The sequence below is a fragment of the Campylobacter sp. CFSAN093233 genome, from assembly GCF_011068165.1.
In the GTDB taxonomy this organism is placed as follows: domain Bacteria; phylum Campylobacterota; class Campylobacteria; order Campylobacterales; family Campylobacteraceae; genus Campylobacter_D; species Campylobacter_D jejuni.
The window spans coordinates 1-57,671 of sequence record NZ_JAAMWY010000004.1 but is presented as its reverse complement, the minus strand read 5'-3'; the positions used below and the strand labels follow the sequence as shown (position 1 = coordinate 57,671).

The following is a 57,671-nucleotide window of genomic DNA, read 5'->3' as shown; positions in this document are numbered from 1 at the left end:
TTTCTTTAAACAAATTCAAGTATAATTTTAAGCTTTATTAAAATAAGGAGTTATTACAAAGATGGAAAAAACTTTATCTATAATTAAACCTGATGCTGTTAAAAAAGGTGTTATAGGAAAAATTTTAGATCGTTTTGAAAGCAATGGATTAAGAATCGCTGCAATGAAAAAAGTTCAACTTAGTAAAGAACAAGCTGAAAATTTTTATGCTGTTCATAAAGAAAGACCTTTTTTTAAAGACTTGGTTGAATTTATGATTAGCGGTCCTGTTGTTGTTTCTGTACTAGAAGGAGAAGGTGCTGTATTAAAAAATAGAGATTTAATGGGAGCGACAAATCCTAAAGAAGCTAAAGCAGGAACAATTAGAGCCGATTTTGCTGAGAGTATTGATGCTAATGCTGTTCATGGAAGTGACAGCTTGGAAAATGCAAAAATAGAAATTGATTTTTTCTTTAAACCAAATGAAATTTGCTAAATGAAAATCCCTTTTTCTAAGATTAATACAAAGGAATATCCTTTTAAACTTAATCTTGAAAATATGATTTTTGAGGGAAATCTAGTAAAAATAAATCCTAAGCTTGTTAAAATAAATGCTATTATGCAAGGTTTTATCTATAGACCTTGTGATAGTTGTGGAACTGAGTTAGAACTTGAAATTAAAGAAAATTTAGAACTTTTTGCAAGTGATGGTATTTTTAAAGATGAAGCAAACGAATTGAGCAATACTATAGAATTTTTCGATGGACATATTGATTTAATAGAAGTTGCTATTAGTGAGCTTGAAGCTTATTTGAGTGATTATTTTTATTGCATAAATTGCAATAATTAATTAAATTTTATAAAGGAGAAAAAATGGCAGTACCAAAGAGAAGAGTGAGCAAAACTCGTGCAGCTAAACGCAGAACTCACTATAAAGTTAGTCTTCCTATGCCTATAAAAGACAAAGATGGAAGCTACAAAATGCCTCACCGTGCGAATCCAACAACTAAGGAATATTAAAATCAATGATTAACATTGCCATTGATGCAATGGGTGGTGATTTTGGAGAAAAACCCATTATAGAAGGCGTTTTAAAGGCACTAGAAGCAAAACCTTTTAACGCTATCTTAGTGGGAAATTCTAAAATTCTAAAACCTTTAATACCAAAAAAATTAGAACAATATATACAATACGAAGAAGCTAGTGAAATTTTTTCGATGAATGGAAATGCCACAGATGCTTTAAAAAATAAAGAAACAACCATATACAAAGCTATTAATTTATTAAAAGAAAAAAAAGTAGATGCTGTAGTTTCAGCGGGTCATAGTGGAGCAAGTATGTCTTTGGCTACCTTAAGGCTTGGAAGACTTAAAGGTATTTCAAGACCTGCTATTGCCACTTTAATGCCAAATATCGTTAACAGAACTTTACTTTTGGATGTTGGAGCTAATACAGATTGTAAAGCTGAAAATTTATTTCAATTTGCCATAATGGGTGAAGTTTATGCTAGAGAAATTATGCAAATTCAAAAACCACGCCTTGCTTTACTTTCTAATGGTGAAGAAGAATGCAAAGGCAATGAACTTACCAAAGAAAGTCATCAGCTTATGAAAAAAATTCCAAATTTTATAGGTAATGCTGAAGGTAGAGATATTTTCAATGGTGAAATAGATGTTTTAGTCTGCGATGGTTTTGATGGAAACGTTATCTTAAAGGCTTGTGAAGGTGTAGCAACAGCTATTTTTCAGCTTCTAAAAAACGAAGTAAAGCAATCTTTTATTTCTAAAATAGGTGCTTTACTTATGAAGTCATCTTTTAAAAAATTAAAAAAACACACAGATTGGCAAGAATATGGCGGAGCACCCCTTCTTGGAGTTAATGGCTGCGTGATCATAAGTCATGGAAAAAGTGATTCTAGAGCTATTAAAAATGCAATTTTTCAAGCTATAAATTTTAGCCAATCTCATATCAATGAACTTATAGAAAATGAACTTGGGAAATACAATGCTTAAAGCCGGTCTTAAAAGTATAGCTTCTTATATTCCAGAAAAAATTTTAAGCAATGCTGATCTTGAAAAAATAGTAGATACCACCGATGAATGGATCACTAGACGCACAGGTATTAAAGAAAGACGCATTGCTAGTGAAAATGAAAATTCTAGCGATTTGGGCACAAAAGCTGCATTAAAAGCCATAGAAAGAGCAAATTTAAAACCTGAAGATATTGATGCGATTCTTGTAGCCACTTTAAGTCCTGATTATTTTACTATGCCTTCAACGGCTTGTAAAATTGCTTCAAATTTAGGACTTGTAAATATTAGTGCTTTTGATATTTCAGCAGCTTGTTCTGGTTTTATCTATTTGCTTGAACAAGCTAAAGCCTTAGTAGAAAGTGGTTTGAAAAAAAATGTTTTAATCGTAGGAGCTGAAAAAACAAGTTCAATTATGGATTACAATGACAGAAGCATTTGCATACTCTTTGGAGACGGTGCGGGTGCTGGAGTTGTAAGTTTGGACAATGAAAATCATATCCTTGATGTACATACTGCAAGCAATGGTAATTATGGAGATCTTTTAATGACTCAAAGATCGCAAAAATCAAGTCTATGTCAAACACTTTCTATGCAAATGAAAGGCAATGAAGTTTTTAAAATAGCAGTAAACACGCTTAGCAATGATGTTGTAGAAATTTTAGCTAAAAATAACATTTTAGCACAAGAAATTGATCTTTTTATTCCTCATCAAGCTAATCTACGCATCATTAAAGCCGTCCAAGAAAAACTCAATCTAAGCGATGAAAAATGTGTGATTACCGTACAAAAATATGGCAATACTTCAGCTGCTTCTATACCTATGGCAATGAATGATGCCTATGAAGAAGGACGACTTAAAAAAGGAAATCTGATCTTACTAGATGCTTTTGGCGGTGGTTTTACTTGGGGATCTGCGCTTTTAAAATTTGGAGGAGAGAATTTTTAATTCTCTCTTAGCTTTCCAAAAGCTTGAATTTCTACCAAATAACCCTCTGCTAAAGCACTTCCTACACAAGCTCTAACAGGTTTAGGATAATTTTTAATCCAAGCATCATAAATTTCATTCATTGCATCAAAATCTTGCATATTAGCTAACAAGATTTGAATTTGAATCAAATCTCCTTTGCTTGCGCCTATTTTTTCAAACAAAGCATCAAGTTCTGCAAGTGCTTCTTTGGTTTGTTTTTTAATATCTCCGCTAGGTTCAAAAGCCACTTGTCCTGCAGTCTTAAAATATTTATCAAAAACAATAATTTGCGACATTCTATCGCACTCATCAAAACGCTTTATCATGCATATTTTCCTTGAAATTCTTTCATAAATTCACACAAGGTTTTTACCTGATCCAAATTAAGCGCATTATAAATACTTGCACGAATTCCTCCTAAAATTCTATGTCCTTTAAGTCCTATCATTCCAGCTTCTTCGGCTTCCTTTACAAAAAGAGGCTCTAAATCTTTATTTTTAGCAATATTAAAACTCACATTCATTAAAGATCTGTCCTTTTTATCTGCATGTCCTTTATAAAATCCATTACTTAAATCAATACACTCATAAAGCATAGCAGCTTTTTGAGAATTTTTCTCATGTACTTTATCAAGTCCGCCTTGATTTAAAAGCCAATCCATTTCAAGATTAAACATATAAATGGCAAAGGTTGGAGGCGTATTAAACAAGGACTGATTCTCAGCATGAGTCAAATAATTTAACATACTAGGAATTTGTTTATTTTTAGATCTTTCTAACATATCTTTACGGATAAAAATACAACTTAAACCCGAAATTCCAGCATTTTTTTGCACTCCGCCATAAAAAAGAGCAATATTTGAAAAATCTACTTTTCTAGAAAAAAAATCACTCGATGCATCCACAATCAAAGGAGTTTTAGTTTTAGGATAATTTTGATATTGAGTGCCGTAAATAGTATTGTTAGAACAAATATAAGCATAATCAGCATTATCTCTAAATTCCACTCTAGGAATATGATTAAAATTACTTTCCTCGCTACTTGCTACGGTTTTAACATTGACACCTAAAATTTGTGCTTCTTTAATTGCTTTTTTTGTCCAAACTCCTGTATTTGCATATTCACAAATCCCATTTAAAGCCAAATTCATAGGAATCATAGCAAATTGTAAACTTGCTCCACCTTGTAAAAATAATACTTCATAATCATCATTTAACCCGTAAAGTTTTTTAGCTTTCTCTTGTGCTCCAAAATGCACTTCTTCAAATACTTTTGTGCGGTGAGAAATTTCCATTATAGAATAACCCCTACCCTGATAATCACAGAGTTCTTTTTGAGCTTGCTCTAAAATTTCTAAAGGTAAAGTCGATGGCCCTGCACTGAAATTGATTTTTCTCATAATCTATCCTTATAAAATTTTTGCTTCTTTTTGAGAAGTTTGAGAACTTAAAATAACGATATCATCACTCTTAAGATCTTCTAAATTTGCTATTTTACCATTTTTTCTGATACAAATAAACTTTTTGCTTTTATTAAAAAAATTCTCATGTTGCAAATAAGCATTTTGCAATTTATCTAATTTTAATTCATTATAACGCATTTGATTTGCCAATAGATGATTTAATTGCTTTTCTATATTATGGCTTTGTTTTATTTTTTCATCTATTATTTTTGGCAAAGAATTAAATTTGAAAAATTTGCTTAAATTTAAAAGCAAATTTTCATAATTTTGTATTTTATAATTCCAAAGTTGCATTAATTTTTCTTCCATTAAATCCAAACTTTGCTCTATATCCAACTTAGAATAAAACAAAGTATCTATAGCAGCTGAAGGCGTTGGAGCTCTAAAATCTGCAACAAAATCACTAATAACATAATCAATCTCATGTCCTATGGCTGAAATAATAGGAGTTTTTGCTTTAAAAATCTCTCTTGCTAAATTTTCATCATTAAAACAAAAAAGATCTTCTCTGCTTCCTCCACCACGTGCTATAATAAGAACATCTAAATCCATATCATCGGCTTTTTTTAAAGCTTGTATAAGAGAAAAAGGAGCATTATTTCCTTGAGTTAAAGCATCAAAAATATAAATTTTTGCCAAAAAATATTCTTTTTGGTGAATAAGTTTTAACATATCTTGCAAAGCAGCAGAAGTTTTTGAAGTGATAATGCCTACTTTTTTAGGAAATTTTGGCAAAGATTTTTTAAAGCGTGGATCAAAAAGTCCTTCTTTTTGCAAACGCTCTTTTAAAGCCAAAAACTGTGCTTCCAAATCCCCAAAACCTGCTTTTTTCATACTAGTAGCGATAAATTGATAACGACCACTTTCAGGATATAAACTTACACTTCCACAAAGCTCTAAAAAATTCCCCACAGCTGGTTTAAATCCGACTTTTAAATTAGCTCCTTTAAACATAGCACAAGCAATGCTTGATCTTTCATCTTTTAAATCAAAATACCAATGTCCTGAACCATGCAAAGTAATTTTTGAAATTTCTCCACTTAAAACTATATCATCAAAATGTGTTTCTAATAAAGCCTTTGCTTTAAGATTTAATTCTGTTGGTGTCATAGTTTTTTTGCTATAAACATTGAACTCACGCCAAAGCTAAAACTTTTATAATCAAGTATTTCAAAACCAGCATTTTTAAGTTCTAAGATGAACTCTTCCTTACTTAAAAATCCTTCAATAGAGTTTGGCAAATACTCATAAGCACTTTTATTTTTACTGATTATCCCACCTATACTTGGTAAAATATTTTTAAGATAAAAATCTCTACAAGCTGCTATAAATCCACCCTTTTCTCTTTTTGTAAATTCCAAAACTACCAAAATACCATCTTTTTGAAGTACTCTAGCAAATTCACTTAAGGCTTTTTGTCTTTCTACAACATTGCGAATGCCATAACTAATGCTTAAAATATCTAAACTTTGACTTTCTAAAGGTAAATTTTGCGCCCCTGCTTCTATAAATTCGACATTTGGAAATTTTTCTTTTGCAACATTTAGCATGCCACTACTTGGATCAATACCTTTAATATTTAGAATATTTTTTTCCATTTTTAAAGCACTCTCTTGCCAAATCTCTATCATATCCCCTGTGCCACAGGCAATATCAGCGATTTTTAAATCTTTTTTTAAATACAAACTCATCACTCTTTGACAAGCTTTTTTACGCCACGCTACATCAGCTCCAAAGCTTAAAATTCTATTCGCCTTATCATAAGTAGGTGCAATTTGATTAAACATTTCTATAATTTTTTCTTGTTTTTGCATTTTTATCCTTTGTAAATTTTCAAATTTTTACTTGATTTTTTAAGCAATTTGCAAAATTTATTTTTATTATTGATTATTTTCGAAAAAATATTTTTATCCCTATCTTTGCAATATTTTTCATAAAGTTTGTTTAAATTTTTTATCTCTAAAAAACGATAAAAATATTCTAAAAATATTGCCAATTCAAAAAAACTATTTTCAAAAAGCTCTAAATCAAAATTTTTTAGTATATTTTTTCTAAATAAAATAATTTTTTTTCTAAGTTCTAACGCAACAAGTTGTTTAAAAAACCTATCTTTGCAATCGCCTTCATAAAAAGAATTTTCCTTTATGAAAAAATCAAAATCATTAAACAAATCTTGGATTTTTTCATCGCTTAAAAATAGCAATAAATCTTGATTTGAATTTTCACTTGCTAAAATATCTTGAGTTTTTTTCGTTATATCTTTAAACTTTAAAGCCAAAATATTACTCAAATTTTTATCTAAAATAGTATTCATACTTGATAAAACTATATACAAGCTTCTTGAATAAAATAAAAATTCGCATAAACTTTGCTTATCTTTTCTCTCTAAAGATAAAGTCCAATAAAATTTTAATTTTTTAAATAAATAAAATAAAAAAATTCTAAATCCATCATAAGCATTAATATAATTTGGAAAATCCAAGCTAAAATTCTGATTTTTTTCTATAATTTTAAAATATTTCTCTATATCAAAATTTTGATATTCAAAACCATATAAAACGATATGTTTAGAATTTAAATCATGATGTAATTCTTTTTGAATTTTAAAATCTTTAGGAATTTTAAATTCATTGGAACTATCCAAAGTTGGAAAAAATATTTTTAAAATACAAATTTTAGGCTCTTCATAAATATCAATATAACTTTTTAAAGAGCAAAATTTAAATTCGAAGCGTTCTTTTTTAATACTCTTTCCTATAATCTTTTTTCGAGCTTTTTCAAATTTTTTTTTAGAAATTTTCTCTTCTTGATTCTGTTCTAAAATTGAATTATTAAATTTTGTAATTTTATAAAATTCATTGCAAAAACTTTGAAATTTAACACTATGATTTGAAGTTATTTGAGTATAAAAAGTTTCAAATTTAGAATTTCGAAAAGGTATATTATCTTTTTTTAAATTCTCTAAAAGAGTGCAATCAGATAGTAAAAAGTTTTTTTGAATTTCATAAACCATTAAAATAACCCTTAAAATATATGGGTTATTTTAACCTTATTTTGCTTAATGACACTTTTTGCAACTATCAACATAAGCACAAACAGACAGATGATTGACGAGATTGCCTATCTTTTTTTCTAAATGCTCTTGATATTCATAAAGCTTAGCATCTTTAAAACTTAAATCCTCTATACCACCACATTTGGCGCAAACAACATGAATATGTTCTTCTTCATAGATATCGTAACAAGTTTTTTGATTTAAAACATTGATTTCAACAACTAAACCTTGTTCTTGTAAAGTATTAAGATTTTTATAAACCGTCGCTAAAGAGATTGAAGGGTATTCTTTTTTAATTTCTGTATATAATTCATCAATATTAGGATGCTCATGTCTTTTTAAAATTTTTAAAACACATAGTCTTTGCGGAGTAGCTTTTAACTCATGTTTTTTAAGCATTTGTAGTAATTCCATTTTATTTATTCCTTACTTTTTTAAGTAAAAATAATAATAAAATTTTTATTAAAAGAAGTTTATATTAAATAATATTTTTTATTATTTAATGATAAAATTTTAAAACTTTCGTCAACAAACTATTGACATCTTTTTCTAGATTTTTTTCCACCTCACTTGTTTTTCCATGTTCAATAAATTTGTCTTCATATTCAAAGCTAACAACTTTTACATGCAAATCATATTTTTGTAAAAAATTATTAATTAAACTTTCTATACCGCCAATTTTAACATTTTCACTAAAAATAAACCAAATTTTACTTTTTTTAGCAAGCTCACACAAAAGCTCTTCATCTAAAGGTTTAGCAAAAATTAAATCAATCAAATTAGCATTATTATTCATTTCTTGCAAGGCTCTTAAAACTTGCCACGCTTTTGCCACACCTTGTCCATAACCTAAAAAAGCAATTTCACTACTATTTTTTACAAGCCATTGCGCCTTACCAAGTTTTATCTCACAAGAATTAAATTCTTTATCCAAAATAAAACTCCCTCTAGGATAACGAAAAGCAATAGGTCCTTGATGTAAATAAGCATACTCCATTATATTTTGCATCATTTGTTCATCTCTTGGGGCTAAAAGAGTGAAATTTGGCAAAGGAGCTAAAAAACTAAGATCAAAAACACCTTGATGCGTCTCCCCATCTTCGCCTACTATCCCTGCCCTATCCATAGCAAAAACCACATTTAAATTCATAATCGCACAATCATGGATCACTTGATCATAAGCACGCTGCAAAAAAGTGCTATATATTGCAATAAAAGGTTTAAATCCTTCTTTTGCCATAGCGGCCATAGAAGTTACTGCATGCTGTTCTGCAATAGCCACATCCCAAAAACGATTTGGATATTTTTCTATAAGCTTATCAAGACCTGTTCCACTTGGCATAGCTGCCGTAACCCCAACAATATTTTCATATTTTGAGGCTAAATCAAGCAAATTCTTAGAAAAAATTTCAGTAGCAGATTTTTTAGTATCACTTTTTTTAACACTCTCTCCACTATCTATATCAAAAGCTCCCACCCCGTGCCATTTAGCATGTTTTCCTTCGGCTAAAGCATAGCCTTTACCCTTTATGGTTTGAGCATGTATCACACAAGGCTTTTGCATAGCTTTTGCTTGTTTTAATGCAGAAATAATTTCACCTAAATTATGTCCATCAATAGGCCCTATATATTCAAGCCCTAATTCTTCAAACAAAAGCCCAGGAGTAATAAGTTTAAAACTCTCTTCAAAACGCTTAGCCATATAAGTAGCACTATCAGGTAATATATCCAACATTTTAGCAATACGCTTTTTAAAACTTTGATAAAACTGCGTTGCCATAGCCTGAGAAAGATACTTTGAAATTGCTCCAATTGGTTTTGAAATACTCATTTCATTATCATTTAAAAGTATTACGCAAGGAAATTTAGAATCACCCAATTCATTTAAAGCCTCATAGGCCATACCCGCACTTAAAGCACCATCTCCAATCAAAGCAACAGGAATACGCTTTTCACCCTTTAAAGCAATAGCCTTACAAGCACCTACTGCCAAAGAAATAGAGGTGCTAGAATGCCCTGCTACAAAATAATCTCCCTCGCTAGGTTTTGTATAACCACTTAAACCATTGATTTGTCTTAAAGTATCAAATATTTCTTCTTTTCCGCTTAAAAGCTTGTGTGTATAAGACTGATGCGACACATCAAAAATAAAAGGATCTTTTTTTGCATCAAAAACCAAATGCATTGCTATACTAAGTTCTACAGCACCCAAATTTGAACTTAAATGCCCACCATTTTTACTCACAACTTGTATGATTTTTTCACGCATAGATGCTGCTAAATTTTCTAATTCTTTTAAACTTAGCTTTTCTAACTCTTCTTGAGTATGGGCAAATTTTTTACTCATTATTCACCATTTTTTTAATTTTAGTTAGACGAGAGTTAAGATTGGATTCTATATTGCCTGCGTCACTTATAATAACAACACTTCCTTTGCTAATTGCATCATCAAGACTTATTTTAATGTGAGCATTCTGATCAAATTGCTCTTTTAAATACTCATAATCCTCTGCATTAACCTTAAGCTCAATTGCACTAGCACCCTTAAGCTCGCCGATTAAATCTTTAGCCAAAGCATAAGCTATCTTACTTGAATTTAGTTCAAGTTCTTTTAAGATTACTTCTTTAGCGATATCTATAGCAGTATCTGCTAATTCTTTCTCATTTTTTTCTATGAAATTTTCAAGATTTTCGCAAGCATTATCGAGTTTGGCTATACTTTTTAAATACTTATCTTTAAAATCACTCAATTCTTTTTGAAATTCTTCTTTTGCTTTCTCATAACCTTCTTTGGCAAATTTTTCTTTAGCATTTTCAAGTTCTGAATTTAAGCGGTTATTAAATTCATTCTCTTGGCTTTCTATTTGCATTTGAAGTTTAATAATATTGCTTGACATTTCATCTGTTTTTTTAAGCAAATCTTCAACAAAGCTTGGTTGAAATGTTGGAATTTGAGTTTCCATAACAGCTTGCGTAGAGGCAATGACTTGATTTTCTTCGACTGGTTTTTCGTCATTTAAAGATATATTAGCATTTTCTTCATCTGGAGTTTGAGTATGTTTTTTTTCACCTGTATGATTATCAAATTCTGAAATAACTTTAAAACGATATCCTTCAACAACATGCTGATCAGAAGCCCCACCAGAAATTACATTGCTACGATTAACCATCTCTCACCTACTCTATCATTTCATCCGCATCGCCTGTTTGAACAAGACCTTGTTCTGCAAGTTTTTGCACCACTTCAACAACCTTTCTTTGTGCATCTTCAACATCTTTAACACGCACAGCACCCAAAAAACCCATTTCTTCAAGAAAAGCTTCGCTTGCACGCGTAGACATATTGGCTAAGAATTTTTGCTTTAACTCTTCACTTGCACCTTTTAAACCTATCATTAAATCACGCTTATCGGCTACTTTTAAAATTTCTCTTATAGCCTGAGTGCTAAGTTTTTGTATATCATCGAAAGTAAACATAAGCTCTTTAATAGTCTCTGCTAAGCGTTCATCACTTTGTTCAATATAAGTAATGGTTGATTTGCTTGCTTTTTGACCCAAACGATTAAGCACTTCTGCTACTGCTCTTGGGCCGCCCACTTCAACCTTATAAGAGGTAAGACTTTCAAGCTTGCTTTCTAGCACTGCAGAAACTCTTTTAATAATACTTGGAGAAATATCGCCAAGATTTGCCATTCTTATAACCACCTCAGCCCTTAATTCATCGCTAAAATACTCTAAAGTTTCTGCCGCATGAATAGAATCCATGTGTGCCAAAATAAGAGCGATGGTTTGTGGGTGCTCTTTGGTAATAAAGTCTGCAAGTTGCTGTGGTTTAATTTGCGCCAAATAAGCAAAATTTTGATTATTCTCCATACTTTTAGTGAGTTTTTCAAGAATTTTATTTGCAATCTCTGGTCCAAAAGTACGAAAAAGTATTTCTTTAGCATATTCCAAACCACCACTTTTAATATATTGATTTGATTGAAGCAGAGTGTAAAATTCTTCTAAAACTGCAGTAGCTACAGATCTATCAACATTTTTAGCCATAGCAATATAACGTGAAATTTCTGTGATTACATCAATTTCCATATGTGAAAACACAGAAGTTGTTGCATCTTCGCCAAGTTGTATAAGAAATATTGCTACCTTCTCAGGCATCGATAAATCATCATAGACCATTTTTTGTTCTTCACTTAGCTTTATCATCACATATCCTTTTCGCCAAATTCGCTATCATTTTGAATTAAGTTTTGCAAAAGTGCTGCAATTTCCTCACCTTTATCACTTACCAAACCACGCAATTTTTCAAGCAAAACCTCATACTGGATAGAATCTTCATTGAAGTTATCCCCAAAACCAAGTTGTTCTTCAACTTTTTTCCTTGCTGCATTAAATTTCTCTAAAGCATCTTCAGCATCATCTAAAACAGCATTTGGACCTTGCTGCATTTCCTCTTGTGCTGCGACATCTTCAAGCATTTTTTGAGTAAATGGAGCAATAACTTTTTTGTAAAAAATAAAAAGTAAAATCGCTGCAATAAAGTATTTAACCGGCGGAATAAATGGCTCAACAAAACGATTGTAAAAAGTTTTAACTTTACTCTCAACTCTAATCGACTCACGATGAAATGGTAAATTTTGCACCACAACACTATCACCTCTAGTAGCGCTAAAATTAATAGTATTTTTAACTATACTCTCAACACTTGCAAGCTCTTCTTTAGTCAATGGGACATATTCGCTTTTCACATCCCCATTTTCATCAACCACATCTTGATATTTTCCATCTATAGTAACAGCTGCTGAAGTGCGTAAAACTGTTGCAAATTGTTTTTTGGTATTTGTGATAGTTTTAGAAAGTTCATTATTTGTAGTAACTTGATTTTTTTTATAAGTGTCAATTTGACCCTTATTGTCAAGTCCTTCAACAGGACCTATATTAGAAACAGCACCTGGAACACCCTGAATTTCTGGATCTTTTCTACCTGTTCTTTCCTCGTTTAAAGTTTGCTCACTACGCACTATAGGATTTGGATCATAAATTTCACTTTGAGATTCTTGCTTGGAAAAATCAAAATCTATATTTACACTCACTTTTACTTTATCCATGCCACCTGCAAAAGGAGCTAAATTTTCTATAATCTTATCTTCTAAAGCTTTTTCTTGATCACTTTTAAATTTAATTTGCGCACGAACCAAGTCATCTTCATATGCTTCTTGCTCATCTAAAGGCACACCACTTTGATCACTAATCTTAACATTTTCTTTAGTAAGTTTTGGAACTGCCGCTGAAACAATATTTTTTATACCATCAATTTGTTTTCTAGTAAGCTTTAAGCCTTCGCGAACATTAACAACAACTGAAGCTGTAGGCGGAATTTGCCTTTCGGTAAAAACACTATCTTTAGGAAATGCTATGTGTACAACAGCGCTACGAATAGGTTCTAAAGTCTCAATAGTTCTTGCAAGTTCGCCTTCTATGGCTCTTTGGTATTTTACCTTTTGCTCTTCATTTGTAGCTCCAAAAGCTTGAGTATCAAAAGCTTCAAAACCCACGCGACTATCTTTTATAAGACCTTCGCTTGCAATAAACATTCTTTGACGATAAACCTGATCTTGTGGAACTAAAATTTTATTTTCACTTTCTAATTTATAGGGAATATTATTTTGTTCAAGTGTAGCTACAATTGCAGCAGAAGAACTTGGGCTTACATTTTCAACTAAAACTGCATATCCATTATTTGCATTACTACCACTTCCACGAAATAAAGCTAAAAAAACCAAAAACCCAACCACTACTACAATAGATGCAGCAATCACTATACGCTGCTTGCGAGTTAAATTTTGATAAAGTTGCCCAATTTGATGAAGCATATTTTTAAAATCCATTAATTCTCATCCCTTAGTTTAGCGAATTTTACATATTTTTATTTGATTTATCTATCTTAAAATCTTATCAAATTCTGTAAAAAATTTTTCATTTTCATAAGATGTTCCTATAGTAATGCGTATAGCATTTAAACCATAGCTTTTTAAATTTCTTATTATTATACCCTTTTTAAGCAATTTTTCAGACAAATCTGTACTATTTTTTTTATCAAAAAAATAAGTGATGAAATTTGTATAACTATCAATGATTTTGATATTATGTTTTTTAGCAAATTCTTTATAAAGTTCCATTTGAGAAAAATTATTCTCTAAAGTTTTTTTAGCAAATTCATCATCATTTATTGCTGCAACTGCTGCTTTTAAAGCAAGATTACTCACATTAAAAGGCGCACGAAGCTTGTAAAATGCACTAATAATATTAGCATTAGCTATACCATAACCAATGCGTAAACCTCCTAATCCATAAAGCTTAGAAAAAGTCCCTAAATAAAGTACATTGTCAAATTCTTTAATCAATTCGCAAGGTTTTAAATGTTTTTTGCTATCTTTAAAACTTGCAAATTCATTATAAGCTGCATCAATCACAACTAAACAATCCTCATTTACACCTTTAATAAACTCGGTCGCCTCACTTGCATCCAAACACTCGCCTAAAGGATTGTTTGGTAAGCATAAAAAAATAAGTTTAATTTCATCTTTGTGCGTTTCATAAAGTTTTTTAAACTCATCTAAATTATGAGTAATACTTTGAGTTTTATAACACTTTGCACCACATTGTTTGGCATAAATTTCATACATAGCAAAGGTAACTCCAGCTTGCAAAAAAGCATTTTTAGAATTTAACTTAGCATGTATAGCAAATTCAATCACTTGATCACTACCTGCACCGATAATGATATTTTCATTTTGAACTTTGTATTTTTGAGCCAATGTGCTTTTAAGTTCTATCATACTATCATCAGGGTAAAGATGGGCTTTATTTGCATTTTGTCTTAAACATTCTATAGCTTTTGGTGGCGTGCCAAAAGGATTTTCATTGCTTGCTAATTTTATCACTTTTTTAACGCCATATTCTTTAGCAATAACTTCTATATCTTTTCCAGGTTCATAATTGCTTAAATGATTTAAAAATTCATTAAATTTCATCTTTTTCTCCTGATAAATAAGATCCAAGCCAAACAATCTCTTGTATATCTTTTAAGGCTTTTTTTACATTTTCATCATCAATATGCCCTTCAAAATCTATATAAAAACTGTGTAAAAATTCTTTTGATTTTACAGGGCGAGATTCAAGCTTAGTAAGATTGATATTTTCTTTTTTAAACTGCTCTAATAAAAAGCTAAGCCCCCCAGGTTTATGTGCTGTGTGTGCTAAAATAGAAGTTTTACAATTTGGCATTTTAGGATTTTTAATATCGCTTAAAATTAAAAATCTTGTTTTATTGGCTGCATTATCTTCTATTTTATCAAAAAGTACAGGCACATTATAAAGCTTAGCCGCTATTCTAGAACAAATTGCTGCCGCATATTTATCTTGCGAAGCTAGGTAAGCTGCATTAGCTGTAGATTTTGAAGGAACAAATTCTATAGCACTAAGTTCATGACTTTCTAAAAATTTACGACATTGATTATAACCTTGCGGATGCGAATAAATGCGTTTGATTTCTTTTAAATTTTCATTAATTCCTACAAAAGAATGATGAATATCCATATAAATTTCGCCAAAAATTTTAAGCTCATTATACTTACCTAGACAATCTAAAGTAATGCCCACTGCACCTTCGGTATTATTTTCTATAGGTACAACACCGTATTTTGCTTCTTTGTTGCTTAACTCTTTAAAAACATCTTCGATATTGGCCAAGGCTATATAACGACTCATCGCACCAAAACGACTTCTTGCTGCTTGATGTGTATAAGTTCCTTCAGGCCCTAAATAAGCTATAGTTTGAGGCATTTCTAAATTTCTTGAAACTGCAAAAATTTCTTGATAAATTGCCTCTATGGCATTTTGATCTAAAAGTCCTAAATTTGCATTTTTTAAACGATTGATAATGGCTCTTTCACGCTCAGGACGATAAATACTTCCCCCACTACTTTGCTTAAGCTCACCTATACTTTTAACATAAGTCATTCTTTCATTTAAAAGATCTAAAATTTTATCATCAACCGCATCGATTTTATTTCTAAATTCTTCTAAATTTGGCATTTTAGATCCTTTAAAAACTCAAAAACACTAGGATAAACTCCATCAAGCAAATCCGTATCAAGCCCTTTTGTGTCGCTTATCTTGCCGCTTAAAACTAGCAAGGTTTTCATGCCAAGTTCTTTTGCCTTAAGCAAGTCACCCCTAAAATCATCACTAATGATTTTAATATCTTCAAAATCGATTTTTGAATTTTGTCTTCTTATTAAATTTAAAGCTTCTTTATAAAAAGCAATGCTAGGCTTACCCACAACCTCGTATTCAAAATCAATAGCATTTTTAAGCATAGCCATAATGCTACCTACACCAGGATAAGGCCTACCATCTTTTTTATAAATACTAGTTTCGTGCATAGCTATAAATCTAACTTCTCTTCTAGCCAATTCTATCATAGTGGCAAAATCTTTAAATTTAAAATCATCATAACTAGCCACAAGCACAGCACTAGGATTTACAAAATCGAGCTCAAAACCAAGATTTTCAAGACTTTTTACAAACTCATCTGCACCAAAAGCCGCAACTTTACAAGGTCTTAAAAGGTGTTTTAAAACGCTGAAAGGATCAATATAAGCATTTTCTTTTATAGCCAATCCTTTTTGCTGTAATTTTTCTAAAAAATCAAGTTTTTTTGTATTGTTAGTGATGATAAGATAAGGAAGATTTTTTGCATTTAAAAAATCGATCAGTTCTTTAGCACCATGGATTAAAGATTTATCATGATCAGAAATTAAAGTCCCTTGAACATCTAAAAAAAACATTTTAAGCCTTTAAAAATTTCTCTTCTAAAGCGATTTGATCTTCAAAATTTTCTCTTTGACGGATCAATCTTACCTGTCCTTCTTCAAGGGCTAATTCGCAAACTTTATTACGAGTATTGTAATTACTGCTCATGCTAAAACCATAAGCTCCAGTATTTTTAATAACCATTATATCACCACTTTGAGTGCTAGGCAAAGACCTTGCTTTAGCAAAAAAGTCTCCACTCTCACAAATTCCACCTACAACATCACATAAACTCTCTTGGGCTTGATTATAAGGTAAGATTATTTCATGATAAGCCTCGTATAAACTTGGGCGTATAAGATCATTCATCGCTCCATCTACTACAACAAAACGCTTGGTTTTATTTTGTTTTTCATAAAGCACTGAACAAACAAATTCTCCACTTTTAGCAACTAGATACCTTCCAGGCTCCATTCCTATAGTTAAATCAAGCCCATGAAGTTGTGCTAATATACCTTGTGCATAATCATAAAGATCAGGTTCGCACTCATTTTTTTCATAAGCCACACCCAAACCACCGCCTATATCAAAAAATTTAAGATCGATTTGCAAGGCTTTTAACTCTCTTACAAGTTTTGCAACAATGGCTGCTGCTTCATGAATGGGAGAAATATCTAAAAGTTGCGAACCTATATGAAAATGCACTCCAACGGGCTCTAAAAAAGATGAATTTTTTATATAAAGATACATTTTTCTTGCTATATCAATTTCGACACCAAATTTATTTTCATTTAATCCTGTAGAAATATAAGGATGAGTTTTTGCATCAACATTTGGATTAACACGAATGCTGATTCTTGCCTTTAGATTAAGTTCTTTAGCCACACTTTCTAAAAGCATCATTTCAGCTTCGCTTTCAAGGTTAATATATAAAATATCATATTCTAAAGCTTGTCTTAACTCTTCTTTGGTTTTTCCTACTCCACTAAAAATAATCTTATAAGCTTTTGCTCCTGCTTTTAAGGCACGCTTTACCTCGCCTATACTCACACAATCAAATCCACTATCTAAATTTGCAAGCATTTGCAACAAACTTAAATTTGAATTGGCTTTTACAGCGTAAAAAATTTGAGATTTTCTAGCCTTAAAAGCCTCTTTGAGATTTAAAAAACGCTCTTTTATGAAATCAAAATTGTAAATATAAAAAGGGGTATTAAATTCTTGTTTTAATTGTTTATAATCCATATTTAACCTTTAATTTTTATAATTTTACTACACAAAGCTTAATTTATCGATGCTTATAATACATATAAGCACTTAAACAACCCAAAATTATAATAGGCACTACAATGCCAATTTCACTTGCAATCACACTATTTTCGCTTAATCTAGTAAGCAAAAACAAGACTCCCCAAATCATCAAAGTCACTACAAAAGCTACAAAAGTTACAATAGCAAGATTAAAAAATCTTGCTATTACAGGAAAAAAATAATACATAACAAGCATTAAAAATGGTGCAAAAAAAGGAGTAAAAACAAATTTATAAAGATTGATTTTAAGAGTATCTGTATTGACATTTTGTGCCTTAAAAAGCTCAAAACTTTCAAGTGCATCAGATATTGAATAATCACTATTACTAGCAACCCCTTCTATAATCTTTGGTTTAAAACCCTCAAGTGATTTAAGCTCGGAGAAATCTTGTATCTTTAAACCATCATTAGCAAGTTCATAATTTTTAGGTAATAATGTAATATTACCATCTCGCAAAATCCAGCTTTCACCTTCAAAATGGGCATTTTTAGCACTTACAAAAGAGCTTAAATTTAAATCATTAATATTAAAAATTTTTATATTTTGAGCACTATTTTGTCCATTGTTTATCTTTGAAATATAAACAAAATTATTGTTAAATTTCAAAAACACTTCTCCACTTTGATTCATAATAGTGCCATTTTTTAAAATATTTCTCTTATAATCATTTGCATAAGCAAAAGAAGTAAAATTCAATCCTATATAAATACAACAAAAAAATAAAGCCCATAAAAAAGGAAATAAAATCACATAATTTCTACTCAGTCCTAACGCATAAAGACTTACAAATTCATTTGCTCTGATCATAGAAATCAAAGAAACTACCAAAGCAAAAATCAAAGAAATGGGTAATACATAAGGCACTGCCGAAAAAGATAAAAACATAACATAAAGCAAATCAAGATTTGCGGCTTTTGGTAGATCTTTAAAATTTAAGAGTAAATCAATACCGCAATAAAAACCAAGTAAAGAAAAAAATATAATAAAAAAATTTTTTAAATAAATCCCTGAAATAAAACGAAAAAATATCCACATCTTAAGCCTTTAGGCTGTATTTGGATGATATAGCAGACAAATCATCATTTTCAATAAGCTCAAGCAAAGCTTTTTTTGTATGCTCTAAAACTTTGCTTAAAGTTATTTCTTCTTCGGATTTAAATTTACCTAAAACATGGGAAATCACATTTTCACCCTTTCCCACTCCTATACGCACTCTTTCATAGTCATTTCCACATAAAGTATCTATGCTTTTAAGCCCATTATGTCCACCACTTGAACCGCCTTTTTTAAAGCGCAAGGCTCCTAAATTTATATCTATATCATCATGGATAACTATCATTCTTTCGCATTTATAAAAATCATTCACTGCTTTTACGCTAAGTCCTGAATTATTCATATAAGTACTAGGTTTAAGAAGAAGTAAAGAAGAACCTATTTTAAAAAGCTCTCCTTTAAATTTAGAGTTTGTAAGATTTGTAAAATTGCTTTCTTTTAAAAGTAAGTCAATTAGCATAAAACCGACATTATGACGGGTATTTTCATACTCTACGCCTATATTGCCAAGCCCTACGACTAAAATCATCTAGCTTTTTCTACACCTACAACCGCTACTCTATCAGCATCAATCATAGTTACTCCCGCAGGAACTACAATATCACGAACAAGTAAAGCATCACCCACATCAAGTTTACTTACATCAAGTTCGAAGAAATTTGGTAAATTTTCAGCTGCACATTTTACTTTTAATCTTCTTTTTGATTGGATTAAAACACCTTTATTTTTAAGACCTATAGCTGTTCCTGTGATTTTAACTGGAACCATGTATTTAGAAATCACACCTTTTTGTGCAACTTTTAAATCCACATGTTTAAGTTCTGCAGTTACAGGATCTTTTTGATAATCTACAACTACAACGCTTAAAGTTTGAGAACCTACTTTTACATCAAAAATTAAAGTAGTTTTTTTACGAACTTCCTTAATAAACTCATTTACTTTAAAAGCGGCATTGATGTTTTCTAATCCTTTTCCATAGATGTTTGCGATTAGATAACCATCTCTTTTTAAAGCTTTAGCAGCTTTTCTACCGATACTCTCTCTAACGATGCCTTCTAACATCTTTTGTCCTTTCTTAAAAAATGAGCTTTGATTATATCTAATTTTGGCTTATGGAAAAGTAAATTTATAGCTTCTTTTAATTTCTTTAAGATATAATTTGTTTTATAAATTATGTTAATTTAAGGCTTCATGTGAATGAAAAATTCAATATCAATATAGCTTGGTTTTTAATAATCTTAGGCGGGATTATAGAATGTTTTTGGGTAAGTGGACTTAAGTATTCTACAGAAATTTGGCACTATATTTTAACAGCCATTGGGGTTTGTATTTCTTTTACTTGTTTTTTAAAAGCTTGTGAAAGACTTGAAGTAAGCATTACTTATAGTGTTTTTGTAGGCATTGGCACTATAGGAGTGGTTTTAAATGAAATGTTTATTTTTAATGAGGCTGTTTCTATAATTAAACTTGTGCTTATAGCGATTTTACTTTTAAGCATTATAGCCCTTAAATGGGTAAGCAAGGAAGCTTAGTTATGGAATGGTTTTATTTGTTTTTAGCTACTGCCTGTGAAATTTTTGGCGTGGTGATCATGAAAGAACTTGTAAGCACTAAAAACAAGCTTTACCTTTTAGCTTTGATAGTGTGTTTTGGATTTTCTTTTACTTTTTTAAGCTTAAGTATGCAAAATATCGCTATGAGCGTTGCTTATGCTATATGGACAGGAGCTGGAACCGCTGGTGGGGTAATGATAGGAGTGCTTTTTTATAAAGAAAGTAAAAGTTTTTTGAAACTTTTTTTAATCGCTGTGATTATTACTTGTACAGCGGGTTTAAAATTTCTTTCTTGAGGATTTTTTGTGCAAATTTATGTAAGTGGAATACATACTGATGTAGGAAAAACACATTTTAGCGCAGCTTTTTGTGCGAATTTTAACTATGATTATTTTAAACTCATTCAAGCAGGAACTCCAACAGATAGCGAGTTTATTGCAAAATTTAGCCCAAAAACAAAGATTTTTAAAGAAGGTATTTTTTTGCAAACTCCAGCTTCTCCTCATCTTGGAAAAATCAAAGAAAAGCTTGATTATAAAGCCTTAGATATCATTTTACCAAAAAGCAAAAACCTACTTATTGAGCTTGCGGGTGGGCTTTTTTCTCCTATGGATGAAAATTACACTATGATTGATTTTGTGAATATTTTCAAACACCCTACGATTTTGGTAGCAAAATACTATCTTGGAAGCATTAATCATATCTTGCTTAGCATTGAAGCTTTAAAGCAAAGAAATATCAATCTTTTAGCCCTTGTAATGATGGGTAAAAAAGATATCTTACAAGATGATTTTATAAAAAATTATGCAAAAATTCCTATAATCAATCTTGATTTTTTTGATGAAAATAGCATTTTAAATAAAGATTTTAAAGAGCAAATGCAAGAAATTTTACAACTTAAAATTCCTTAAAAATCTGCTCTAAACTCTCTAGTACATAAACGATTTGTTCTTTTGTGATGATGTAAGGAGGCATAAAATAAATCGTATTTGCTAAAGGTCTTAAAAGCAAACCTTTTTCTAAGGCTTTTTGAAATACAAAAAGTCCTACGCGTTTATACTTGGTGCTTAAAATATCAAAAGCACTGATCATCCCGCAAGTTCTAAAATTACCCAAAAAGTCAAATTTTTCAAGTCTTGAAAATTCTTTTTTGATAAACTCGCTTAAAATTTGATTTTTTACTAAAATATTTTCATCCTCAAAGATATCTAAAACCGCATTTGCTGCCGCGCAAGCTAAGGTATTTCCCGTATAGCTATGAGAATGTAAAAAAGCCTTTTGGCTTTCATAAGTATCATAAAAAGCATTATAAATTTCATCTCTTGTAAGCACTACAGAAAGTGGCATAAATCCACCCGTTATCCCTTTTGAAAGGCAGATAAAATCGGGGCTTTGTTTGCATTGATGTAAGGCAAACAAAGTTCCTGTGCGTCCAAAGCCCACTGCAATTTCATCAAAAATCACTTGCACTCCAAATTTATGGCAAAGCTTTATGGCCTCATCAATAAACCCTGCTTCATACATATGCATATTTCCTGCACATTGCACCAAGGGTTCAAGTATAAAAGCACAAATTTCACTTGCATTTTTTTCTAAAATATCTTTTAAAATTTCAAGCTCTTTAGTGTAGTCTTTGCCTTGTGGCACAGGCGTGCTTAAACACTCTAAAAGCAAGGCTTTGTAAGTATCTTTATAAAGTGCAACATCGCCCACACTTAAGGCTCCTAAGGTTTCACCATGATAAGAATTGCTTAAAGATAAAAATTTACTTTTTTTCACTCCCTTATTTAAATGATAATGAAAACTCATCTTAAGTGCTACTTCAATGGCACTTGAGCCATTATCCGCATAAAAACATTTATTAAAATCATGCCCCACTTTTTCACAAAGTCTCGCAGAAAGCTTGATGATGGGCTCATGTGTAAAGCCTGCTAAGATCACATGCTCTAGCTTATCAACTTGTTTTTTAATGGCATTTGTGATTTTTTCATTACAATGACCAAAAAGATTGACCCACCAAGAACTCACACAATCCATATAAGCTTTATCATCAAAATCATAAAGCCATACACCTTTTGCTTTTTTTATAGGAATTAAAGGTAGAGTTTCGTGATCTTTCATTTGTGTGCAAGGGTGCCAAATGTGTTTTAAATCGAGATTTTTTAAGATTTGATTTTGCATTATAACTTCTTTTTTAAAAATATTTTGGCAAAATAATACTTTAAATTTTTAAATTTACAGGAAAAAAATGAAGCTTGAAAAAATTTTGCAAGATCTAGAGCAAAATCACAATCTAAGAACTCTAACGCCTTTAAAACATGAAAATAAATTTGTTTATAAACAAGATCAAAAACTTTTAAATTTAGCAGGAAATGATTATCTTTATTTGGCGTCTTCTAAAGAGTTAAAAGCTGAGTTTTTAAACACCCTAAAAGAGCAAGATTTGTTTTTTTCAAGTTCGAGTTCAAGAAGTTTGAGTGGAAATTTTGAAATTTATGAAGAATTAGAAAGTTTTTTAAAGACTAAATTTAAAGATAAGGAAATTTTACATTTTAATAGTGGTTATCATCTAAATATCTCTTGTATAGCAGCACTTTCTAGCGTTTCTAAGACGCTTTTTTTAGCCGATAAATTTATTCATGCAAGTATGATTGATGGCTTAAGACTTGGCGAGGCTGATTTTTTTCGTTTTCATCACAAAAATATGAATCATTTAGAGAGTTTAATCCAAAAACATTATGAAAATTATGAAAATATCATCGTTTTAAGCGAAGCTTTGTTTAGTATGGATGGAGATTTTAGCGATTTTAAAACTTTGTGTGAGCTTAAAAGACGTTATGATAAAATCAAGCTTTATATAGACGAAGCACACAGCGTGGGTTGTTTTGATAAAGAGGGTTTGGGGCTTGTTAAAAAACTAGCCTTAGAAAATGAAGTGGATTTTTTGGTTTTTACCTTTGGAAAAGCCATTGCTTCCATGGGTGCTTGTATAATATGTGATGAAAAATATAAAAAATTTTTCATCAACAAAGCTAGAGCTTTTATTTATTCTACAGCTTTGCCACCTATTAATGTAGCTTGGACACAATTTATTTTTAAAAAAATGCCTTATTTTAAGAAAGAAAGAGAAAAATTAGAACTTTTAAGTACTTTTTTTAAAAGTAAATTGCAAGAAAAAAATCACACTGTTTTAGGTGATGCTTATATTATTTGCTTGCTTTTAGGTGAAAATAAAAAAGCCTTAGAAATTTCACAAAAACTTCAAAAAGCTGGTTTTTTTGCTCCTGCGATTAAAGAACCTACTGTGCCAAAAAATACAGCTAGAATTCGTTTTTCTGTACACACAGGACTTAACACAGAAGAACTTGAAAGGATAATAGAGCTTTTATGAAATATGAATTTTTATGCAAAAATCCTGATTCAAAAAAACTTATAGTGGTATTTGGAGGGTTTGCTTCATATCCTAGTCATTTTTCGCATTTAAAAAGCGATAAAAATGTGATTTTATTTTATGATTATGAAAATTTTGATTTAAATTTTAATTTCAAAGCTTTTGATGAGCTTTTTTTAATCGCTTTTTCTATAGGGGTTTGTGTGGCAAATAGACTTTTAAAAGAGCTTAATTTTAAGCAAAAAATAGCCATAAATGGTACAAATTTAGGCATAGATAAATCAAAAGGAATTCATCCTACAATTTTTAAAAAAACCCTGCAAAATTTTAAATTAGAACATTTTAAAGAGGCTTTATTTAAAGAACGCAAAAGCTTAGCCAAAGATTTTATTTTTAAAGATGAAAAATCTTTGAAAATAGAGCTTGAAAAACTTTTTGACTTTGCTTTAACAAAACAAGAAGAAAATTTGCTTTGGGATAAGGTTTATTCAAGTAAAGAAGATGAAATTTTTCCACCAAATGCCTTGAAAAATAGTTTTAAAAATTTGATTTTTTTAGATGAACCGCATTTTGCTTTTTTTCATTTTAAAACTTGGGATGAGCTTTGAATTTTTTAAAAGCAAAAGATTATGAAAAACATGCAAAAGTGCAAGATTTCATGGGTTTAAAACTTTGTGAAATTTTAAAAGATTTAAAAATTTCACATTTTGAAAAAGTGTTTGAATTTGGTTGTGGTAGGGGTGAATTTAGCAAAAAACTTCAAAATTTCATTACTTTTAATAAGTATTTAAAAAACGATATTTTAAACTTTAAAGAAAATTCTAATATTTTAATTTTTGATATGAATGAAATTGCAAAACAAGATTTAAGTAAAGAGAAATTTGATCTTATTGTTTCAAATGCAACTTTGCAATGGCTTGATTTAAAACGCATTATACTAAGTCTTAGAGATATGCTAAATCAAAATGGAATTTTACTTCTTTCTACTTTTGCAAAACAAAATTTAAAAGAAATCAAACAAAGTACGGGGTTTGGTTTAAATTATTTTAGCTTAAATGAATTAGAACAAATTTTTAAAGTCTATTTTAATGAGGTAAAAATCACTCAAGAACTCGTAGAATTAAGCTTTGATAATGCTTTAGAAGTTTTTAGACATTTAAAATTAAGCGGGGTAAATTCTTTAGGTTTTTATCCTTTAAATAAATGTTTTTTAAAAGATTTTGAAGAAAAATTTCAAAACAAACTCACTTATCATCCTGTATTTATTTTATGCAAAAATGATATAAAATGATTTTTTTGTGTTATAATCCAAAAATTAAATTTTTACACAAGGAAAGCTAAATGAAAAAGTTTATAGTATTTTTTGGGATTTTGTTTTTTACCTTACATCTAAATGCGCAAAATTTAAGTATTTTTGTAGCTTCTTCAGCTTCAAAGGCGATGAGTGAAGTTAAAGATGAGTTTTTGAAAACACATCCAGAAGATAAAATAGAATTGGTTTTTGGTGCTTCTGGAAAATATTATGAGCTTTTAAAACAAGGAAGAGAATTTGATCTCTTTTTTTCAGCGGATACTAAATATGCTAAGGCTATTTATGATGATAAAAATGCTTTAATAAAACCAAAAGTTTATGTTTTGGGAGTTTTGGCTTTGTATAGCTTGGATGAAAATTTACTCCAAGGAGGCGTTGAAAATTTAAAAGAAAAGGCAAACAAAATCACGCATCTAAGCATAGCCAATCCTAAAGTAGCTCCTTATGGAGTAGCAGCTAAAGAAGTGCTTGAAAATTTGGGTTTAAATGAGCTTCTTAAGGATAAAATCGTTTTAGGCGAAAATATCTCAGTGCCTGTTTTACATGTAGATAGCAAAAATTCAGATATAGCTATAGTGGCTTATTCTTTAGTTTCTTCTATCAATCATCCTAAGGGTAAGGCTGTTATAATTGATGCAAAGTATTTTAGCCCTTTAGAGCAAAGTTATGTCATCACAAAATACGCTAAGGATAAAAAATTAGCCTTTGAATTTAACGAATTTATTGGCTCTTCAAAAGCAAAAGAAATTTTTAAAAAATACGGATTTAGCACACCATGAACCTTATAAAAGGACAAATTTGTGAGCTTTTAAATCAAGAGGATATAGTTATTGTTAAAATACTTTCTAAAGAAGTGATTTTTAGTGTTTTAATGCTTGAATTAAAATCTTTAGAAAATTTAAAAATTGGTGTGAGTGTAGAACTTCTTTTTAAAGAGCATGAGCTTTGTTTTAGCGCAAGCAAAACTCTTTTAAGTGTTGAAAATTCTTTTTTAGCTAAAATTACAAAAATTAAAAAAGGCAAACTTTTATATCAGGTATTTTTTGATTTTAAAGGTAATGAACTTTCTAGTATTATCACCAAAGAAAAAGCTTTAGAACTTGAAATTTGTGAAAATCAAGAATGGCTTTGTTTTGTAAAAGCAAATGATATTGTATTAAGGAGTCATAGTGCTTGATCCAGCTTTTTTACAAACCCTTTATCTTACTTTTAAACTTGCTTTTATCACGACTTTTATCCTTTTTTTTATCGGTGTTTTTTTAGCTTATTTGTTAAGTTTTGTGCATTTTCCTTTTAAAACAATCCTTCAAAGCTTTATTTCCTTGCCTTTGATTTTACCTCCTAGTGTTTTGGGATTTTATTTGCTTGTAACTTTTTCGGCTAATAGTTTTTTAGGGCAAGTTTTAAAAGAATATTTTAATCTTTCTTTGGTTTTTAGTTTTGAAGGTCTTGTTTTTGCTTCTTTGATTTTTTCTTTGCCTTTTATGGTAAATCCTTTGCAAAGTGCCTTTTCATCGATCAATCCAAATTTGCTCGATGCTTCTTATAGTTTAGGTAAAAGTAAAATTTATACTCTTTTTAGAGTGATTTTACCTAATTCTAAAGCAGGAATTTTTAGTGCTTGTGCGATGAGTTTTGCCCATACTGTGGGTGAATTTGGAGTCGTGATGATGATAGGAGGACATAAACAAGGTGAAACTTTAGTGGCTAGTATAGCTATTTATGATGAACTTGAAATCTTAAACTATAGCTTAGCCCATCAATATGCTTTTATATTGTTTATTTTTTCTTTTTTAGTACTTTTTAGTCTTTATTTTATCAATAAAAAAATGAGTTTTCAATGATAAGAATTGATATCAATCATCCTATGAATACCGCTAAAGGAAGACTGGATTTAAATTTTAAAAAAGATATAGAATCAGGAAAAATTACTGCACTTTTTGGCGAAAGTGGAGCAGGAAAAACCACTCTTTTAAAAATCATAGCGGGACTTATAAAGCCTAAATTGGGGCGTATAGAAGTAGATAATGAACTTTGGTTTGATTCTTCAAAAAATTTTAGTTTAGCTTTACAAAAAAGAAAAATTGGTTTTGTTTTTCAAGATTATGCGCTTTTTCCAAATATGAATATAAAAGAAAACATCGCCTATGCCGCTAGTTCTAAAGCAAAGGTTAGCGAGCTTTTAGCCTTAATGAAGCTTGAAAATTTAGCTAAAATTTATCCTAAACATTTAAGTGGGGGGCAGGCACAAAGAGTAGCTTTAGCAAGAGCTTTAGCAAGAGAACCAAAAATCTTGCTTTTAGATGAACCTTTGAGTGCTTTGGATTTTAAAATGCGTGCCAATTTACAAGATGAATTAACCAAGATTTTAGAGTATTTTAAAATAAGTACTTTATTGGTAAGTCATGATCTAGCTGAAATTTATAAGTTAAGTCATAGAATTTTAGAGCTTAAAAACGGAAAAATTATTAAAGATTTTCCTAAAAATGAATTTTTTACTCATTCAAATATCAGCGCAAAATTACGCTTAAGTGCAACTTTGCTAGAAATTAAAAAAAGTGATATTTTAGTGGTTTTAACCTTGCTTTTAAATCAAGATATTATTAAAATCACTCTTAGTGAAGAGGAATTTCTAAAAGCTTATCAAGATGTAAAAATCGGCGATACGCTTTTGCTATCCATAAAAGCCTTTAACCCTATCATCGTAGGAAAACTTGATAAATAAGAGCAAAAATTTAATTTTTTAATGAGTACTTTAAGTGTACGCAAATCATACAATTAAGTATTTTTGCATTTTACGAAATACTCACTAGCCATCATTTTTAACTTTTTTTTACAAGTTCATCTAAATATTTTTCTAAAATTTTTTCTCTTTTATATAAATCTTCAAATTTATCAATATCTAAATTTAGCGCGAAAGCCTTATATTTATTTTCATCTTTTAAATACACAAAACCTACAATCCAAGCAATTTTTTGCTCATCATTAAAACCTGTTTTTCCAAAAAGCTCTAAATTTTCCATATTTTTTAAATAAATCATTTCCTTAACACTATTCATTGCTTCTTGAGAAAAAGGTAAGCTATTTTGTGAAAGTCTAAAAAGCAAAATTGCTTGTTCTTTAGCGCTTATTTTTAGTGAGTTGTCAAGCCAAAAAGTATCGATCTTGGAAATTTTAGCATTACCATAATGAAGCTTGTTTAAATATTCTTGCATAGTTTTGATACCAATTCTTCTTGCCACTTCTTTAAAAGCAAGAACATTAGAATATTTTATAGCTGAACTTAAATTCATATCTTGCGCCCAAGAAGATAAAAATACTTTTTCACCTCTATAGTGATAAAAAATTTCTTTTTTAGTTTTTATCACACCACTATCAAGTGCAATTAGAGCATTAAAAATTTTAAAAGTGGAAGCGGGAGAGAAAGTCTCCATAGCCCTTAAAAAGTCGTTACTCGCCCAAGTTTTTCCATCATAAAAAACAAAAGTGCCGCTTGTATTATACTCTTTAAACCAATTATTTAATATCTTATCTTGCCCAAACACTAAATTTAAGAAAAGTAAAAATAAAGTTATTTTTTTCATAAAATATCTTTCTATTTAAATAATTTTAAACAAAATACTTTTTAAAGCTTTATTTTCTTTAAATATCCTTTAACATGAACTGAAATTTTCTAAAATTGTAACCATTAAAACAATCCATTAATTAAATATATTTTGTTTTATCGTTTATTTACTATTTATGAAAATTTATATGCTAGTTTTTTGCTTACTATTTTATAGCTAAACGAGGTATTTTAAATGAGAAAAAGTATTCTTAGTTTTTTGGAAAAAAAGGCCAAAAATGAAAAAATAACCATGGTAAGTGCGTATGATTATCATAGTGCAAGAATTTTAGACAATAGCGATATAGATATTATATTGGTTGGAGATTCATTAGCTATGACAGTGCTTGGCATGCAAGATACTTTAAGTGTTACTATGGATGAAATGTTGATTTTTACCAAAGCTGTTTCTCGCGGAGCTAAAAAGTCTTTCGTACTTGCTGATATGCCTTTTATGTCTTATCAAAGTTCAGATCGTGACGCTATCTTAAATGCCTCAAGATTTATCAAAGAAAGCCACGCAAATGGGGTAAAAGTGGAAGGGGGTATAGAAATCGCAAGTAAGATTAAATTGATTTCCCAATCAGGAATACCCGTCGTTGCTCACCTAGGACTAACCCCACAAGCTGTAAATATGCTAGGTGGCTATAGGGTTCAAGGTAAAGATTTACAATCGGCCCAAAAAATTATAGATGATGCAAAAGCTGTGCAAGATGCGGGTGCTTGTATGTTGGTTTTAGAATGTGTGCCTGTAAAACTAGCACAAAAAATAAGCTCTATTTTAGAAATTCCAACAATCGGCATAGGTTCAGGCAAATACTGCGATGGACAAGTTTTAGTTTATCACGATCTTTTGGGTTTAAATAAAGATTTTAAAGCAAAATTTGTAAAGCATTTTGATAAAATTGATCCTCAAGTAGGAGTTGAAAAATATAGAGATGAAGTTAAAAGCGGTATTTTTCCTTCCCAAGAGCACAGCTTTGATTATTTAGATGATGAATTATTAGATAAATTATACTAAGGATACAAATATGCAAGTCATTACTTCTGTCAAAGAAGCAAAACAAATTGTAAAAGATTGGAAATCACATCAACTTAGTATAGGCTATGTTCCAACCATGGGTTTTTTACACGATGGACATTTAAGTTTAGTCAAACATGCCAAAACACAAGATAAGGTTATAGTAAGTATCTTTGTAAATCCTATGCAATTTGGGCCTAATGAAGATTTTTCTAGTTATCCAAGAGATTTAGAACGCGACATTAAAATGTGTCAAGATAATGGCGTTGATATGGTTTTTATCCCCGATGCAACTCAAATGTATCTTAAGAATTTTAGCACCTATGTAGATATGAATACGATCACTGATAAACTTTGCGGGGCTAAAAGACCGGGGCATTTTAGAGGCGTTTGCACGGTTTTAACTAAATTTTTTAATATCCTAAACCCTGATATAGTCTATATGGGGCAAAAAGACGCGCAGCAATGCGTAGTCGTTAGGCATATGGTTGATGATTTAAATTTTAATTTAAAAATTCAAATTTGTCCTATCATTAGAGAAGAAGATGGCTTAGCTAAAAGCTCTAGAAATGTATATCTTAGCAAAGAAGAAAGAAAAGCGTCACTAGCTATATCTCAAAGCATTTTTTTGGCTGAAAAATTAGTCCGAGAGGGAGAAAAAAATACTTCTAAGATCATCCAAGCTATGAAAGATATTTTAGAAAAAGAAAAACTAATCAAAATCGATTATATAGAATTAGTCGATTTTAACACCATGGAAAATATCGAAAATATCACTGATAATGTTTTAGGAGCGGTGGCTGCTTTTGTTGGAAAAACAAGACTCATTGATAATTTTTTAGTACAAGGATTAAAATGAATATCACTTTACTCAAATCAAAAATACATCGCGCAAGCGTAACAGAAGCTAGGCTTGATTATATAGGAAGTATAAGTATAGATGAAAAATTATTGCAAGCGAGTGGAATTTTAGAATACGAAAAAGTCCAAGTAGTCAATGTCAATAATGGCGCTAGATTTGAAACCTATACCATAGCCACGCAAGAAGAAGGAGTTGTATGCTTAAATGGTGCTGCGGCTCGTCTTGCAGAAGTGGGAGATAAGGTGATCATCATGTCTTATGCTGATTTTAATGAAGAAGAAGCAAAAACATTTAAACCAAAAGTTGTTTTTGTGGATGAAAATAACACTGTTACAAAAATAACAAATTATGAAAAACACGGAGCTATTTTCTAACATCTAGCTATTTTTGTAATTTTTTCTATCTTTTAATCCATTATTTTTGCTTATCTTAACTTCTAGTTTTTATAAACCACATCTTTTTTCATTAAAAATTTTTTTAAATTTTGTCCCTCTTTGATAACCTTGTTTTCCCTTATAAGTTCAAAACCATTTTTTAAGAAAAAATCTTTAGCACTTAAGGATGCGAAAGTGTAAATTTCATTATGCAAATAAGTTTTTAAAATAAAATCAAGTAAATTTTGTGCTAAACCTTGTCTAACAAAATCAGGATGAGTAAAAAGCAAATCAAGCAATTTCTGCTCTTGTTTAACACTTATAAAACTTGCGATTTTTCCTCTTTTTTCATAGACAAAGATCTCATCATATTTAAATTTTTCTTCCCATTGTTGTCTATCAATTTTAATCCAAGCACAAATTTGATCTTTTGTATAATCCTTAGCACAAAGTGTTTTTACGCTTTGCTCAAAAAGCGACAAACAAGCATTTAAATCTTTAATATCAGCTTTTCTTATCAAGTACTTTCCTTAAAGCCAAAGAAGCTAAAGCAAGTCCAAAAGAAGCTGTTACACCCATAAATGAACCAAGGTCTTTACAATGAGCTTCTTCATCAGAAAACACCACATCAAAATTTCCCTTAAAGCCTGATTTTCTAAGCTCATAACGAAATTTTTTCGCTAAAGCATCGCCGTGAGTTTTAAAAATACTTGTAGTTTTAATGCGTGTTGGATCAAGCTTTCTAGCTCCACCTGTTGAGGAGATAAAAATTTGTTTTTTAAAATCTATAAGATGAGCCAAAGCTACTTTTGCAGGAATATCATCAATGGCATCTATGATAAGATCAAACTCGCTTAAATCAAAATTTTTTAAAAAATTTTCATCGATTTTACTGACTATACCTTTAACCTTATAAATTCTTTCAAATACTTTAGCCTTTTCTTCGCCTATATTTTCGCTATGAATTTGGCGATTTTGATTGGTAATTTCAAATTTATCCGCATCGATTAAAGTAAGGTTTTTAAAACCACTACGATAAAGCGCATCAACGCAAATTCCACCCACTCCACCAAGTCCGCAAACCAAAACTTTTGTTTGTGAAATTTTTTGAAATTTTTCTTCTCCAACTAGCCATTTTATACGTGTAAATCTATCATTCATCATTTGCCTTTAACCATTTTTTAACTTTTTTCATTCTTTCATAAGCTGTAAGATCCAGCATTATAGGTGTTATTGTAGCGTAGCCTTTTTTAAGCAAGGCAATATCGCTATTTTTCTCATCTTCAAAGTCTAAATTCGCCGCTGCAAGCCAATAGTACTCCACTCCTCGTGGATTGACATTTGAATGGGCTTCAAAATTATAAACCCTTTTGCCTGCTTTACAAATTTTAATGCCTTTGATTTTTGATTTTGCAGGAAAATTGATATTTAAAAATTCTTTTTTTTCCAAAGGAAAACCTTTATCAAAAATATTTTGAATGATTTTTTTGGTAATTTGTAAAGCATTTTTATAGTCTAGTTCTTTTTCGCTTTTTTTATAAAATTGAGAAAGAGCGATAGCAGGAATTCCTTGTAAAACCGCCTCCATAGCTCCTGCGCAAGTTCCTGAGTAGGTAATATCCTCGCCTACATTAGCACCTTTATTAATCCCACTTATTACAAGATCAGGCAAACGCTTTTTGTATAAAGCATGCAAAGCAAGATAAACACAATCTGCTGGAGTGCCATCATCAAGTTTGTAAAATCTTTTTCCCACTTTAACAAAACGCAAAGGTTTGGTTAGGGTTATAGAGTGCGAACAAGCTGATTTTTCACTAGCAGGAGCTACTATGGTGATCTTGGCTTTAAATTCTTTTGTTAACATCTTAATGAGTTTTTTAAGTCCTTCGCTTTCATAACCATCGTCATTAGTGATAAGAATTTCTTTCATTGTCTTCCTTGCAAAAGATAAAAATCTGGATTTTAACATATTTTTTTAAAGCTTCATAGTATAAAATTTTAATTTTTAAATTATATAAATTTCGTATTATTTTTAATTATTTTTTTATTTTATATCGATTAACATTATTTAAACTATAAAAATATAAAGTTAGTAAGGATGGTTTAAATATGTTTGATTTTTTCAAACCTAAGGCAAAAGCTATTAAATTTCCTCTTTAGGAAATTTTACCTAGATATTACAAAATGAGAACTTGGAGTTTAAGTGGGGTTTTTATAGGATATATGGGATATTATCTTGTGCGAAATAATATCACTCTTTCAACTCCATTTATACAAAATCAACTTAATCTCAGTAAATCAGACATCGGAACAATCACAGGCTCAATGCTTATAGCTTACGGGATTAGCAAGGGTGCAATGAGCGTTATAAGCGACAAAGCTGGTCCTAAAAAATACATGGCTTTAGGTCTTATTTTATGTGCTCTTGTAAATGTTTTACTTGGTTTTTCAAATTCTTTTTACGCTTATGTAGGTTTTGTTATCGCGCTTGGGGTTTTTCAAGGTATGGGGGTAGGTCCTTCTTTTATCACTCTTGCAAACTGGTATCCTAAAAAAGAGAGGGGAATTTACACGGCCGTTTGGAATATCTCACATAATATAGGAGGCGGGATAGTTGCTCCTATAGTGTCGCTTTCTGGATTTGCTTTAGCAGCATTTTTAGGCGTAAGCTTAGCAGATTTTAATGAAACACATTAGCATATCAATCATTTTTATGTTCCTGCTTTTTGTGCTGTGCTTATTAGCCTTTATATGCTTTATGCAGTCAAAGGAAGTCCTAAAAATGAAGGTTTGGTTGATATTAGCGAAATCAACGAAATGAGAGGTATTAAAACCGAAGAAATTAAAGCTGTAGAAAGTCCAAATTTAAGCGGTCTTGAAATTTTTTATCATTATGTCCTTAAAAATAAAAATGCTTGGTATGTAGCTTGGATGGATACTTTTGTTTATATGGTGCGTTTTGGGCTTATTTCTTGGCTTCCTATTTACTTGCTAGAAACAAAAGGCTTTAATAAAGAACAAATAGGTATTGCCTTTTGGCTTTTTGAATGGGCTGCTATACCTTCTACTTTACTTGCAGGATATATTTCAGATAAAATTTTTAAAGGCTATAGAATGCCTCCTGCTATAGGCGCCATGGTGATTATTTTCTTTATGATTATTGGATATTTTACTTCAAATAATCTTTATATGGTTATTTTCTTTGCAGCTATGGCGGGGTGTTTAGTCTATATACCACAATTTTTAGCAAGTGTGCAAACTATGGAAGTCGTTCCTGCTTTTGCAGTAGGATCTTGTGTAGGATTTCGTGGCTTTATGAGTTATGTAGTCGGCGCTTCACTTGGAACAAAAGCTATAGGTTGGGCTGTGGATTACTATGGTAGTTGGAATGCTGGTCTTATCATGCTCCTTAGTGCTTGTATTCTTTGTATACTTTGTTCTACTTTATGTCATTTTAGCGCTAAAAAGAAGCATCAATAACAATTTTAACTTTTGCTTGCAAAAATACCAAGCAAAAGTTAGATTTAATAATATTTTTGTTACATTATAACTATTTATTAACATACAATTTCTAAAATCTTACCTTCAATCAATAAAAATTTATCATAAAAGGAAATACTATGAAAAAAATTATTACTTTATTTGGTGCATGTGCCTTAGCTTTTAGTATGGCAAATGCAGATGTAAACCTTTACGGACCAGGTGGCCCACACACGGCCTTAAAAGATATAGCAAACAAATATAGCGAAAAAACAGGCGTTAAAGTAAATGTAAATTTTGGCCCTCAAGCGACTTGGTTTGAAAAGGCTAAAAAAGATGCAGATATTTTATTTGGCGCTTCAGATCAATCGGCTTTAGCTATAGCGAGTGATTTTGGAAAAGATTTTAATGTGAGTAAAATCAAGCCTTTATATTTTAGAGAAGCCATCATACTTACTCAAAAAGGCAATCCTTTAAAAATCAAAGGTTTAAAAGATTTGGCTAATAAAAAAGTAAGAATCGTTGTGCCTGAAGGTGCTGGAAAGAGCAATACTTCTGGAACTGGAGTTTGGGAAGATATGATAGGTAGAACTCAAGATATAAAAACCATACAAAATTTTAGAAACAATATCGTGGCCTTTGTTCCAAATAGTGGAAGTGCAAGAAAGCTTTTCGCACAAGATCAAGCCGATGCTTGGATCACTTGGATTGACTGGTCAAAAAGCAATCCTGACATAGGAACTGCCGTAGCTATAGAAAAAGATTTGGTTGTTTATAGAACTTTTAATGTGGTAGCTAAAGAAGGTGCGAGCAAAGAAACACAAGATTTTATTGCTTATTTAAGTTCTAAGGAAGCTAAAGAAATTTTTAAAAAATACGGCTGGAGAGAATAAACCTTCATACACGCTTTTTAGCGTGTATTCTTGCATAACTTCTTTTAATTAAGCCAAAATAAGATAAAATGTTTAAAATATTGATAAGGAAATTTTTTGAAAACCTTTTTAGTTTGTGCTTTAGAGCCTTCAGCAAATTTGCATTTAAAAGAAGTTTTAAAAGCTTATAAAAAAGATTTTGGTGAATTTGAACTTCATGGGATTTATGATGAGAGTTTATGCAAAGAATTTGATTTAAATTCTAAACCACTTTATAGCTCACATGAATTTAGTGCTATGGGTTTTATAGAAGTTTTACCTTTGATTTTCAAAGCAAAAAAAGCGATCAAAGAATTAGTGAATCTAACTTTAAGCCAAACAATGGACGCAGTTTTATGTATCGATTCTCCCGCTTTTAATATCCCTTTTGCCAAGGCTTTAAAAAAAGCAGGCAATAAAATTCCACGCATTTATTATATCTTGCCTCAAGTTTGGGCGTGGAAAAAAGGTCGCATACCTATCATAGAAAGTCATTTTGATATTTTAGCTTCTATTTTGCCCTTTGATAATCAATTTTTTAACAAAAGCACCTATATAGGCCATCCGCTTTTAGATGAGATAAAAGAATTTAAAAATCAAGAAGACATTAATCATACATTTTCAAAAAAAGATGATGAAAAAACTATAGCCTTTTTACCAGGTTCAAGGCGTAGTGAAATTAGGCGTTTAATGCCTATTTTTAAAGAACTTTCTCAAAAATTTAAGGGTGAAAAAATTCTTTGCGTTCCCTCATTTAATCTTGAAAAATTAGAAGTTTATGGTGATATTAGCGAATTTAAGATAGAAAGTAACACTCCAAAAGTGCTTAAAAAAGCTGATTTTGCCTTTATTTGTAGTGGAACAGCTACTTTAGAAGCAGCTTTAGTGGGAACTCCTTTTGTTCTTGCTTACAAGGCAAAGGCTATCGATATTTTTATCGCAAAACTTTTTGTAAAATTAAAACATATAGGACTTGCAAATATTTTTTGTGATTTCGCTGGAAAAGAAGCTTTAAATCCTGAATTTTTACAAGATAAAGTCAATGTTTTAAATTTATATGAAGCTTACAATAAATATGATTATAAGGCATTTTTTGCTAAAGTTGATTTTTTAAAAGAATATTTACAATTTGGAAGTGCTAAAAATTTAGCAAAAATCCTAAACGAAATATAAAAGGGTAAATCATGCAAAAAGAACCAATGAGTCAATTTGGCTATGATAAGTTAGCCGCAGAATTAAAAGATTTAAAAGACAATCAACGCCCTGCCGTTGTAATAGAAATCGATACAGCAAGAAGTCATGGGGATTTGAAAGAAAATGCTGAATACCATGCTGCAAGAGAAAAGCAAGCTTTGATAGAAAGTCGTATTGCAGAGCTTAGTGACTTGCTAGCAAGAGCTCAAGTAATCGATCCTTCGAGCTATGAACACGATAGTGTGAAATTTGGTTCAAGTGTTGTGATCATGGATTTGGATACAGAAAAAGAAAGCAAATATACTCTAGTAGGAATTTGCGAAGGAAATTTAGATAAGGGTTATATTTCCATCGCATCTCCAATAGCAAGAGCTATGCTTGGGAAAAAAGAAGGGGATGATTTTAAAGTGCGTTTGCCAAAAGGTGAGAGTGAATTTGAAATCCTTTCTATAAATTATGAGCCTTTAAAATTTTAAGGATAAAAAATTTTACTACAAAATGGAGCGATTTTAATCGCGGATGCTCATGAAAATGAACAAAGAAAGGGATTTTGGGAATTTTTACAAGCCTTAAAAAAAGGTAAAATTTCCACCCCTCAACTCATACTTATGGGTGATATTTTCGATTTACTTATAGGCGAAATCTCTGCTACACATGAATTTGCTAAACCTTACATAGAACTTTTAGAAGAATTAGCCTTAAAGATTGAAATTATATACTTAGAAGGCAATCATGATTTTAATCTTTCTTGTTTTTTTAAAAAGGTAAAAATTTTTAACTTACAAAAGCAGCCCATAAAGCTTAATTTGCATACAAGTAAAGGTAATAATCTTGTTTTAAATAGTGCTTTTATAAAATTAGCTCACGGAGATATTTTTTTACCACCTCTTTTGCAATTTACTCTTAAAACATTAAGAAATCATTATTTGCTTGTATTTTTGAATTTTTTAAATATTATTACTCGTAATTTTATTTCAAATAAAATTCTTCAAAATCAAAACAAAAAAAACCTTTTTTATCAAATAAAAGATTTTGAAAATTTAGCGAAAAAAAGATATGAAAAATATGAAAATTTAGGATTTTGGGTATGTGAAGGACACTATCATCAAAATCATCAAATCAACAAAGAAAACATTAAATATCTTAACTTAGCTAGTTTTGCATATGAGAGAAGTTTTTTTGTAGTAGAATATCAACAAGAAATCAAATTTCGAGAACAGAAATTGAGGGGTCAAAATGTTTGATGAAAATATCGTGAAAACGGGTTCAAATGAAATGGAGCTTGTCGATTTCCGTATCTTTAAGCAAGGGCACGATAAAGTCTATGAAGGAATTTATGGTGTAAATGTTTCTAAGGTAAGGGAGATTATAAAAATCCCAAGCCTTACAGAACTTCCAGGTGTACCTGATTACATCGAAGGTATCTTTGATCTTCGTGGAGTGGTTATACCTGTAGTCAATCTTGCCAAATGGATGCAAATCACTGAGCCAGAAAGCACTATGCTAAAACCTAGAGTTATTATTACTGAATTTAGTAATATTCTTATTGGTTTTATAGTTCACGAAGCAAAAAGAATTCGTAGAATAAACTGGAAAGATATAGAACCAGCAACTTTTTCTACAGGATCAGGTGCTTTAGATAAAGGTAAAATTACAGGTGTAACACGCATTGAAAATGATGAAGTGTTGCTAATTTTAGATCTTGAAAGTGTTGTTGAAGATTTAGGAATTTACGCTCCAAAAACAGATATAGATTTTGGAAAAATAGAAAAATTTACTGGAACAGCACTTATACTTGATGACAGCATGACTGCTAGAAAACGCGTCAAAGAAATGATGCAACAGATGGGCTTTCAAGTTGTTGAAGCTAAGGACGGCGTAGAGGGCATAAACAAATTAGAAGAATTAAGCCAAGTTTATGGTGAAAGTTTAAACGATACTTTAAAAATTATAGTAAGCGATGTCGAAATGCCACAAATGGATGGTTTCCACTTTGCTGCACGCATTAAAGAAGATCCAAGATTTAAAGATATTCCTATAATCTTTAACTCATCTTTATCAAATGAATTTATGAATGAGAAAGGTGTTCAAGAAGCTGGTGGAGAAGGCTATCTTGTCAAATTTAACGCTAGCGATTTCTTCAATGAAATTGCAAAGGTTATTAAAAAACATCAATCTCAAGAACAGGGGTAAAATATGGAAGATATGCAAGAAATACTTGAAGACTTTTTGGTTGAAGCTTTTGAGCTTGTTGAGCAAATCGACCATGATTTAGTAGAGCTTGAATCAAATCCAGAAGATTTAGAATTATTAAATAGAATTTTCCGTGTTGCACATACGGTTAAAGGATCATCAAGCTTCTTAAATTTTGATGTTTTAACAAAGTTAACTCACCACATGGAGGATGTTTTAAACAAAGCAAGACATGGCGAGTTAAAAATAACTCCAGATATCATGGATGTGGTTTTAGAGTCTATTGATAGAATGAAAACTTTACTTAATTCCATTCGTGATAATGGCAACGATACTGCTATTGGTATGGATATAGAACCAATTTGCGCAAGATTAACAGCTATTTCAGAGGGAGAGTCTCCTGTTGTGGCAACAGATTCAAATGAAAAATCTACTCCACAAGCAGAACCAGAAGCACCAAAACAAGAAATAGCTACTCCAGAACCTGAAGTAGATGTTAATCAATTAAGTGATTCTGAAGTTGAAGCTGAAATAGAAAGACTTTTAAAAGTTAGAAAAGCTGAAGATCAAGCTCGTCGCGCACAAAAGAAACAAACAACAAATGTGGCACCTAAACCGACTAACAATACAGCAAATAAACCTACGGAAAGTGGAGAGAAAAAAGTTCCTGCTTCAGGTAGTAATGCTAGCAGTATGGATCAAACCATACGCGTGGAGGTAAAAAGATTAGATCACTTAATGAATCTAATTGGGGAGCTTGTTTTAGGCAAAAACCGTTTGCTTAAAATTTACGATGATGTTGAAGAGCGTTATGAAGGAGAAAAATTCCTTGAAGAACTTAATCAGGTTGTAAGTCAATTAAGTATTATTACAACTGATGTTCAGCTTGCTGTGATGAAAACAAGAATGCAACCTATAGCAAAAGTTTTCAATAAATTCCCAAGAGTTGTTCGTGATTTAAGTCGTGAATTAGGAAAGCAAATAGAACTTGAAATTACAGGTGAAGAAACTGAACTTGATAAATCTATCGTAGAGGAAATTGGCGATCCTATCATGCATATGATTAGAAATTCATGTGATCATGGTGTTGAGGATCCAGCAACTCGTGCAGCGAATGGAAAACCTGAAAAAGGTATAGTCCAACTTAAAGCTTATAATGAGGGCAATCACATCGTTGTAGAAATTACAGATGACGGTAAAGGACTTGATCCAAATGGCTTAAAAGCAAAAGCTATAGAGAAAAATTTGATTACCGAAAGAGAAGCAGATCAAATGACAGACAAAGAAGCTTTTGCTTTGATTTTCAAGCCTGGTTTTTCAACTGCGGCTAAAGTAACAAATGTTTCAGGTCGTGGCGTAGGAATGGATGTTGTTAAAACCAACATCGAAAAACTTAATGGGGTAATTGAAATTGATAGTGAGTTAGGTAAAGGAAGTTCATTTAAACTTAAAATTCCTCTTACCTTGGCAATCATTCAATCTTTACTTGTAGGAACTCAAGAGGAATTCTATGCAATTCCACTTGCAAGCGTTCTTGAAACAGTTAGAGTGCCAATTGATGATATCTATACTATCGAAGGTAAAAATGTATTACGCTTAAGAGATGAAGTGCTTTCTCTTGTGAGACTTTCAGATGTATTTGGAGTTAAACAAGTCCTTGAAAGCGGTGATCAAACTTATGTCGTTGTTATAGGGGTAGCAGAAAGCAAGCTTGGTATTATAGTAGATACTCTTGTAGGACAAGAAGAAATAGTTATTAAATCCATGGGTGATTATTTACAAAATATCCAAGGTATAGCAGGAGCTACAATCCGTGGTGATGGCAGGGTGACATTAATCATTGATGTAGGCGCTATGATGGATATGGCCAAAGAAATTAAAGTTGATATTAAAGCGCAATTAGAATCAAGTGCGAAAAAACCTAAAGAACAACCAAGTGATTATAAAGTCTTAATTGTAGATGATTCTAAAATGGATAGAACTTTAATGCAAAAAGCTTTAGAACCGCTAGGAGTTAGTTTAATCGAAGCAACAAATGGTGTTGAAGCATTGAATATTATAAAATCTGGCGAACATGATATTGATGCAATGCTTATAGATATCGAAATGCCAAGAATGGATGGATACACCTTAGCTGGTGAAATTAGAAAGTATTCTAAATATCGCAACTTACCATTGATAGCAGTTACTTCAAGAACAAGTAAAACTGACCGTTTAAGAGGTGTTGAAGTGGGTATGACTGAATATATCACTAAACCTTATTCTCCAGAATACTTGGAAAATGTGGTTAGAAAAAATTTGAAACTAGGATAAGAATATGAGTAATGAAAAATTAGAGCAAATTTTGCAAAAACAGCAAACTCAGATGGCTGGTCCTGATGTCGATCAAAGAGAAGATGATATCATCCAACTTGTTGGCTTTGTAGTTGGAGATGAGGAATATGCGATTCCAATTCTTAATATACAAGAAATCATCAAACCTATAGAATATACTAGAGTTCCTAGTGTACCTGATTATGTTCTAGGGGTTTTTAATATGCGTGGTAATGTTATGCCGCTCATTGATCTAGCTCAACGCTTTCATTTAGGAAGTTCTAAAATGACACCTCAAACAAGATATATTGTTTTAAGAGGTGAGACAAATGGAACTGGAGTTGGAGGAAATGCTGGTTTTGTTATAGATAGATTAACTGAAGCAATTAAAATTCACAGAAACAGAATCGATCCACCACCTGAAACTTTAGTTAAAGACAAAGGTATGATTTATGGTATAGGAAAAAGAGATGAAAATATCTTAACTATACTCAAAGTAGAAGCTTTACTTAAGCGCGAATTTTAATGATTAAACTTTGTGTTTTTGACTTTGATGCTACTTTAATGGATGGTGAAACCATCGATATTTTAGCTACAGCGCATGGCAAGGGTAATCAAACAAGCGAAATTACCCGCCATGCTATGACTGGAGAACTTGATTTTTTCGAAAGTCTTCAAAAACGAGTAAGCTTTTTAAAAGGTATGTCTTATAAAAAAGTTTTAGAATTAAGTAGCACACTTCCACTAATGCGTGGAGCACATGAACTTATCCAATATTTAAAATCTAAAAATATACAAATTGTTATTTTTAGCGGTGGTTTTCATGAAGGCATAAATCCTGCTATGCAAAAACTTGGAATTAACCTCGGTTTTGCAAATTATCTGCATCATAAAAATGACATTTTAACAGGGCTAGTTGGTGGGGAAATGATGTTTTCAAATTCAAAAGGCTTAATGCTACAACGATTAAAAAGCTTTTTAAATTTGAAAACAGATGAAGTGATGTGTGTTGGCGATGGGGCAAATGATTTGGCAATGTTTAACGAAAGTGGATTAAAGATTGCATTTTGTGCTAAAGAAATTTTACGTTCTCAAGCTGATATTTGCATAGATATAAAAGACTTAAAAGAAATAATAAAGGTAATATAATGAAAAATTTTTCTCTTTGGTGTGATTTTATAGAAAATAGTTTTTTAGATAATGAATTTTTAAATTTATTATCACATGGAATTAATGGCGCTACTTCAAATCCTGCTATTTTTAAAAATGCTATTTTAAATTCTCCAATTTATAAAGATAAAATTCTTAAATTAAAAGAAAAAAAAACAAAAGATATTTATGAAGAATTAGCAATTTCTGATATTCAAAAAGCAGCTGATAAATTAGCTCCTCTTTTTTATCAAAAAAATGATGGATTTATAAGTATTGAAATAGATCCAAGACTTCATGATAACACGACTCTTAGTTTAGGCGAAGCTAAAAGACTTTATAGTGCTATTAGCAAAGAAAATGTAATGATTAAAATACCAGCTACAAAAGCTTCTTATGAAGTAATGTATGAACTTATGAAAAATGGTATTAGCGTCAATGCTACCTTAATTTTTTCTCTTGAACAAAGTCAAAAATGTTTTGAAGCTTTAAATGCAGGTTTAGTCGAATTTAGAAAAAACAATATAGCCTTAAAAGAACAAAATACTAGAACACCACAAGCTGTTATAAGTATTTTTGTAAGTCGTTTTGATAGACTTTTAAATCCTAAGGCTAAGGAGCAAAATCGTATTGGAATTTTAAATGCAAATTTAGCTTATAACAATATCTACTCAAAAAATGAACCTAATATTCGCGCCTTGTTTGCAAGCACCGGAGTTAAAGGAGATGATCTGCCAAAAGACTATTATATCAAAGAACTTCTTTTTGAGAATTCTGTTAATACTGCTCCTCTTGATGCAATAGAGGCATTTAAAGGAAAAATGCATTTTAAAAAACCTTTAATGAATTTTGAAATTTATACAGAACTTAATCAAATCATTTCTCAAAATGAACGAGAAAAAGCTTGCAATGACTTATTAAGTGACGGCCTAGAGCAATTTTGTATTGCTTTTGAAGATATTTTAAAAGCTCTTTAATTAACGTATTTTTATCATTTTATTCTTTGAAAGTTTTAATATTTTTGATGGGATATTTTCGAAAAATTTCTCATCAAGTATTATATCGGCAACACTTCTAGCCCATTCTTCATCAAATTCTTTTCCATGCTTGTTTGCCGAAGATGAATAAAAATAGCCATTTTTACTTAAAAAATTCGCATGTTTACACTCTTTCACAATACGAATGGCCTGATTATTGGGATAAATAAAAGTTGTTTTTTTAGAACGACGTACTAAATTTTTAAAAGATTTTGGAATTCTTGCTAAACTTTTTAACTCGCAAAATTTCGCAGAAGTGATTAAGCAAGGCTGATTTTTATCTCTACCTTTTAAAGCATTAATCTCTTCTAAATTTTTACTTAAAAATCCTACCGTAGTATCTGTTTGAGCTAAATAAATCAAGATTTAAGCCACTCTTGCAAACTCTTTACATCTAGGCAAGATTTACTCTGTATAGCTTTAATCGATTTTGCACCTGCTAAAGCTGATCGTAAATTTGTAAAATAAGGTATTTTAAAACGAATAATATTTTCACGAATTTTTTTCGTATCGCCTTTAAAACTGTGACTATCGCTTGTATTGATAACTAAGTGAATTTCTCCATTTTTCAATTTATCTTCAACATTGGGGCGTCCTTCTGAAATTTTATGTACAAGTTCGCACTCAAAACCACTTTCTAAAATTTCCTTGCAAGTTCCCCCTGTTGCCATAAGCTTAAAGCCAAGCTTTACATATTCTGCAGCGATTTTTTTGGTATATTTTTTATCCTTATCTTTTAAGGAGATAAATACCACGCCTTGCTCTGGAAGATGATTAAACGATGCAATTTGACTTTTCGCATAAGAATTTGCAAAATCCTTGCTTATACCCATAACTTCACCCGTTGAACGCATTTCAGGACCTAATTCTAAATCACTTCCACTAAGTTTTGCAAATGGAAATACTGCTTCTTTCACGCTCATATATTTTGGAGTTTTAGGGCGTAAAATTTTAGTATCAAAATTAACCACTTTAAAAGTATCATAAAATTTTAAAGCTTCTTTTAAATTTCCTTGCCACATCACACGCGTTGCCACTTTTGCTAAAGGAATACCCGTAGCTTTACTAACAAAAGGTATGGTACGACTAGCTCTAGGATTTACCTCTATCATATAAAGCTCATTATTATGTAAAGCAAATTGTATATTTAAAAGTCCTACAACTCCCAAATTTAAAGCAATATCTGCGGTTTTTTGTGCAATAAATTCTTGCATTTTTTCATCGATATTGCAAGGCGGCAAAGAACAAGCACTGTCACCCGAATGAATTCCTGCTTCTTCTATGTGCTCCATAATTCCTGCAACATAAACATCTTTGCCATCACAAATCGCATCAACATCAATTTCTGTAGCATTGTCTAAAAACTGATCGATCAAAACAGGGCTTTTATCGCTTACATCCACAGCTTCTTGCATATAGAGTCTAAGTTCAGCCTCATCATTTACCACGCGCATCGCACGCCCACCTAAAACATAACTTGGTCTTACAAGCACAGGATACCCTATATCACTAGCCTTAAGAACCGCTTCTTCTACGCTTGTTGCAGTAGAATTTTTTGGCTGATTGATACCTAGCTTTGTAATAAATTCGGCAAATTTCTTTCTATCTTCTGCCATATCAATTACTCTTGCGCTAGTACCTATAATCTTAGCTCCAAAAGCACTTAAACGCTTAGCAAATTTCAAAGGAGTTTGTCCACCAAAATGCACAATCACTCCATCAGGTTTTTCACGCTCAATCACCGCTCTTAAATGTTCGAAATCAATAGGCTCGAAATACAAAATATCACTTGTATCATAGTCAGTCGAAACGGTTTCAGGATTACAATTATACATAATAGTTTTAATACCCATATCTTTAAGCGCAAAAGAAGCATGTACGCAAGCATAGTCAAATTCTATACCTTGTCCTATACGGTTTGGCCCCCCACCTATAATCATCACTTTTTTTTCTTTTTTATCCTTAGCATCGTTTTTACTTTGAGTGAGTTCGCTTACATTGATACTTGAATAAAGATAAGGAGTTAAGGCTTCAAATTCACCCGCACAAGTATCCACTTCACTAAATTCTGCGATGATTTTTTGCTTCATTCTTGCATAATAAATATCATTTTGGCTTAATTCTAAATTATCTTTCAAATTTACAAGCAAGGCTATCATTTTATCTGAAAAGCCCATAGTTTTTGCTTTTCTCAAAAGAGCCTTATTGTTTAAAATATCCATATCAATTTGTTCTTCAAAATCTACAATTTCTTTAATCTGTGTTAAAAACCAAGGATCTATTTTACAAAGCTCATAAAGTTCTTCTACGCTAAAACCTTCCCTAAAAGCTTGAGCAACATAAAGTAAACGCTTTTCATTGGCATTGCGAATTTTAAAAACAAGATCATTTCTATCTTCAAATTTTACCCTATCAAAACCACTTAAAGAACGCTCAAGCGAACAAAGTGCTTTTTGTATACTTTCTTTAAAAGTGCGTCCTATAGCCATTACCTCACCCACACTTTTCATAGCTGTACCTAAAGTTGTATTTGCTCCTGGAAATTTTTCAAAGGTAAAGCGAGGAATTTTTGTTACAATATAATCAATCACAGGCTCGAAAGATGCAGGAGTTCCTGTAATATCATTTTTAATCTCATCTAAGCTAAAACCTACTGCCAAAAGTGTCGCAACCTTTGCTATAGGATAACCCGTTGCCTTAGAAGCTAAAGCACTTGATCTTGAAACTCTTGGATTCATTTCTATAACTATCATTCTTCCATTTTTTGGGTTGATAGCAAATTGCACATTACTTCCGCCTGTATCTACACCAATTTCACGCAAAATAGCAAAAGAAGCATTACGCATAACTTGATATTCTTTATCTGTCAAAGTTAATGCTGGAGCTATTGTAATACTATCTCCTGTATGAACTCCCATAGGATCGATATTTTCTATGCTACAAACTATGATACAATTATCCGCTCTATCGCGTATAACTTCCATTTCATATTCTTTCCAACCTAACAAACTTTCTTCAATCAAAATTTCATGAATAGGTGATAAAGCTAAAGCAGTATTGGTAAGTTCTTTAAATTCGTCCATATTGTAAACCACACCACTTCCAGCACCCCCTAAAGTATAAGAAGCACGGATCATCAAAGGAAAGCCGATTTCATCTACGGCTTTTAAAGCTTCGTCATAATTATACGCATACATCGATTTTGGCAAATCCATGCCAATTTTTTTCATACATTCTTTAAAAACCTGACGATCTTCGCCTTTTTTAATCGCCTCAGGATTTGCGCCTAAAAATTTCACATCTCCTAAAAGTCCGCTTTCATAAACTTCCATAGCAACATTTAACGCTACTTGTCCACCCATAGTTGGCAAAATTGCATCAATTTTTTCTTTTTTAATAATACTTAAAATACTTTCTTTTGTTATGGGTTCTATATAAGTCGCATCTGCAAATTCGGGATCTGTCATGATGGTTGCAGGATTTGAGTTGATTAATACTACACGATATCCTAATTCTTTTAAAGTCTTTGCGGCTTGAGTTCCAGAATAATCAAATTCACAAGCTTGTCCTATCACAATAGGACCACTTCCTATAAGTAAAATGCTTTTAATATCTGTTCGTTTTGGCATAAATTTTCCTAAGAGCATAAATTTGGGCTGATTATAACAAAAATTAGTTTTATAAACTTTGAAATTATCGATATAATTTTAAAAAATAAACACTCTGCTTTTAATCTAGGAAATAATACATAAAGAAATTTAAGATTTTTTATAAAATTCTCATTCAATTATAAACATTTATTTGATAATTTAACAAAATTTTTAGCATTAAACAAAGTTATAATAATTAGCAAAAATATAGAAAATTTTTAAAAAGTCTAATCCTTGACTTATAAATTATCTACTACATATAAATAAGCAGGAATACTAATCTTAACATAAGGCTTTACTTCTACACTTTGATACATATCTTCATCATTAACTCTATTCACAATACCGACAGGTATATCTGAAAAGAAAATATTATCAAGTCCACTTGTTAAAATTTCATCTCCGGTATTAATTTTTGCCCATTTTGGAATAAATTTAACCACAATCCTGCCATCTTCACCCTGGATTAAACCTGGAGCTTTGGATTTTCCTATATAAACAGAAAAAACACACTGATCATCACCTTGTAAGAGAGCCATTGCTCTACCATTTTTATTAATAGCTATACCTGCAGTATATCCTTGATATATTAAACCACGATTTTTACCAACTGGAATTTTGCTCCAATCTAACCATAATTTTTTATAATCATTCAATTGAACGTAAGAAATAACTCTAGTTAAAGAAACTTGAGGTAAATATTTTGTAGAATTTTGATCCTCTAAAATACGATTTAATTGATTTGCAAAACTAGTTACCTTTACAGCAATATCTTCTAATTCTTTATTTCTAGCTTTTAGTTGCTGAATTTGATTTGCTTGATTAAAGTGTTCTGAAATTTTTTTTCCCAAATAATCTTTAATATTATAAAAATTACCTATAACAAAATCATTAACACGGAGAACATTTTGCTTGATAAGTCCTCCATAATAAAAAGATATAAAAACCAAAAAGGCTAAGACAAGAACATAAAAAATCTTATTCTTCATTGGTTAATTGTTGCAATAATGAAATTTCCTCTAAAGCTTTACCCGTTCCTTTTGCTACAGCTAAAAGCGGTTCATCTGCGATATAAACTGGCAAACGTACAATTTCACTTAAGTATTTATCAAAACCACGAATCAATGCTCCACCACCTGTTAAAACTACACCATTTTCTACTATATCACTTGCTAAATCAGGCGGCATCATTTCAAGAACCATTTTTAAAGCATCAGCAATTTCTTTTAAATACTCACGCATTGCTTCTCTTACATCTTCACTTGTAAGTTCAATACGACTTAAAAGTCCACTTACTTGATCGCGTCCTTTTACCACCATAGAAAGTTCTTTTGGAAGTTGTATTGCTGAACCTATGGTGATTTTGATCTCTTCGCCTGTTCTTTCACCTATGATAAGATTGTATTTTTCTTTTACATAATTAACTATACTCATATCAAGCTTATCTCCAGCCGTACGAATAGACTTTGAAATCACAAGTCCACCCAAAGAAATCACTCCGATCTCAGTAGTTCCACCCCCTATATCTACTACCAAATTTCCTTTAGGTTCTTGTATAGGTAAACTTGCACCAATAGCTGCTGCCATAGGCTCTTCGATCAAAAATACCTCTCTTGCACCTGCACTTAAAGCACTTTCTCTTACCGCTTTTCTTTCTACTTGAGTTAAACCATAAGGAACAGAAATAATAATTCTAGGGCGTAAAAAACTTTTTCTACGATGTGTTTTTTCTATAAAATAGCGGATCATTTTTTCAGTCATATCAAAATCTGCAATCACGCCATCTTTCATAGGACGAATAGCTTCGATATTGCCTGGAGTTTTTCCCACCATATCTTTAGCTTCTTTACCTACGGCTAAAATTTTTGCTTTGGAACCATACCTTTCTCTTTCAACTGCCACAACAGAAGGCTCGTTTATCACTATACCCTTATCTTTTACCAAAACTAGCGTATTAGCTGTTCCTAAATCAATCCCCATATCACTAGAAAAAAATCCTATAAGTTGATCTAATATCATTTCTATCCTTTTAACTTATTTTTCTTTTTATTAATAATGCCTTTGCATTGTCTTTAACAACTTCTTTGGTTATTACAATATCATAGTTTTTATACTCTGGTAACTCAAACATTAAATCTACCATCATTTCTTCTATAATACTTCTAAGCCCCCTAGCCCCTGTTTTTCTCTCCAATGCAAGCTGTGCGATAGCTCTTAGAGCATCTTCTTCAAATTTTAAATTTACCCCATCAATAGCAAAAAGCTTTTGATATTGCTTAATAATGGCATTTTTAGGCTCAGTTAAAATTCTTACCATATCTTCTTCATTAAGCTCATTTAAAGATGCAATCACATGCAAACGACCTATAAGCTCAGGAATCAAACCAAAATGCACCAAATCATCAGGTTCAATTTTCTCAAGTAAAGCTTTATTTTCTTCTTTTGCATCATCAAAAAAGCCCACAACTTTATCGCCAAGTTTTCTTTTTAAGATAGTTTCCAAACCATCAAAAGCTCCACCACAAACAAATAAAATATTTGAAGTGTCAATTTGTATAAACTCTTGATTTGGATGTTTTCTTCCCCCTTTTGGTGGAATATTTACCAAACTTCCTTCGATAATCTTAAGTAAAGCTTGTTGCACACCCTCTCCACTTACATCACGAGTAATAGAACGATTTTCACTCATTCTAGCAATTTTATCAATCTCATCAATAAAAACTATACCTTTTTGAGCTCTTTGCACATCTCCATCTGCAGCTTGTAAAAGACGTGTTAAAATATTTTCCACATCCTCACCTACATATCCTGCTTCAGTTAAAGAAGTTGCATCACAAATTGCTATAGGTACATCTAAAAATTTAGCTAAAGTTTGCGCCAATAAAGTTTTTCCACTTCCTGTTGGCCCAACAAGTAAAATATTTGACTTAAAAAGCTCTGTATCATCATCTTGAAGTTCAGCTTTAAAAAGTCTTTTATAATGATTGTATACTCCAACACTAAAAACTTTTTTAGCTCTATCTTGTCCTATGACATAACGATCTAAATAAGCTTTTAATTCTTTTGGAGTGATATCTTTAAATTCTGTATTATGACTTTGTTTAGGTTCTTTAAATTCTTTTTCTTCTCCATAAATAATACTATAAGCACCTTCAACGCAATATTCACAAATAAAAGCATCATCATTTTCATTTGCTAAAATTCTTCTTTGTGGATTCTCCACTTCATTGCAAAAACTACATTTTCTAGGCATTATTTTTACCCCTATAGACAGGAATTCCACGCTTTGTTTCTAATATAAAATGGCACATTTTTTTAACATTTTCACTTTCTTGATTTTCAAGCAAATTTTTAGCATTTTCTTTTAAATCTCCTTGTCTAAATAAAGTTTTAAAAGCTCTACTAAGTCTATCTACTTCATCTTTATCAAAACGACGACGAGTGCCTACTAAATTTAAACTTCTAATACTTGCACGATTTCCTTCTGCTAAACAAAACGGTACTATATCCTGAGAAAGTGCACTTGCTCCTGCTATCATACAACCCTCACCTACTTTGACAAATTGATGAATAGGTGTAAGCCCGCCTACAACCGTAAAATCTCCAAGCTCTACATGTCCTGCCAAAGTTGCATTATTAGCTAAAATAATATTATTACCCAAAAGACAATCATGAGCAATATGACAATAAGCCATAATAAAAGCATTATCGCCTATACGAGTAAAACCATCTCCTTTAGCTGTACCTGAATTTATCGTTGCAAATTCTCTAATAGTTGCATTTTTCCCTATAACAACACCGCTTTTTTGCTCTTCTTTATAAGATATGTCCTGAGGAATATCGCCTACTATTGCATAAGAAAATACACGAGAATGATCACCTATAGTTGTATCTGAAAGAATTCGAGCACCTTGTTTGATGACAACATTATTACCTATTTTAGCATCTTTGCTTACATAAGCATAAGCTTCTATTACAACATCGTCACCAAGTTGTGCACCCTCTTCAATCACCGCACTTGGATGAATTTTTTTCATTATTTATCCACTATCATAGCTTTAAGCTCGGCCTCTGCAACTAAATTTCCATCTACAAAAGCTTGCCCTTTAAAAATCCACATATTACCACGATTTTTAACCACGCTCATTTCATAATCAAGCCTATCTCCAGGACGCACAGGATTTCTAAATTTTGCTCCATCTATGCCTGTGAAATAAACTACTTTACTTTTTGGATCCACTTTATCTTCCATACTTTCAAAAGCTAAAACTCCACCTGTTTGAGCCATACCTTCTAAAATCAAAACTCCAGGATAAATAGGATGCCCTGGAAAATGTCCCATAAAAACATGATCACTTATACTGATGTTTTTATATCCTCGTACCACTTCTTTAACTTTTAATTCTGTAATTTTATCTACTAGTAAAAAAGGATAACGGTGTGGTAAAATTTCTTGAATTTGCATTACATCTATCATTATTAAATTAACCTTGAAAACAATTAAAAATTTTATTATATAAAAAAATCATTAAAAATTATATTAACAAAAAAAGTTTTTCTTAATAAATTTCTTAAATTTTTACAAGCACCTCTTGATTATCATGATAAATTTCACTTTTTGCTATCACTTCATATCTTGAAGGTAAAATATTTTCGAGGATGATAATAGGACTAAGATTATAAGTTCCAAACAATTTATTACGCCATTTAATTTCTGCTTGAACACTTAAAGGTTTTTTTAAAAAATCTTCAAAATTTTTCCATTTGTTTTTAAAAAATGCATTAAAACGCCAAAATTCCACTAAAACTATTTCATCTTTAGTACTTCTATAAAAGCCTTCTTTTAAATTTTGTTTTAAATTTTCCTCATCCAAAGAAAATCTTGTATAAGCGTTTTTAAAATGCGAATAAAATAAAATATGAGATTTAACGGGCTTTTTATCTAATTTTATCAAAGCACTTAAAAGACGATAATTTAAAAATTTCTCTCTTAAAATTTCAAATTTTATACCTTTTTTTTCCCATAAAACTACTTTTTTATAAAGAGCTATTCTTGCTTCTATACTTGCAGGTAAAATTTGCTTATTTACAGGAGACATTAATTCATCAATAAAATTCTTATCTTGTTTTTGTTTTTTAAGCCCATAAATGCAGCCGCAATAGTTTTGATGATAAAGCATTTCCTTTTTTGCTAAAGCAAACTGTCTTTGAGTACCGCCATTTTTACGAAAATCAGGAGCTAAAAACTCTACTCTATAAAGCTCACATTCTTTTTGTAAAGCATTTTTTAACTGTTCTAAATCTTTTTTAGGGCTGGTTAAAAGCGTAGTAGTAAGCTTTTTTTCTCCTATTTTAGCAGCAAATTTAACACTAGATCCCATTCTTACATCAAAGCAAATTTCACACCTTGCACCCTTTTCAGGCTCATCTTCATAACCACGCACAGCATTAAGCCATTTTTCATACTCATACTCACCTTTATAAAGCTTAATACCAAGTTTATCACAAGATCTTTTTACATCTAAAAATCTTAGTTCGTATTCGCTTAAAGGATGGATATTTGGATCATAAAAGTATCCTATAATTTTTTCATCAGGATAAGTCTTTCTAAGTTCTTCAATAAAATAATGACTATCCACACTGCAACAAATATGCACTAACATTAAAGACTTTCAAGCACTTTTAAAGCATGATCTTTTACACGAACATTACTATAAATTTGAACAATCTTACCTGTTTCATCGATAACAAAAGTAGAACGAATAAGACCTTCGTATTCTTTTCCGTAATTTTTCTTAAGCCCCCAAGCTCCATAAGCTTTAGCAACTTCTTTTTCACTATCGCTAAGTAAAATATGTTTTAAATCAAATTTAGAGATAAATTTTTCATGACTTGCCACGCTATCAGGACTGATACCAATAATCACCGCATTTTTACCACCAAATTTATCATAATTTGCGCTAAAATCACAAGCTTCTGTAGTGCAACCTGGGGTATTATCTTTTGGATAAAAATACAAAATCACCTTTTTGCCAATAAAATCTTTTAATGCTATTTTTACCCCATCTTGATTTAAAAGCTCAAACTGAGGTGCTTTATCTCCTATGTTTAAACTCATTTAATTGCCTTTGCTTTGATAGCTTCAACGCTTTCTCCGCCAAAGCCTATATCATAATTTTCTACATCTTCTAAAACCACCACAACTCTTTCTTTACTTTTATTATATTTCGTGCTTAAAAGTTTGGTAATATCAGCTATAAGCTCCGCTTTTTGTTCCTTGCTTAAAGACGGCTTTGCTAATTTAATATTTACTAATGGCATAATTTCTCCTTTTTAACGATAATTTTTCATAATTATTTCAAAAAATACCTAATATTTTTTTTAATAAAAAACCTTAATTTAATAAAAGCTTATTGTTAGTATATTTTTGATAAAATCCCGATTTATTCTTAAAATAATATTTTTTAAGAAATAAACAACTATAAAAGGTAAAAAATGATCTCAGCAGATAAAATTTGGATGGATGGAAAATTAGTTGATTTTAAAGATGCAACTTTGCACTTTTTAACCCATTCTTTGCATTATGGCAATGCTGTTTTTGAAGGAACTAGAGCCTATAAAACAGATAAAGGCTTAGCAATTTTCAGACTTGAAGATCACACCAAAAGACTTTTAGAGTCTGCAAAAATTACTCTTTTAAATTGTCCTTTTTCTCAAAAAGAGCTTGAAAATGCACAAATTGAACTCTTAAAAGCAAACAACTTTAAAAGCAATGTCTATATCCGCCCTTTGATTTTCTTAGGCGATGGAGTTATGGGACTTTATCATATAAAAGCTCCTGTAAGAGTTGGAATTGCAGCTTGGGAATGGGGTGCTTACCTTGGAGAAGAAGGTTTAGAAAAAGGCATAAAAGTAAAAATTTCGTCTTTTGCAAGAAATAGTGTTAAATCATGCATGGGAAAAGCTAAAGCAAGTGCAAATTATCTTAACTCTCAAATTGCAAAATTTGAAGCTATTGAAGCAGGCTATGAAGAAGCTTTAATGCTTGATGAAGAAGGTTTTATCGCAGAAGGAACAGGAGAATGTTTCTTTATTGTAAAAGACGGGGTTTTAATCACACCTCCAAATGATTTTTCTTTAAAAAGCATTACTCAAAATACAGTGCTTAAAATAGCTCATGATCTTGGTATCACTGTGCTTCGCCAAAGAATTTCAAGAGATGAAGTTTATACTGCTGATGAAGCATTTTTTACCGGAACAGCCGCTGAAATCACACCTATTAACAATATTGATGCAAGAATAATAGGAAATGGTTTAAGAGGACCTGTAACCAAAAAACTTCAAGATGCTTATTTTAATGTAGTTTATGGACGCAATGAAAAATACGCATCTATGCTAACTTATATTTAAAAAGGAAATAAATGCCAGCTGATTTAAATGATTATTTCAATAAAAAAAATAGAAATTCTAACAATAACGGAAACAACAACCGTCAAAATTTCAATTTCAAAGCACCAGAATTTAATTTTAAAGGTTTTGGGAAATTCTCTCCATTTGTTTATGGGGTGATTATTATTATCTTATTTTTAATCGTTGCAAAACCTTTTATGGTGATAAATTCTGGGGAAATGGGGATTAAATCAACAACAGGTAAATATGACCCAAATCCATTAGAACCAGGACTTCACTTTTTCTTACCTTTTGTACAAAAAATAACCATAATCGATACTAGAGTAAGACAAATCAACTATGCTTCTATAGAGGGAAGTAATGAAAATTTATCTTCAGGTTCAGGTGTTATTAATAAAAATAGCATTTCTGTACTTGACTCTCGTGGATTGCCTGTATCTATTGATGTTACAGTACAATACCGCTTAAATCCTCTGCAAGTTCCTCAAACTATAGCTACTTGGAGCTTAAATTGGGAAAATAAAATTATCGATCCAGTTGTTCGTGATGTAGTGCGAAGTGTTGTAGGAAAATATACAGCCGAAGAACTTCCTACTAATCGTAATACAATAGCCGCTCAAATAGAAGAAGGTATAAGAAAAACCATAGAAGCCCAACCAAATGAACCTGTAGAACTTCGCGCTGTACAACTTAGAGAAATTATTTTACCTTCAAAAGTAAAAGAACAAATCGAACGCGTGCAAATTGCAAAACAAGAGGCTGAAAGAACTAAATATGAAGTAGAAAGAGCTAATCAAGAAGCCTTAAAAAAAGCTGCTTTAGCTGAAGGGGAAGCAAATGCAACCATAATCAGCGCCAAAGGTAAAGCTATGGCTGTTAAGATAGAAGCAGATGCACAAGCTTATTCTAATAAAGAAATCGCAAACAGCTTAAACACCCCTTTGCTAAATTTAAAACAAATTGAAACTCAAAAAGAATTTAATGAAGCCTTAAAAGTCAATCAAGATGCTAAAATTTTCTTAACTCCAGGTGGAGCAGTGCCAAACATTTGGGTTGATACTAAAGATGCTAAAAAGCAAAGTGCTGCCAACATGAACTAAAGGATACGCAAGTGGAGAAACTAAGAGAAATCGTGCTTTTTTACACTACTCATTTATATTTAGTAGATTATATGCTGATTTTATTAGTTTTTTTTCTCTTCACTTGTGTTTTACTTCTTTGCGTATTTTTACGCCATAGACCTATAGCAGCACTTTTTATTATTGCATTTGATATTATTATTTGTTTTTTAGTTTATATCTATGGGTATAAACTAATAGACAATGAAGTAAGAACTCGAAAAATCGCTATTACAGATCAAAAAATGATACAAAGCTCAAATGATTTAATTGTTGATTTTAACATTACAAATAATTCAAAAAATAATTTTAAAGAATGTAAAATTACAGCTAAAATTTTTGCAGATAAAATACCTAATGATAATATCATAGAAGAATATAAAAAGAAATTTATCCCTTTTAGACAAAAAAGTAGAGAAATTAAAGATCTAAAGAAAAACGCAACCCAATTTCAAAGAATTGCTTTTGAAAATTTTAACTATGAAAATAACTATACCATACGCTTAGTTTCGGAGTGTTTTTAATGCATTTTACGATTTTTCATATTATAGCTTTTATCATTTTACTTATTTGCTTTGCCTTGATTTGTATTTTAATCTTTCTAAAAGTCAAACAAAAAGAAATGGCTTTGATTTCTTATACCATAGCTACTATTTTTACCGCACTTTTGATATATTCTATTTTTCTGACAATCAATCAATTCACCACTCAAGCCGATCTTAGCAAACTAACCTACACAAGAGATCTAAGACATGAAAGCGTTATAGTAAGTGGAAAAGTTCAAAATCTTACTAAATTTGAAATCAAAAAATGCTATTTGATACTTAGCATATTAAACCAACAACAAGTAGGAGGTGAAATTTTCAATGATAAAAATATCCGTAACGCTAAAATGCAAAATACAAGTGTTTCTTATACTATAGAAATCATAGACACACTCCCGGGTAATACCTATAAAGAATTTAGAGCTAGCGTTCCTTTTCCTCCAACTTTTAATAATCCTGAATTTTATCACACCTTAAAATGTATTTGATATTGTTAAATAGTTTTAAAACATCTATAAAAAATAATTTTATATTAATTTTATTTTTTTTTGATATGCTAACGAGCTTTATTTTTAGTAAAAAATTTATGTGAGGTTTTTCATGTTTAGACTATCGAGCGTTAGTTCAAAACTCTTATTATCAGTTGCTATTAGTGTTATTTTAGCTATAGCTCTTATGATTGCTATTGTTTCTTTTCAAGTTGCTTCATATTCAGAAAAAGAAGCCAAAGATACTATTTTATTATCTTCAAAAAGATATGTGAATTATATACAAGGTATGTTAAATGAAGAAGTCACACTAACCAAAGGAGTTGCTACATCGTTAAATGAAATGTTTCAAAATAATGATCATATAGATATCGATTTAATTGAAAGTCTTATAAAAAATACTTTTGATAGTAGTCACTATGCAGCATATACATTTCTCTATTTAAAAGATACTACTGTATTAAGCGATATGCAGAATGTAGATAAAAAATATATTAGCCCAGATGGAAAAACTTTTTCTATGATATTTTTTGATCAAATAGCAGAAAAATCTGGTGGAATAACTACTATTTCAACTCCAAACAATTTCTCTCAATTAAATCTAATACAAAATATCGAACAAAATGCAAAATATGGAGATAAAGACTCTGTTTTTGTAGATTCTCCTAGAAAACTTAATTATGATAATAATGAATTTTTAGGTATAAATTTCGGTATGCCTATTTTTAACAATAAGGGCAAATTTATTGGAGTTATAGGATATACTATAGATTTACTAGAAATTTCCGAGACTATATTGGATCCAAAATTCGACTTTTTTGAAGGGGATCTAAGATTCTTAATGAACGATCAGGGTATTATTGCTATTCATAAAAATAAAAATGCAATTTTAAAAACTTTATTTGATATTAACAAAGATCAATCTGCTCAATTAATTGTTGAGGCAGTTAAAAACCATAAAGATGAAATCTTAGATAATTATATTGCCTCAACAGGAGATCTTAGTTATGCTAGTATCTCTTCATTTAGCACTTTAGGTAATTCTAGTCATTGGAGTGTAATTGTAACAGCTCCTAAAAAATCAGTTTTAGCCCCTTTATATAAACTACAATATATTATTATTAGTGTTGCTATAATAGCACTAATTGCTATTTTGGCTGTTGTGTACTTTTTTATAAGAAAAATCATAGGCTCTAGAATTCCTCTTATACTTAAGTCTTTGGAAAATTTCTTTCGCTTTTTAAATCATGAAAAAATAGAAGTTCAGACAATTGAAATTAAAGCTAATGATGAATTGGGCAAAATGGGTAAAATTATCAACGAAAACATTCTTGCTACTAAAAGAGGCTTAGAACAAGACAATCAAGCCGTTAAAGAATCAGTTCAAA

At 30.8% G+C, this 57,671-nt stretch carries 62 protein-coding genes and 3 pseudogenes; 33 read left to right on the top strand and 32 right to left on the bottom strand.

The genetic code is table 11. The annotated features are described in order from the left end of the window. Positions 1-61: 61 nt before the first annotated feature. Genes ndk through FBF15_RS02350 form a run of 5 tightly spaced genes read left to right on the top strand, consistent with a single transcriptional unit; the run spans position 62 to position 2,958 of the window. Positions 62-475 carry a nucleoside-diphosphate kinase gene (gene ndk / locus FBF15_RS02370; protein ID WP_002854376.1) on the top strand — a complete coding sequence of 138 codons (414 nt, stop codon included), beginning with the start codon at positions 62-64 and terminating at the stop codon, positions 473-475. Continuing rightward, positions 476-829 carry a hypothetical protein gene (locus FBF15_RS02365; RefSeq protein WP_002857618.1) on the top strand — a complete coding sequence of 118 codons (354 nt, stop codon included), beginning with the start codon at positions 476-478 and terminating at the stop codon, positions 827-829. Between the two features lie 23 nt (positions 830-852). Then, positions 853-999 (top strand): 50S ribosomal protein L32, encoded by a 147-nt coding sequence (gene rpmF, locus FBF15_RS02360; RefSeq protein WP_002858674.1) that lies wholly within the window; start codon positions 853-855, stop codon positions 997-999. A 5-nt stretch (positions 1,000-1,004) separates the two neighbouring features. After that, the gene (gene plsX, locus FBF15_RS02355) at positions 1,005-1,991 is read left to right on the top strand and encodes a phosphate acyltransferase PlsX (protein ID WP_002860304.1); all 987 of its coding nucleotides are present in this window, start codon (positions 1,005-1,007) and stop codon (positions 1,989-1,991) included. After that, entirely contained in the window at positions 1,984-2,958 is a 975-nt protein-coding gene (locus FBF15_RS02350; RefSeq protein WP_002869731.1) for a beta-ketoacyl-ACP synthase III, read from the top strand. The genes plsX and FBF15_RS02350 overlap by 8 nt, the downstream gene beginning before the upstream one ends. On the opposite strand, the gene FBF15_RS02345 is transcribed toward FBF15_RS02350, so the two are convergent. The 17 genes from FBF15_RS02345 to FBF15_RS02265 form a co-directional block, all read right to left on the bottom strand. Further along, a complete protein-coding gene (locus FBF15_RS02345) occupies positions 2,955-3,305 on the bottom strand; it encodes a RidA family protein (RefSeq protein ID WP_052774583.1) in 351 nt (116 codons plus the stop codon). The two genes, FBF15_RS02350 and FBF15_RS02345, sit on opposite strands and share 4 nt — an antisense overlap. Further along, a complete protein-coding gene (gene serC / locus FBF15_RS02340) occupies positions 3,302-4,378 on the bottom strand; it encodes a phosphoserine transaminase (RefSeq protein WP_002860307.1) in 1,077 nt (358 codons plus the stop codon). Before serC ends, FBF15_RS02345 begins: the two co-directional genes overlap by 4 nt. A 9-nt stretch (positions 4,379-4,387) precedes the next feature. Beyond that, positions 4,388-5,551, bottom strand: coding sequence for an exodeoxyribonuclease VII large subunit (gene xseA, locus FBF15_RS02335; RefSeq protein ID WP_002859429.1), 1,164 nt, complete (start codon positions 5,549-5,551; stop codon positions 4,388-4,390). Next, entirely contained in the window at positions 5,548-6,255 is a 708-nt protein-coding gene (gene ubiE / locus FBF15_RS02330) for a bifunctional demethylmenaquinone methyltransferase/2-methoxy-6-polyprenyl-1,4-benzoquinol methylase UbiE (protein ID WP_002859428.1), read from the bottom strand. The genes xseA and ubiE overlap by 4 nt, the downstream gene beginning before the upstream one ends. Before the next feature lie 2 nt (positions 6,256-6,257). Next, positions 6,258-7,454, bottom strand: coding sequence for a hypothetical protein (locus FBF15_RS02325; protein ID WP_002860308.1), 1,197 nt, complete (start codon positions 7,452-7,454; stop codon positions 6,258-6,260). Positions 7,455-7,499: 45 nt separating this feature from the next. Beyond that, positions 7,500-7,910, bottom strand: a complete 411-nt coding sequence (gene perR / locus FBF15_RS02320) for a peroxide-responsive transcriptional repressor PerR (RefSeq protein WP_002854244.1) — start codon at positions 7,908-7,910, stop codon at positions 7,500-7,502. An 85-nt stretch (positions 7,911-7,995) separates the two neighbouring features. Next, positions 7,996-9,843 carry a 1-deoxy-D-xylulose-5-phosphate synthase gene (dxs, locus tag FBF15_RS02315; protein ID WP_038816965.1) on the bottom strand — a complete coding sequence of 616 codons (1,848 nt, stop codon included), beginning with the start codon at positions 9,841-9,843 and terminating at the stop codon, positions 7,996-7,998. Then, on the bottom strand, positions 9,836-10,666 hold the full coding sequence (gene fliH / locus FBF15_RS02310; protein ID WP_038816964.1) for a flagellar assembly protein FliH: 831 nt from the start codon (positions 10,664-10,666) through the stop codon (positions 9,836-9,838). The genes dxs and fliH overlap by 8 nt, the downstream gene beginning before the upstream one ends. Before the next feature lie 7 nt (positions 10,667-10,673). After that, complete coding sequence (gene fliG / locus FBF15_RS02305; RefSeq protein ID WP_002854670.1) at positions 10,674-11,702, bottom strand: flagellar motor switch protein FliG; 1,029 nt, start codon at positions 11,700-11,702, stop codon at positions 10,674-10,676. Next, positions 11,702-13,384, bottom strand: a complete 1,683-nt coding sequence (gene fliF, locus FBF15_RS02300) for a flagellar basal-body MS-ring/collar protein FliF (RefSeq protein WP_165434545.1) — start codon at positions 13,382-13,384, stop codon at positions 11,702-11,704. The genes fliG and fliF overlap by 1 nt, the downstream gene beginning before the upstream one ends. Before the next feature lie 51 nt (positions 13,385-13,435). Then, a complete protein-coding gene (hisC, locus tag FBF15_RS02295; RefSeq protein WP_038816963.1) occupies positions 13,436-14,530 on the bottom strand; it encodes a histidinol-phosphate transaminase in 1,095 nt (364 codons plus the stop codon). Then, positions 14,520-15,593, bottom strand: a complete 1,074-nt coding sequence (gene pheA, locus FBF15_RS02290; RefSeq protein WP_002858741.1) for a prephenate dehydratase — start codon at positions 15,591-15,593, stop codon at positions 14,520-14,522. The genes hisC and pheA overlap by 11 nt, the downstream gene beginning before the upstream one ends. Then, a complete protein-coding gene (locus FBF15_RS02285) occupies positions 15,581-16,348 on the bottom strand; it encodes an HAD-IIA family hydrolase (protein WP_002894777.1) in 768 nt (255 codons plus the stop codon). Before FBF15_RS02285 ends, pheA begins: the two co-directional genes overlap by 13 nt. A 1-nt stretch (position 16,349) precedes the next feature. Beyond that, positions 16,350-17,558 (bottom strand): diaminopimelate decarboxylase, encoded by a 1,209-nt coding sequence (gene lysA, locus FBF15_RS02280; RefSeq protein WP_165434544.1) that lies wholly within the window; start codon positions 17,556-17,558, stop codon positions 16,350-16,352. A 43-nt stretch (positions 17,559-17,601) separates the two neighbouring features. Beyond that, positions 17,602-18,660, bottom strand: coding sequence for an LptF/LptG family permease (locus FBF15_RS02275; RefSeq protein ID WP_038816961.1), 1,059 nt, complete (start codon positions 18,658-18,660; stop codon positions 17,602-17,604). A gap of 1 nt (position 18,661) precedes the next feature. Beyond that, entirely contained in the window at positions 18,662-19,207 is a 546-nt protein-coding gene (gene pth, locus FBF15_RS02270; protein WP_002857525.1) for an aminoacyl-tRNA hydrolase, read from the bottom strand. Then, positions 19,204-19,740, bottom strand: a complete 537-nt coding sequence (locus FBF15_RS02265; RefSeq protein WP_002791314.1) for a 50S ribosomal protein L25/general stress protein Ctc — start codon at positions 19,738-19,740, stop codon at positions 19,204-19,206. Before FBF15_RS02265 ends, pth begins: the two co-directional genes overlap by 4 nt. A gap of 131 nt (positions 19,741-19,871) precedes the next feature. On the opposite strand from FBF15_RS02265, the gene FBF15_RS02260 reads away from it, so the two are divergent. The 3 genes from FBF15_RS02260 to bioD are packed head-to-tail and all read left to right on the top strand — an operon-like array spanning position 19,872 to position 21,142. Further along, positions 19,872-20,210: a multidrug efflux SMR transporter gene (locus FBF15_RS02260; protein WP_002810730.1), complete on the top strand. Its 339-nt coding sequence runs from the start codon at positions 19,872-19,874 to the stop codon at positions 20,208-20,210. 2 nt (positions 20,211-20,212) lie between these two features. Continuing rightward, positions 20,213-20,527, top strand: a complete 315-nt coding sequence (locus tag FBF15_RS02255; RefSeq protein WP_002783223.1) for a multidrug efflux SMR transporter — start codon at positions 20,213-20,215, stop codon at positions 20,525-20,527. 9 nt (positions 20,528-20,536) lie between these two features. Then, entirely contained in the window at positions 20,537-21,142 is a 606-nt protein-coding gene (gene bioD, locus FBF15_RS02250) for an ATP-dependent dethiobiotin synthetase BioD (RefSeq protein ID WP_002816248.1), read from the top strand. Here the strand turns inward: bioD and FBF15_RS02245 are convergent. Beyond that, positions 21,129-22,412, bottom strand: coding sequence for an adenosylmethionine--8-amino-7-oxononanoate transaminase (locus FBF15_RS02245; RefSeq protein WP_038816958.1), 1,284 nt, complete (start codon positions 22,410-22,412; stop codon positions 21,129-21,131). The genes bioD and FBF15_RS02245 overlap by 14 nt on opposite strands. A 67-nt stretch (positions 22,413-22,479) precedes the next feature. Here FBF15_RS02245 and FBF15_RS02240 point away from each other — a divergent pair, with 67 nt between their 5' ends. From FBF15_RS02240 to FBF15_RS02210, 7 genes are read left to right on the top strand one after another with little or no spacing between them, the layout of a single operon-like run. After that, positions 22,480-23,622 (top strand): pyridoxal phosphate-dependent aminotransferase family protein, encoded by a 1,143-nt coding sequence (locus FBF15_RS02240; RefSeq protein WP_165434543.1) that lies wholly within the window; start codon positions 22,480-22,482, stop codon positions 23,620-23,622. Next, a complete protein-coding gene (locus FBF15_RS02235) occupies positions 23,619-24,230 on the top strand; it encodes a pimeloyl-ACP methyl esterase BioG family protein (RefSeq protein WP_038814210.1) in 612 nt (203 codons plus the stop codon). The genes FBF15_RS02240 and FBF15_RS02235 overlap by 4 nt, the downstream gene beginning before the upstream one ends. Continuing rightward, positions 24,227-24,913, top strand: a complete 687-nt coding sequence (gene bioC / locus FBF15_RS02230; RefSeq protein WP_038814211.1) for a malonyl-ACP O-methyltransferase BioC — start codon at positions 24,227-24,229, stop codon at positions 24,911-24,913. The genes FBF15_RS02235 and bioC overlap by 4 nt, the downstream gene beginning before the upstream one ends. Positions 24,914-24,963: 50 nt before the next feature. Further along, on the top strand, positions 24,964-25,713 hold the full coding sequence (modA, locus tag FBF15_RS02225; protein ID WP_038816957.1) for a molybdate ABC transporter substrate-binding protein: 750 nt from the start codon (positions 24,964-24,966) through the stop codon (positions 25,711-25,713). Further along, positions 25,710-26,111, top strand: coding sequence for a molybdenum-pterin-binding protein (locus tag FBF15_RS02220; RefSeq protein WP_002857328.1), 402 nt, complete (start codon positions 25,710-25,712; stop codon positions 26,109-26,111). The genes modA and FBF15_RS02220 overlap by 4 nt, the downstream gene beginning before the upstream one ends. Next, positions 26,104-26,778: a molybdate ABC transporter permease subunit gene (gene modB, locus FBF15_RS02215; protein WP_165434542.1), complete on the top strand. Its 675-nt coding sequence runs from the start codon at positions 26,104-26,106 to the stop codon at positions 26,776-26,778. Before FBF15_RS02220 ends, modB begins: the two co-directional genes overlap by 8 nt. Next, the gene (locus FBF15_RS02210; RefSeq protein ID WP_002816233.1) at positions 26,775-27,659 is read left to right on the top strand and encodes a sulfate/molybdate ABC transporter ATP-binding protein; all 885 of its coding nucleotides are present in this window, start codon (positions 26,775-26,777) and stop codon (positions 27,657-27,659) included. Before modB ends, FBF15_RS02210 begins: the two co-directional genes overlap by 4 nt. Positions 27,660-27,743: 84 nt before the next feature. On the opposite strand, the pseudogene blaOXA reads toward FBF15_RS02210, so the two are convergent. Further along, positions 27,744-28,518 (bottom strand): annotated as a pseudogene (blaOXA, locus tag FBF15_RS02205) (OXA-61 family class D beta-lactamase). Between the two features lie 216 nt (positions 28,519-28,734). On the opposite strand from blaOXA, the gene panB reads away from it, so the two are divergent. Genes panB through panD form a run of 3 tightly spaced genes read left to right on the top strand, consistent with a single transcriptional unit; the run spans position 28,735 to position 30,795 of the window. After that, positions 28,735-29,559 carry a 3-methyl-2-oxobutanoate hydroxymethyltransferase gene (gene panB / locus FBF15_RS02200; RefSeq protein ID WP_002894798.1) on the top strand — a complete coding sequence of 275 codons (825 nt, stop codon included), beginning with the start codon at positions 28,735-28,737 and terminating at the stop codon, positions 29,557-29,559. Between the two features lie 10 nt (positions 29,560-29,569). Beyond that, the gene (gene panC, locus FBF15_RS02195; RefSeq protein ID WP_165434541.1) at positions 29,570-30,418 is read left to right on the top strand and encodes a pantoate--beta-alanine ligase; all 849 of its coding nucleotides are present in this window, start codon (positions 29,570-29,572) and stop codon (positions 30,416-30,418) included. Further along, positions 30,415-30,795, top strand: a complete 381-nt coding sequence (panD, locus tag FBF15_RS02190; protein WP_038813459.1) for an aspartate 1-decarboxylase — start codon at positions 30,415-30,417, stop codon at positions 30,793-30,795. The genes panC and panD overlap by 4 nt, the downstream gene beginning before the upstream one ends. 62 nt (positions 30,796-30,857) lie before the next feature. Here the strand turns inward: panD and FBF15_RS02185 are convergent, their stop codons facing one another. From FBF15_RS02185 to surE, 3 genes are read right to left on the bottom strand one after another with little or no spacing between them, the layout of a single operon-like run. Then, positions 30,858-31,316, bottom strand: a complete 459-nt coding sequence (locus tag FBF15_RS02185; RefSeq protein ID WP_038813461.1) for a GNAT family N-acetyltransferase — start codon at positions 31,314-31,316, stop codon at positions 30,858-30,860. Next, positions 31,300-31,959 carry a tRNA threonylcarbamoyladenosine dehydratase gene (locus FBF15_RS02180; protein WP_072233182.1) on the bottom strand — a complete coding sequence of 220 codons (660 nt, stop codon included), beginning with the start codon at positions 31,957-31,959 and terminating at the stop codon, positions 31,300-31,302. The genes FBF15_RS02185 and FBF15_RS02180 overlap by 17 nt, the downstream gene beginning before the upstream one ends. Continuing rightward, on the bottom strand, positions 31,949-32,725 hold the full coding sequence (gene surE / locus FBF15_RS02175; RefSeq protein ID WP_002854555.1) for a 5'/3'-nucleotidase SurE: 777 nt from the start codon (positions 32,723-32,725) through the stop codon (positions 31,949-31,951). Before surE ends, FBF15_RS02180 begins: the two co-directional genes overlap by 11 nt. Before the next feature lie 254 nt (positions 32,726-32,979). Between surE and FBF15_RS09590 the strand changes: the two are divergent. From FBF15_RS09590 to FBF15_RS02125, 10 genes and pseudogenes are all read left to right on the top strand, one after another. Next, a pseudogene (locus FBF15_RS09590) lies at positions 32,980-34,275 on the top strand (MFS transporter). A gap of 140 nt (positions 34,276-34,415) precedes the next feature. Beyond that, positions 34,416-35,168: an AcfC family glycoprotein adhesin PEB3 gene (gene peb3, locus FBF15_RS02165; RefSeq protein WP_002854295.1), complete on the top strand. Its 753-nt coding sequence runs from the start codon at positions 34,416-34,418 to the stop codon at positions 35,166-35,168. Positions 35,169-35,264: 96 nt separating this feature from the next. After that, positions 35,265-36,359 carry a lipid-A-disaccharide synthase gene (gene lpxB / locus FBF15_RS02160; protein ID WP_038816956.1) on the top strand — a complete coding sequence of 365 codons (1,095 nt, stop codon included), beginning with the start codon at positions 35,265-35,267 and terminating at the stop codon, positions 36,357-36,359. Positions 36,360-36,370: 11 nt separating this feature from the next. Continuing rightward, positions 36,371-36,856, top strand: a complete 486-nt coding sequence (gene greA / locus FBF15_RS02155; RefSeq protein WP_052773700.1) for a transcription elongation factor GreA — start codon at positions 36,371-36,373, stop codon at positions 36,854-36,856. A gap of 9 nt (positions 36,857-36,865) precedes the next feature. Further along, on the top strand, positions 36,866-37,624 hold the full coding sequence (locus tag FBF15_RS02150; RefSeq protein ID WP_326844883.1) for a UDP-2,3-diacylglucosamine diphosphatase: 759 nt from the start codon (positions 36,866-36,868) through the stop codon (positions 37,622-37,624). Continuing rightward, the gene (locus FBF15_RS02145; protein WP_002873462.1) at positions 37,617-38,573 is read left to right on the top strand and encodes a chemotaxis protein; all 957 of its coding nucleotides are present in this window, start codon (positions 37,617-37,619) and stop codon (positions 38,571-38,573) included. Before FBF15_RS02150 ends, FBF15_RS02145 begins: the two co-directional genes overlap by 8 nt. Positions 38,574-38,576: 3 nt before the next feature. After that, a complete protein-coding gene (locus tag FBF15_RS02140; RefSeq protein ID WP_038816953.1) occupies positions 38,577-40,886 on the top strand; it encodes a chemotaxis protein CheW in 2,310 nt (769 codons plus the stop codon). Between the two features lie 4 nt (positions 40,887-40,890). Next, entirely contained in the window at positions 40,891-41,412 is a 522-nt protein-coding gene (locus FBF15_RS02135) for a chemotaxis protein CheW (RefSeq protein ID WP_002826355.1), read from the top strand. Next, positions 41,412-42,035 carry a phosphoserine phosphatase SerB gene (gene serB, locus FBF15_RS02130; RefSeq protein WP_002851598.1) on the top strand — a complete coding sequence of 208 codons (624 nt, stop codon included), beginning with the start codon at positions 41,412-41,414 and terminating at the stop codon, positions 42,033-42,035. The genes FBF15_RS02135 and serB overlap by 1 nt, the downstream gene beginning before the upstream one ends. After that, positions 42,035-43,012, top strand: coding sequence for a transaldolase (locus FBF15_RS02125; protein ID WP_002860327.1), 978 nt, complete (start codon positions 42,035-42,037; stop codon positions 43,010-43,012). The genes serB and FBF15_RS02125 overlap by 1 nt, the downstream gene beginning before the upstream one ends. On the opposite strand, the gene FBF15_RS02120 is transcribed toward FBF15_RS02125, so the two are convergent. The 10 genes from FBF15_RS02120 to FBF15_RS02075 all read right to left on the bottom strand — a co-directional run bounded on the left by FBF15_RS02120 (position 43,013) and on the right by FBF15_RS02075 (position 53,043). Continuing rightward, entirely contained in the window at positions 43,013-43,435 is a 423-nt protein-coding gene (locus FBF15_RS02120) for a hypothetical protein (protein WP_002851686.1), read from the bottom strand. Further along, the gene (gene carB, locus FBF15_RS02115; RefSeq protein WP_052785886.1) at positions 43,432-46,701 is read right to left on the bottom strand and encodes a carbamoyl-phosphate synthase large subunit; all 3,270 of its coding nucleotides are present in this window, start codon (positions 46,699-46,701) and stop codon (positions 43,432-43,434) included. Before carB ends, FBF15_RS02120 begins: the two co-directional genes overlap by 4 nt. 260 nt (positions 46,702-46,961) lie before the next feature. Continuing rightward, entirely contained in the window at positions 46,962-47,711 is a 750-nt protein-coding gene (gene mreC / locus FBF15_RS02110; protein WP_002859838.1) for a rod shape-determining protein MreC, read from the bottom strand. After that, the gene (locus FBF15_RS02105) at positions 47,701-48,741 is read right to left on the bottom strand and encodes a rod shape-determining protein (RefSeq protein ID WP_002857495.1); all 1,041 of its coding nucleotides are present in this window, start codon (positions 48,739-48,741) and stop codon (positions 47,701-47,703) included. The genes mreC and FBF15_RS02105 overlap by 11 nt, the downstream gene beginning before the upstream one ends. A 10-nt stretch (positions 48,742-48,751) precedes the next feature. Then, a complete protein-coding gene (gene clpX, locus FBF15_RS02100; RefSeq protein WP_002860329.1) occupies positions 48,752-49,975 on the bottom strand; it encodes an ATP-dependent Clp protease ATP-binding subunit ClpX in 1,224 nt (407 codons plus the stop codon). Next, positions 49,968-50,759: an acyl-ACP--UDP-N-acetylglucosamine O-acyltransferase gene (gene lpxA, locus FBF15_RS02095; protein ID WP_002869712.1), complete on the bottom strand. Its 792-nt coding sequence runs from the start codon at positions 50,757-50,759 to the stop codon at positions 49,968-49,970. The genes clpX and lpxA overlap by 8 nt, the downstream gene beginning before the upstream one ends. Continuing rightward, the gene (gene fabZ / locus FBF15_RS02090; RefSeq protein WP_002851782.1) at positions 50,759-51,199 is read right to left on the bottom strand and encodes a 3-hydroxyacyl-ACP dehydratase FabZ; all 441 of its coding nucleotides are present in this window, start codon (positions 51,197-51,199) and stop codon (positions 50,759-50,761) included. The genes lpxA and fabZ overlap by 1 nt, the downstream gene beginning before the upstream one ends. Before the next feature lie 94 nt (positions 51,200-51,293). Beyond that, a complete protein-coding gene (locus FBF15_RS02085) occupies positions 51,294-52,385 on the bottom strand; it encodes an epoxyqueuosine reductase QueH (RefSeq protein WP_052773699.1) in 1,092 nt (363 codons plus the stop codon). Continuing rightward, positions 52,385-52,840 (bottom strand): thioredoxin-dependent thiol peroxidase, encoded by a 456-nt coding sequence (gene bcp / locus FBF15_RS02080; RefSeq protein WP_002901212.1) that lies wholly within the window; start codon positions 52,838-52,840, stop codon positions 52,385-52,387. The genes FBF15_RS02085 and bcp overlap by 1 nt, the downstream gene beginning before the upstream one ends. Beyond that, positions 52,837-53,043: a 4-oxalocrotonate tautomerase family protein gene (locus FBF15_RS02075; RefSeq protein ID WP_002826901.1), complete on the bottom strand. Its 207-nt coding sequence runs from the start codon at positions 53,041-53,043 to the stop codon at positions 52,837-52,839. The genes bcp and FBF15_RS02075 overlap by 4 nt, the downstream gene beginning before the upstream one ends. Before the next feature lie 174 nt (positions 53,044-53,217). On the opposite strand from FBF15_RS02075, the gene ilvE reads away from it, so the two are divergent. The 5 genes and pseudogenes from ilvE to FBF15_RS02050 form a co-directional block, all read left to right on the top strand. Further along, a complete protein-coding gene (ilvE, locus tag FBF15_RS02070) occupies positions 53,218-54,132 on the top strand; it encodes a branched-chain-amino-acid transaminase (protein WP_002826902.1) in 915 nt (304 codons plus the stop codon). An 11-nt stretch (positions 54,133-54,143) separates the two neighbouring features. Then, entirely contained in the window at positions 54,144-55,232 is a 1,089-nt protein-coding gene (locus tag FBF15_RS02065) for a prohibitin family protein (RefSeq protein WP_052773698.1), read from the top strand. 11 nt (positions 55,233-55,243) lie between these two features. After that, on the top strand, positions 55,244-55,774 hold the full coding sequence (locus FBF15_RS02060) for a DUF2393 domain-containing protein (protein ID WP_002867732.1): 531 nt from the start codon (positions 55,244-55,246) through the stop codon (positions 55,772-55,774). Then, positions 55,774-56,283, top strand: a complete 510-nt coding sequence (locus tag FBF15_RS02055; RefSeq protein ID WP_002864577.1) for a DUF2393 family protein — start codon at positions 55,774-55,776, stop codon at positions 56,281-56,283. Before FBF15_RS02060 ends, FBF15_RS02055 begins: the two co-directional genes overlap by 1 nt. Before the next feature lie 112 nt (positions 56,284-56,395). After that, a pseudogene (locus FBF15_RS02050) lies at positions 56,396-57,671 on the top strand (cache domain-containing protein); the annotation flags it as partial.

Coding starts and splice junctions, on each gene's coding strand:
- ndk (WP_002854376.1), top strand. CDS start 62: ATGGAAAAAACTTTATCTATAATTAAACCTGATGCTGTTAAAAAAGGT.
- FBF15_RS02365 (WP_002857618.1), top strand. CDS start 476: ATGAAAATCCCTTTTTCTAAGATTAATACAAAGGAATATCCTTTTAAA.
- rpmF (WP_002858674.1), top strand. CDS start 853: ATGGCAGTACCAAAGAGAAGAGTGAGCAAAACTCGTGCAGCTAAACGC.
- plsX (WP_002860304.1), top strand. CDS start 1,005: ATGATTAACATTGCCATTGATGCAATGGGTGGTGATTTTGGAGAAAAA.
- FBF15_RS02350 (WP_002869731.1), top strand. CDS start 1,984: ATGCTTAAAGCCGGTCTTAAAAGTATAGCTTCTTATATTCCAGAAAAA.
- FBF15_RS02345 (WP_052774583.1), bottom strand. CDS start 3,305: ATGATAAAGCGTTTTGATGAGTGCGATAGAATGTCGCAAATTATTGTT.
- serC (WP_002860307.1), bottom strand. CDS start 4,378: ATGAGAAAAATCAATTTCAGTGCAGGGCCATCGACTTTACCTTTAGAA.
- xseA (WP_002859429.1), bottom strand. CDS start 5,551: ATGACACCAACAGAATTAAATCTTAAAGCAAAGGCTTTATTAGAAACA.
- ubiE (WP_002859428.1), bottom strand. CDS start 6,255: ATGCAAAAACAAGAAAAAATTATAGAAATGTTTAATCAAATTGCACCT.
- FBF15_RS02325 (WP_002860308.1), bottom strand. CDS start 7,454: ATGGTTTATGAAATTCAAAAAAACTTTTTACTATCTGATTGCACTCTT.
- perR (WP_002854244.1), bottom strand. CDS start 7,910: ATGGAATTACTACAAATGCTTAAAAAACATGAGTTAAAAGCTACTCCG.
- dxs (WP_038816965.1), bottom strand. CDS start 9,843: ATGAGTAAAAAATTTGCCCATACTCAAGAAGAGTTAGAAAAGCTAAGT.
- fliH (WP_038816964.1), bottom strand. CDS start 10,666: ATGGTTAATCGTAGCAATGTAATTTCTGGTGGGGCTTCTGATCAGCAT.
- fliG (WP_002854670.1), bottom strand. CDS start 11,702: ATGATAAAGCTAAGTGAAGAACAAAAAATGGTCTATGATGATTTATCG.
- fliF (WP_165434545.1), bottom strand. CDS start 13,384: ATGGATTTTAAAAATATGCTTCATCAAATTGGGCAACTTTATCAAAAT.
- hisC (WP_038816963.1), bottom strand. CDS start 14,530: ATGAAATTTAATGAATTTTTAAATCATTTAAGCAATTATGAACCTGGA.
- pheA (WP_002858741.1), bottom strand. CDS start 15,593: ATGCCAAATTTAGAAGAATTTAGAAATAAAATCGATGCGGTTGATGAT.
- FBF15_RS02285 (WP_002894777.1), bottom strand. CDS start 16,348: ATGTTTTTTTTAGATGTTCAAGGGACTTTAATTTCTGATCATGATAAA.
- lysA (WP_165434544.1), bottom strand. CDS start 17,558: ATGGATTATAAACAATTAAAACAAGAATTTAATACCCCTTTTTATATT.
- FBF15_RS02275 (WP_038816961.1), bottom strand. CDS start 18,660: ATGTGGATATTTTTTCGTTTTATTTCAGGGATTTATTTAAAAAATTTT.
- pth (WP_002857525.1), bottom strand. CDS start 19,207: ATGATTTTAGTCGTAGGGCTTGGCAATATAGGCGTAGAGTATGAAAAT.
- FBF15_RS02265 (WP_002791314.1), bottom strand. CDS start 19,740: ATGTTAGAAGGCATCGTTAGAGAGAGTATCGGTAGAAAAGCTGCTAAA.
- FBF15_RS02255 (WP_002783223.1), top strand. CDS start 20,213: ATGGAATGGTTTTATTTGTTTTTAGCTACTGCCTGTGAAATTTTTGGC.
- FBF15_RS02245 (WP_038816958.1), bottom strand. CDS start 22,412: ATGCAAAATCAAATCTTAAAAAATCTCGATTTAAAACACATTTGGCAC.
- FBF15_RS02240 (WP_165434543.1), top strand. CDS start 22,480: ATGAAGCTTGAAAAAATTTTGCAAGATCTAGAGCAAAATCACAATCTA.
- FBF15_RS02235 (WP_038814210.1), top strand. CDS start 23,619: ATGAAATATGAATTTTTATGCAAAAATCCTGATTCAAAAAAACTTATA.
- modA (WP_038816957.1), top strand. CDS start 24,964: ATGAAAAAGTTTATAGTATTTTTTGGGATTTTGTTTTTTACCTTACAT.
- FBF15_RS02220 (WP_002857328.1), top strand. CDS start 25,710: ATGAACCTTATAAAAGGACAAATTTGTGAGCTTTTAAATCAAGAGGAT.
- FBF15_RS02210 (WP_002816233.1), top strand. CDS start 26,775: ATGATAAGAATTGATATCAATCATCCTATGAATACCGCTAAAGGAAGA.
- panB (WP_002894798.1), top strand. CDS start 28,735: ATGAGAAAAAGTATTCTTAGTTTTTTGGAAAAAAAGGCCAAAAATGAA.
- panC (WP_165434541.1), top strand. CDS start 29,570: ATGCAAGTCATTACTTCTGTCAAAGAAGCAAAACAAATTGTAAAAGAT.
- panD (WP_038813459.1), top strand. CDS start 30,415: ATGAATATCACTTTACTCAAATCAAAAATACATCGCGCAAGCGTAACA.
- FBF15_RS02180 (WP_072233182.1), bottom strand. CDS start 31,959: ATGATGAATGATAGATTTACACGTATAAAATGGCTAGTTGGAGAAGAA.
- surE (WP_002854555.1), bottom strand. CDS start 32,725: ATGAAAGAAATTCTTATCACTAATGACGATGGTTATGAAAGCGAAGGA.
- peb3 (WP_002854295.1), top strand. CDS start 34,416: ATGAAAAAAATTATTACTTTATTTGGTGCATGTGCCTTAGCTTTTAGT.
- greA (WP_052773700.1), top strand. CDS start 36,371: ATGCAAAAAGAACCAATGAGTCAATTTGGCTATGATAAGTTAGCCGCA.
- FBF15_RS02145 (WP_002873462.1), top strand. CDS start 37,617: ATGTTTGATGAAAATATCGTGAAAACGGGTTCAAATGAAATGGAGCTT.
- FBF15_RS02140 (WP_038816953.1), top strand. CDS start 38,577: ATGGAAGATATGCAAGAAATACTTGAAGACTTTTTGGTTGAAGCTTTT.
- FBF15_RS02135 (WP_002826355.1), top strand. CDS start 40,891: ATGAGTAATGAAAAATTAGAGCAAATTTTGCAAAAACAGCAAACTCAG.
- serB (WP_002851598.1), top strand. CDS start 41,412: ATGATTAAACTTTGTGTTTTTGACTTTGATGCTACTTTAATGGATGGT.
- FBF15_RS02125 (WP_002860327.1), top strand. CDS start 42,035: ATGAAAAATTTTTCTCTTTGGTGTGATTTTATAGAAAATAGTTTTTTA.
- carB (WP_052785886.1), bottom strand. CDS start 46,701: ATGCCAAAACGAACAGATATTAAAAGCATTTTACTTATAGGAAGTGGT.
- mreC (WP_002859838.1), bottom strand. CDS start 47,711: ATGAAGAATAAGATTTTTTATGTTCTTGTCTTAGCCTTTTTGGTTTTT.
- FBF15_RS02105 (WP_002857495.1), bottom strand. CDS start 48,741: ATGATATTAGATCAACTTATAGGATTTTTTTCTAGTGATATGGGGATT.
- clpX (WP_002860329.1), bottom strand. CDS start 49,975: ATGCCTAGAAAATGTAGTTTTTGCAATGAAGTGGAGAATCCACAAAGA.
- lpxA (WP_002869712.1), bottom strand. CDS start 50,759: ATGAAAAAAATTCATCCAAGTGCGGTGATTGAAGAGGGTGCACAACTT.
- fabZ (WP_002851782.1), bottom strand. CDS start 51,199: ATGATAGATGTAATGCAAATTCAAGAAATTTTACCACACCGTTATCCT.
- FBF15_RS02085 (WP_052773699.1), bottom strand. CDS start 52,385: ATGTTAGTGCATATTTGTTGCAGTGTGGATAGTCATTATTTTATTGAA.
- bcp (WP_002901212.1), bottom strand. CDS start 52,840: ATGAGTTTAAACATAGGAGATAAAGCACCTCAGTTTGAGCTTTTAAAT.
- FBF15_RS02075 (WP_002826901.1), bottom strand. CDS start 53,043: ATGCCATTAGTAAATATTAAATTAGCAAAGCCGTCTTTAAGCAAGGAA.
- ilvE (WP_002826902.1), top strand. CDS start 53,218: ATGATCTCAGCAGATAAAATTTGGATGGATGGAAAATTAGTTGATTTT.
- FBF15_RS02065 (WP_052773698.1), top strand. CDS start 54,144: ATGCCAGCTGATTTAAATGATTATTTCAATAAAAAAAATAGAAATTCT.
- FBF15_RS02055 (WP_002864577.1), top strand. CDS start 55,774: ATGCATTTTACGATTTTTCATATTATAGCTTTTATCATTTTACTTATT.